52 protein-coding genes, 1 tRNA gene and 3 pseudogenes (2 of these 56 only partly in view) are annotated in these 56892 nt (G+C 70.3%); 26 read left to right on the forward strand and 30 right to left on the reverse strand.

Annotation, left to right across the window (positions count from 1 at the left end; all coding sequences use genetic code 11):
- Positions 1-337 (forward strand): annotated as a pseudogene (locus tag OHS71_RS19735) (aminotransferase class I/II-fold pyridoxal phosphate-dependent enzyme); its annotated part reaches 104 nt to the left of the window's first position; the annotation flags it as partial.
- Positions 338-353: 16 nt separating this feature from the next.
- Here the strand turns inward: OHS71_RS19735 and OHS71_RS19740 are convergent.
- Positions 354-620 (reverse strand): type II toxin-antitoxin system RelE family toxin, encoded by a 267-nt coding sequence (locus OHS71_RS19740; protein WP_328480696.1) that lies wholly within the window; start codon positions 618-620, stop codon positions 354-356.
- Positions 613-882, reverse strand: a complete 270-nt coding sequence (locus OHS71_RS19745) for a type II toxin-antitoxin system Phd/YefM family antitoxin (RefSeq protein WP_328480697.1) — start codon at positions 880-882, stop codon at positions 613-615. The genes OHS71_RS19740 and OHS71_RS19745 overlap by 8 nt, the downstream gene beginning before the upstream one ends.
- 132 nt (positions 883-1014) lie before the next feature.
- Between OHS71_RS19745 and OHS71_RS19750 the strand changes: the two are divergent.
- Positions 1015-1200: pseudogene (locus tag OHS71_RS19750) on the forward strand (aminotransferase); the annotation flags it as partial.
- A gap of 263 nt (positions 1201-1463) precedes the next feature.
- On the opposite strand, the gene OHS71_RS19755 reads toward OHS71_RS19750, so the two are convergent.
- On the reverse strand, positions 1464-2036 hold the full coding sequence (locus tag OHS71_RS19755; protein WP_328480698.1) for a YbjN domain-containing protein: 573 nt from the start codon (positions 2034-2036) through the stop codon (positions 1464-1466).
- A 226-nt stretch (positions 2037-2262) separates the two neighbouring features.
- On the opposite strand from OHS71_RS19755, the gene OHS71_RS19760 reads away from it, so the two are divergent.
- Positions 2263-2706: a hypothetical protein gene (locus OHS71_RS19760; RefSeq protein ID WP_328480699.1), complete on the forward strand. Its 444-nt coding sequence runs from the start codon at positions 2263-2265 to the stop codon at positions 2704-2706.
- 41 nt (positions 2707-2747) lie between these two features.
- On the opposite strand, the gene clpB is transcribed toward OHS71_RS19760, so the two are convergent.
- Complete coding sequence (gene clpB / locus OHS71_RS19765) at positions 2748-5360, reverse strand: ATP-dependent chaperone ClpB (RefSeq protein WP_328480700.1); 2613 nt, start codon at positions 5358-5360, stop codon at positions 2748-2750.
- Positions 5361-5481: 121 nt separating this feature from the next.
- On the opposite strand from clpB, the gene OHS71_RS19770 reads away from it, so the two are divergent.
- Positions 5482-5895 (forward strand): pyridoxamine 5'-phosphate oxidase family protein, encoded by a 414-nt coding sequence (locus OHS71_RS19770; protein WP_328480701.1) that lies wholly within the window; start codon positions 5482-5484, stop codon positions 5893-5895.
- 154 nt (positions 5896-6049) lie between these two features.
- Here OHS71_RS19770 and OHS71_RS19775 read toward each other — a convergent pair whose 3' ends face one another.
- Positions 6050-6385 (reverse strand): hypothetical protein, encoded by a 336-nt coding sequence (locus OHS71_RS19775; protein ID WP_069768324.1) that lies wholly within the window; start codon positions 6383-6385, stop codon positions 6050-6052.
- A gap of 393 nt (positions 6386-6778) precedes the next feature.
- Here OHS71_RS19775 and OHS71_RS19780 point away from each other — a divergent pair, with 393 nt between their 5' ends.
- Together OHS71_RS19780 and OHS71_RS19785 are read left to right on the forward strand one after the other, a co-directional pair.
- A complete protein-coding gene (locus OHS71_RS19780; RefSeq protein ID WP_328480702.1) occupies positions 6779-7762 on the forward strand; it encodes a helix-turn-helix transcriptional regulator in 984 nt (327 codons plus the stop codon).
- Between the two features lie 59 nt (positions 7763-7821).
- Positions 7822-8880: a helix-turn-helix transcriptional regulator gene (locus tag OHS71_RS19785; RefSeq protein ID WP_328480703.1), complete on the forward strand. Its 1059-nt coding sequence runs from the start codon at positions 7822-7824 to the stop codon at positions 8878-8880.
- On the opposite strand, the gene OHS71_RS19790 is transcribed toward OHS71_RS19785, so the two are convergent.
- Positions 8777-9883 carry a helix-turn-helix transcriptional regulator gene (locus OHS71_RS19790; protein WP_328480704.1) on the reverse strand — a complete coding sequence of 369 codons (1107 nt, stop codon included), beginning with the start codon at positions 9881-9883 and terminating at the stop codon, positions 8777-8779. The genes OHS71_RS19785 and OHS71_RS19790 overlap by 104 nt on opposite strands.
- A 325-nt stretch (positions 9884-10208) precedes the next feature.
- Here OHS71_RS19790 and OHS71_RS19795 point away from each other — a divergent pair.
- Positions 10209-10511, forward strand: a pseudogene (locus tag OHS71_RS19795) (alpha-E domain-containing protein); the annotation flags it as partial.
- A 39-nt stretch (positions 10512-10550) separates the two neighbouring features.
- Here OHS71_RS19795 and OHS71_RS19800 read toward each other — a convergent pair.
- Complete coding sequence (locus OHS71_RS19800) at positions 10551-11660, reverse strand: sugar ABC transporter substrate-binding protein (protein ID WP_328480705.1); 1110 nt, start codon at positions 11658-11660, stop codon at positions 10551-10553.
- Positions 11661-12317: 657 nt separating this feature from the next.
- On the opposite strand from OHS71_RS19800, the gene OHS71_RS19805 reads away from it, so the two are divergent.
- Positions 12318-13598, forward strand: coding sequence for a hypothetical protein (locus OHS71_RS19805; RefSeq protein WP_328480706.1), 1281 nt, complete (start codon positions 12318-12320; stop codon positions 13596-13598).
- A gap of 89 nt (positions 13599-13687) precedes the next feature.
- Here OHS71_RS19805 and OHS71_RS19810 read toward each other — a convergent pair whose 3' ends face one another.
- The 6 genes from OHS71_RS19810 to OHS71_RS19835 all read right to left on the reverse strand — a co-directional run bounded on the left by OHS71_RS19810 (position 13688) and on the right by OHS71_RS19835 (position 21265).
- Positions 13688-15418, reverse strand: a complete 1731-nt coding sequence (locus OHS71_RS19810) for a type IV secretory system conjugative DNA transfer family protein (RefSeq protein WP_328480707.1) — start codon at positions 15416-15418, stop codon at positions 13688-13690.
- An 85-nt stretch (positions 15419-15503) separates the two neighbouring features.
- A complete protein-coding gene (locus OHS71_RS19815; RefSeq protein ID WP_328480708.1) occupies positions 15504-16949 on the reverse strand; it encodes an outer membrane protein assembly factor BamB family protein in 1446 nt (481 codons plus the stop codon).
- Positions 16946-19063, reverse strand: a complete 2118-nt coding sequence (locus tag OHS71_RS19820) for a peptidoglycan DD-metalloendopeptidase family protein (protein ID WP_328480709.1) — start codon at positions 19061-19063, stop codon at positions 16946-16948. Before OHS71_RS19820 ends, OHS71_RS19815 begins: the two co-directional genes overlap by 4 nt.
- Positions 19064-19069: 6 nt before the next feature.
- Complete coding sequence (locus tag OHS71_RS19825; RefSeq protein ID WP_328480710.1) at positions 19070-19750, reverse strand: hypothetical protein; 681 nt, start codon at positions 19748-19750, stop codon at positions 19070-19072.
- Between the two features lie 163 nt (positions 19751-19913).
- On the reverse strand, positions 19914-20276 hold the full coding sequence (locus tag OHS71_RS19830; protein ID WP_328480711.1) for a DUF4913 domain-containing protein: 363 nt from the start codon (positions 20274-20276) through the stop codon (positions 19914-19916).
- Between the two features lie 362 nt (positions 20277-20638).
- Positions 20639-21265: a hypothetical protein gene (locus OHS71_RS19835; RefSeq protein ID WP_328480712.1), complete on the reverse strand. Its 627-nt coding sequence runs from the start codon at positions 21263-21265 to the stop codon at positions 20639-20641.
- Between the two features lie 334 nt (positions 21266-21599).
- Between OHS71_RS19835 and OHS71_RS19840 the strand changes: the two genes are divergently transcribed.
- The 13 genes from OHS71_RS19840 to OHS71_RS19900 all read left to right on the forward strand — a co-directional run bounded on the left by OHS71_RS19840 (position 21600) and on the right by OHS71_RS19900 (position 35952).
- A complete protein-coding gene (locus OHS71_RS19840; protein ID WP_328480713.1) occupies positions 21600-23321 on the forward strand; it encodes a conjugal transfer protein in 1722 nt (573 codons plus the stop codon).
- A 71-nt stretch (positions 23322-23392) separates the two neighbouring features.
- Positions 23393-23647 carry a hypothetical protein gene (locus OHS71_RS19845; protein ID WP_328480714.1) on the forward strand — a complete coding sequence of 85 codons (255 nt, stop codon included), beginning with the start codon at positions 23393-23395 and terminating at the stop codon, positions 23645-23647.
- A 64-nt stretch (positions 23648-23711) separates the two neighbouring features.
- Positions 23712-24197, forward strand: a complete 486-nt coding sequence (locus OHS71_RS19850) for a hypothetical protein (RefSeq protein ID WP_328480715.1) — start codon at positions 23712-23714, stop codon at positions 24195-24197.
- 54 nt (positions 24198-24251) lie between these two features.
- Positions 24252-27242 (forward strand): ATP-binding protein, encoded by a 2991-nt coding sequence (locus OHS71_RS19855; protein ID WP_328480716.1) that lies wholly within the window; start codon positions 24252-24254, stop codon positions 27240-27242.
- Between the two features lie 52 nt (positions 27243-27294).
- A complete protein-coding gene (locus OHS71_RS19860) occupies positions 27295-27927 on the forward strand; it encodes a hypothetical protein (protein ID WP_328480717.1) in 633 nt (210 codons plus the stop codon).
- A gap of 13 nt (positions 27928-27940) precedes the next feature.
- Positions 27941-28558 (forward strand): hypothetical protein, encoded by a 618-nt coding sequence (locus tag OHS71_RS19865; protein WP_328480718.1) that lies wholly within the window; start codon positions 27941-27943, stop codon positions 28556-28558.
- Between the two features lie 28 nt (positions 28559-28586).
- A complete protein-coding gene (locus OHS71_RS19870) occupies positions 28587-30770 on the forward strand; it encodes a hypothetical protein (RefSeq protein WP_328480719.1) in 2184 nt (727 codons plus the stop codon).
- 39 nt (positions 30771-30809) lie between these two features.
- The gene (locus tag OHS71_RS19875) at positions 30810-31418 is read left to right on the forward strand and encodes a hypothetical protein (RefSeq protein WP_328480720.1); all 609 of its coding nucleotides are present in this window, start codon (positions 30810-30812) and stop codon (positions 31416-31418) included.
- A 47-nt stretch (positions 31419-31465) separates the two neighbouring features.
- Positions 31466-32071: a hypothetical protein gene (locus OHS71_RS19880; RefSeq protein ID WP_328480721.1), complete on the forward strand. Its 606-nt coding sequence runs from the start codon at positions 31466-31468 to the stop codon at positions 32069-32071.
- Complete coding sequence (locus tag OHS71_RS19885; RefSeq protein WP_328480722.1) at positions 32068-33288, forward strand: hypothetical protein; 1221 nt, start codon at positions 32068-32070, stop codon at positions 33286-33288. Before OHS71_RS19880 ends, OHS71_RS19885 begins: the two co-directional genes overlap by 4 nt.
- An 8-nt stretch (positions 33289-33296) precedes the next feature.
- The gene (locus OHS71_RS19890) at positions 33297-33974 is read left to right on the forward strand and encodes a hypothetical protein (RefSeq protein WP_328480723.1); all 678 of its coding nucleotides are present in this window, start codon (positions 33297-33299) and stop codon (positions 33972-33974) included.
- A gap of 133 nt (positions 33975-34107) precedes the next feature.
- On the forward strand, positions 34108-35652 hold the full coding sequence (locus OHS71_RS19895) for a WhiB family transcriptional regulator (protein WP_328480724.1): 1545 nt from the start codon (positions 34108-34110) through the stop codon (positions 35650-35652).
- 45 nt (positions 35653-35697) lie between these two features.
- Positions 35698-35952, forward strand: coding sequence for a hypothetical protein (locus tag OHS71_RS19900; protein WP_328480725.1), 255 nt, complete (start codon positions 35698-35700; stop codon positions 35950-35952).
- 21 nt (positions 35953-35973) lie between these two features.
- On the opposite strand, the gene OHS71_RS19905 is transcribed toward OHS71_RS19900, so the two are convergent.
- A complete protein-coding gene (locus OHS71_RS19905; RefSeq protein ID WP_328480726.1) occupies positions 35974-36546 on the reverse strand; it encodes a hypothetical protein in 573 nt (190 codons plus the stop codon).
- 61 nt (positions 36547-36607) lie between these two features.
- Between OHS71_RS19905 and OHS71_RS19910 the strand changes: the two genes are divergently transcribed.
- Positions 36608-39742: a hypothetical protein gene (locus tag OHS71_RS19910; RefSeq protein WP_328480727.1), complete on the forward strand. Its 3135-nt coding sequence runs from the start codon at positions 36608-36610 to the stop codon at positions 39740-39742.
- 136 nt (positions 39743-39878) lie between these two features.
- Here OHS71_RS19910 and OHS71_RS19915 read toward each other — a convergent pair whose 3' ends face one another.
- The 5 genes from OHS71_RS19915 to OHS71_RS19935 all read right to left on the reverse strand — a co-directional run bounded on the left by OHS71_RS19915 (position 39879) and on the right by OHS71_RS19935 (position 45386).
- A complete protein-coding gene (locus OHS71_RS19915; RefSeq protein WP_020129153.1) occupies positions 39879-40331 on the reverse strand; it encodes a heat shock protein transcriptional repressor HspR in 453 nt (150 codons plus the stop codon).
- A 5-nt stretch (positions 40332-40336) separates the two neighbouring features.
- Positions 40337-41512, reverse strand: coding sequence for a molecular chaperone DnaJ (dnaJ, locus tag OHS71_RS19920; protein ID WP_328480728.1), 1176 nt, complete (start codon positions 41510-41512; stop codon positions 40337-40339).
- Between the two features lie 39 nt (positions 41513-41551).
- Positions 41552-42211 (reverse strand): nucleotide exchange factor GrpE, encoded by a 660-nt coding sequence (grpE, locus tag OHS71_RS19925; RefSeq protein ID WP_328480729.1) that lies wholly within the window; start codon positions 42209-42211, stop codon positions 41552-41554.
- Positions 42208-44052 carry a molecular chaperone DnaK gene (dnaK, locus tag OHS71_RS19930; protein WP_328480730.1) on the reverse strand — a complete coding sequence of 615 codons (1845 nt, stop codon included), beginning with the start codon at positions 44050-44052 and terminating at the stop codon, positions 42208-42210. The genes grpE and dnaK overlap by 4 nt, the downstream gene beginning before the upstream one ends.
- Before the next feature lie 95 nt (positions 44053-44147).
- Positions 44148-45386: an MraY family glycosyltransferase gene (locus OHS71_RS19935; RefSeq protein WP_328480731.1), complete on the reverse strand. Its 1239-nt coding sequence runs from the start codon at positions 45384-45386 to the stop codon at positions 44148-44150.
- Between the two features lie 241 nt (positions 45387-45627).
- Between OHS71_RS19935 and OHS71_RS19940 the strand changes: the two genes are divergently transcribed.
- The 3 genes from OHS71_RS19940 to OHS71_RS19950 all read left to right on the forward strand — a co-directional run bounded on the left by OHS71_RS19940 (position 45628) and on the right by OHS71_RS19950 (position 50199).
- Positions 45628-47919: a heterodisulfide reductase-related iron-sulfur binding cluster gene (locus tag OHS71_RS19940; protein WP_328480732.1), complete on the forward strand. Its 2292-nt coding sequence runs from the start codon at positions 45628-45630 to the stop codon at positions 47917-47919.
- Between the two features lie 225 nt (positions 47920-48144).
- The gene (locus OHS71_RS19945) at positions 48145-49227 is read left to right on the forward strand and encodes a Yip1 family protein (protein WP_328480733.1); all 1083 of its coding nucleotides are present in this window, start codon (positions 48145-48147) and stop codon (positions 49225-49227) included.
- A 195-nt stretch (positions 49228-49422) separates the two neighbouring features.
- Positions 49423-50199, forward strand: a complete 777-nt coding sequence (locus OHS71_RS19950; protein WP_328480734.1) for a hypothetical protein — start codon at positions 49423-49425, stop codon at positions 50197-50199.
- A gap of 157 nt (positions 50200-50356) precedes the next feature.
- On the opposite strand, the gene OHS71_RS19955 is transcribed toward OHS71_RS19950, so the two are convergent.
- The 3 genes from OHS71_RS19955 to OHS71_RS19965 all read right to left on the reverse strand — a co-directional run bounded on the left by OHS71_RS19955 (position 50357) and on the right by OHS71_RS19965 (position 51736).
- On the reverse strand, positions 50357-50881 hold the full coding sequence (locus tag OHS71_RS19955; RefSeq protein WP_328480735.1) for a phosphoribosyltransferase: 525 nt from the start codon (positions 50879-50881) through the stop codon (positions 50357-50359).
- A complete protein-coding gene (dcd, locus tag OHS71_RS19960) occupies positions 50878-51453 on the reverse strand; it encodes a dCTP deaminase (RefSeq protein ID WP_328480736.1) in 576 nt (191 codons plus the stop codon). The genes OHS71_RS19955 and dcd overlap by 4 nt, the downstream gene beginning before the upstream one ends.
- Positions 51454-51568: 115 nt before the next feature.
- Positions 51569-51736 carry a hypothetical protein gene (locus OHS71_RS19965; protein ID WP_328480737.1) on the reverse strand — a complete coding sequence of 56 codons (168 nt, stop codon included), beginning with the start codon at positions 51734-51736 and terminating at the stop codon, positions 51569-51571.
- A gap of 263 nt (positions 51737-51999) precedes the next feature.
- Between OHS71_RS19965 and OHS71_RS19970 the strand changes: the two genes are divergently transcribed.
- A tRNA-Gly gene (locus OHS71_RS19970) sits at positions 52000-52073 on the forward strand.
- Positions 52074-52163: 90 nt separating this feature from the next.
- Here the strand turns inward: OHS71_RS19970 and OHS71_RS19975 are convergent.
- From OHS71_RS19975 to OHS71_RS20010, 8 genes are all read right to left on the reverse strand, one after another.
- A complete protein-coding gene (locus OHS71_RS19975) occupies positions 52164-53339 on the reverse strand; it encodes a tyrosine-type recombinase/integrase (protein ID WP_328480738.1) in 1176 nt (391 codons plus the stop codon).
- Positions 53339-53551 (reverse strand): excisionase family DNA-binding protein, encoded by a 213-nt coding sequence (locus tag OHS71_RS19980; RefSeq protein WP_328480739.1) that lies wholly within the window; start codon positions 53549-53551, stop codon positions 53339-53341. Before OHS71_RS19980 ends, OHS71_RS19975 begins: the two co-directional genes overlap by 1 nt.
- Positions 53548-54897 carry a replication initiator gene (locus OHS71_RS19985; protein WP_328480740.1) on the reverse strand — a complete coding sequence of 450 codons (1350 nt, stop codon included), beginning with the start codon at positions 54895-54897 and terminating at the stop codon, positions 53548-53550. The genes OHS71_RS19980 and OHS71_RS19985 overlap by 4 nt, the downstream gene beginning before the upstream one ends.
- A 98-nt stretch (positions 54898-54995) precedes the next feature.
- Positions 54996-55310: a SpdD protein gene (locus OHS71_RS19990; RefSeq protein WP_328480741.1), complete on the reverse strand. Its 315-nt coding sequence runs from the start codon at positions 55308-55310 to the stop codon at positions 54996-54998.
- A 20-nt stretch (positions 55311-55330) separates the two neighbouring features.
- Positions 55331-55486, reverse strand: a complete 156-nt coding sequence (locus OHS71_RS19995; protein ID WP_167467581.1) for a hypothetical protein — start codon at positions 55484-55486, stop codon at positions 55331-55333.
- 15 nt (positions 55487-55501) lie between these two features.
- Complete coding sequence (locus tag OHS71_RS20000; RefSeq protein WP_030795965.1) at positions 55502-55681, reverse strand: mobile element transfer protein; 180 nt, start codon at positions 55679-55681, stop codon at positions 55502-55504.
- A gap of 15 nt (positions 55682-55696) precedes the next feature.
- Positions 55697-56398 (reverse strand): DUF2637 domain-containing protein, encoded by a 702-nt coding sequence (locus OHS71_RS20005; RefSeq protein ID WP_328480742.1) that lies wholly within the window; start codon positions 56396-56398, stop codon positions 55697-55699.
- A gap of 87 nt (positions 56399-56485) precedes the next feature.
- A protein-coding gene (locus OHS71_RS20010; protein WP_328480743.1) for an FtsK/SpoIIIE domain-containing protein crosses the window boundary here: on the reverse strand, positions 56486-56892 show its final stretch. The gene runs 958 nt beyond the window's last position; 407 of the gene's 1365 nt are visible here — the last part of the coding sequence; its start codon lies off the right edge, out of view; the stop codon is at positions 56486-56488.

Raw genomic sequence — 56892 nt, forward strand, 5'->3', positions numbered from 1 at the left:
GGCACTCGCCCTGCCGGACACCTATATCGACGCCTTCCGCGCGGACATGCTCACCAAGCGCGACCTGCTGGCGGCGGAGCTCGCGGACGCGGGCTTCTCGGTCTTCCGCCCGGCCGGCACCTACTTCGTCACCACCGGCATCCGCCCCCTCGGCGAGAGCGACGGCATCGCCTTCTGCCGCGCCCTGCCTGAGCGGGCGGGTGTCGTCGCGATCCCCAACGCCGTCTTCAACGACCACAAAGAGGCCGGCGCACCATACGTCCGGTTCGCGTTCTGCAAACGCACTGAGGTGCTGACGGATGCGGCGGAACGGCTCCGCAAAGCGTTCGCGCACTGACCCATGTCAGGAGTGCTCAGGTGTCGTAGACGGTGGAGCGATGCCTGACGTGCACGACCCACACCACCAGCTCGCCGTTGTCGATTGTGTAGATCACGCGGTAGTAGTCGCCTACCCGTAGGCGCCGCCGGTCGGGCTGGGAGACGAGGGCCGTGGTGTTGAACCCCATCGGGTCGTTCTCCAGCTCAGCCAGCTTGGCCAAAATGCGGAGGGCCATGTCTCGCGGCACCTTGCGGAGTTCGGCCTGAGCCTCGGCTCGGAAGACGGTGCGGTACTCACTCACTGCGCGCCAGCGTCTCCCTCATGATGTCCTCGATAGGGATGCCGGGTGCCCGGTTGGTCATGCGCTCGTCGATGATCCGGTTGATCTCGCGCTCTTCCCACTCCTGGTATCTGCGCAGCACTTCGATGGACACCACGGCGGCGACCTGCTTGCCGCGCCGCGTGATGACGGTAGGTACGTCGTCCCGGTCGGCCCGCTCCACGACCTCGGCCAGGTGTGCCCGGACATCGCGGATCGACTCTATGGGCATGGGCTGCGTCATGTACCCAAGGGTACCGAGTGTCTCATGTGTACACAACAGCCCACTGTCTCTCGAGCGTGTAGTCCCGTGGGCCCTCACGCGAATACGTGCGCGAACGAGGCGTCGCCTGGGCTACCGGCAGCCGGGAACTAACTCGTGACCGCCGTCCGGACCGCCAAGCAGTACCTGACCTACGTCAGCTCGGGTCCGTTCCAGTACGCGATCGCCGAAGCACTGCGGCTACCGGTCTCGTACTTCGATGGCTTCCGCGCCGGTCTCCAGCGCAAGGGCGGCCTGCTCGGCGACGGACTGCGCGCGGCCGGGTTCAAGGTCTACCAGAGCTGGAACGGAGCAGAATCCTCGCCTCGCCGCACGTCACACACATGCGATTCCGCGTCACACATGCCCGGACCACGCCCTCCAGCGGAGTGCCGGCCCCGCCTAGGCAGCCGACCAGCCCTTCTCGACAGCCCGACGCAAGCGGCCGAGCGCGGCACGCGTCGAGCCGAGCGAAGCAGACCGAGAAGCAGACCGAACGGAAGCGGGCGCCCGTCCACAGGCTGTGGACGGGCGCCCGCTCGACGTACAGGCAGGTCGGGGACCTACTCGTCGTCCTCGGTCTTCTCGGCGTTCTCGGCGTTCTCGACGCCGTCGCCGGGCTTCTCGTCGGCGTCACCGGCCGCCGGCTCCAGGCCCAGCTGCTCCACGAGCCACTTGTCGAACTCGATCGCCGCCCGCACCCAGCTCACCGTCGAGGAGACGAAGAGCTCGATGTTGACGCCGGCGCCGATCAGCAGCTGCGCCTCGCCGATGAGGCGGACGGTGCCGTCGTCGTGGGTGTGGGTGTAGACCTTGGGCCACAGGGTGCGGCGGTTCCAGTCGTCGATCGACTCGAGCAGCTGCGCCTTGTCGTCGATCCCGTGGGGCCGGTCGTAGAACGTCCGCACCGAGTAGACCGCCTGGTCGCCCTCGCCGCGGAACATGAAGTACGTGCGGAACTCCTCCCACGGCGCCGCGAGGTCACCCTCGTCGTCGACGACGTACTTCAGCTCCATCTGGTCGAGAAGCTGCTTCACGAGGTCCTGATCCGGGACGACGGGGCCCGCCGGTCCACCCTGGGGCTGCGGCTCTGGCTGACCCCCGAAGTTCGGAATCGAGGACGGGTCGATGCTCACCGTGATTTTCCCTTCGTACGGATCCCGCCATCCTCCCCCATGCGGGGAGGGGGGTGGCAAGCCCGGCAGGGGCCTGTCAGCCCTCAGCTGACATGATCCGGCCTGTCGTACCAAGGGACGGTTACGGGTGGAGGGGGATCGCATGGCGAACGGGCGAAGCGATACGGGCGGGCGGCTCGGGACACCTGTGCCGCCGGAGCCGGGCGGCCGGACCAGGTGGGGCCTGGTGGCGGCCATCCTGGCGCTGCCGGTGCTGCTGGTCGTCGGCCTGCTGGTGCTGACCGCCGTCTGGGTGCTGAGCGACGACGAGGAAACGGACGGGACCCGGCTCCAGGAGGTGCCCTGCGCCGAGGCGCTGGCGTTCGGCGGAGCCGAGCTGCCGGTGGGCGCGCGGGACGCGAAGTGCACGGTGCAGTCCTGGCTGGACACGAACTACCAGGCCGACTTCCGCATGCCGCGCGCGGACGTGAGCGCCTGGCTCGCGGACGCCTATCCCGAGGCGCCCGGCCCGGGCGGTCCGGGCACCGAGGCCTGCGGGTCCGGCTCGGACTACTGCTTCCAGCTCGACGTCACCGAACGCCCCGGAGCCGAGGCGTACTACGTCCATGTGAACGTGGCGTACGAGAACGCCGAGACCGCGCGGGTGCGGTACTCGGCGTTCACGACGTGACGTGAGCGCGGGCCGAAGCAGGAACCGGAGGAGCGGGAGCGCTACAGCGTCTTGCCCGTCCGGCCCGTCGTCGGGCCCACGATCAGGCCCTCGGCGTCGCCGAAGGTGTCCACACGGACCGTGTCGCCGTCCTTGACCTCGCCCGCCAGGATCTCCTTGGCGAGTCGGTCGCCGATGGCCGTCTGGACCAGGCGGCGCAGCGGCCGGGCGCCGTAGGCCGGGTCGTTGCCCTCGTCGGCGAGCCAGGCCAGGGCGGCGTCGGTGACCTCCAGGGTGAGGCGGCGTTCGGCGAGCCGCTTGGCCAGGCGGTCGATCTGGAGGCGGGCGATCCGTCCCAGCTCGGTCTTGTTGAGGGCCGAGAAGACGACGAGGTCGTCGAGCCGGTTGAGGAACTCCGGCTTGAAGGAGGCCCTCACCACCTCGAGGACCTGCTCCTTCTTCTCCGCCTCGGTGGACAGCGGGTCCACGAGGTACTGGCTGCCCAGGTTCGACGTCAGCACCAGGATGGTGTTGCGGAAGTCGACGGTGCGGCCCTGGCCGTCGGTGAGCCGGCCGTCGTCCAGGACCTGGAGCAGGACGTCGAAGACCTCCGGGTGCGCCTTCTCCACCTCGTCGAGCAGGACCACGCTGTACGGGCGCCTGCGCACCGCTTCCGTGAGCTGGCCGCCCTCCTCGTAGCCGATGTAACCGGGGGGCGCGCCGACCAGGCGGGCGACGCTGTGCTTCTCGCCGTACTCCGACATGTCGATGCGGATCATCGCCCGCTCGTCGTCGAAGAGGAAGTCGGCGAGGGCCTTGGCCAGTTCGGTCTTGCCGACGCCGGTCGGGCCGAGGAACAGGAAGGAGCCGGTGGGGCGGTCGGGGTCGGCGATGCCCGCGCGGGAGCGCCGTACGGCGTCGGAGACCGCCTGGACCGCCTCCGCCTGGCCGATGAGGCGCCGGCCCAGCTCCTCCTCCATGCGCAGCAGCTTCTGCGTCTCGCCCTCCATGAGGCGGCCGGCGGGGATACCGGTCCAGGAGGCGACGACGTCGGCGATGTCGTCGGAGCCGACCTCCTCCTTGACCATGGTGTCCTGTGCGGCCTCCTCCTCGGCCTCGGACGCGGCTTCGAGGTCGCGTTCCAGGGTCGGGATCTCGCCGTAGAGCAGCTTGCTGGCGGTGTCGAAGTCTCCGTCGCGCTGGGCGCGCTCGGCCTGTCCGCGCAGTTCGTCGAGCTTCTCCTTGAGCTCGCCGACCCGGTTGAGGGACTGCTTCTCCTTCTCCCAGCGGGCGGTGAGCTGGCGCAGCTCCTCCTCCTTGTCGGCGAGGTCGCGGCGCAGCTTGTCCAGTCGCTCGCGGGAGGCGGCGTCCGTCTCCTTGCTGAGCGCCAGCTCCTCCATCTTCAGCCGGTCCACGGACCGCTGGAGCTCGTCGATCTCGACCGGCGAGGAGTCGATCTCCATGCGGAGGCGGGAGGCGGCCTCGTCGACGAGGTCGATGGCCTTGTCGGGGAGGAAGCGGGAGGTGATGTACCGGTCGGAGAGGGTCGCGGCGGCGACCAGGGCCGCGTCCGCGATCTGCACCTTGTGGTGGGCCTCGTAGCGGCCCTTGAGGCCGCGCAGGATGGCGATGGTGTCCTCGACCGTCGGTTCGGCCACCAGCACCTGCTGGAAGCGGCGCTCCAGGGCCGGGTCCTTCTCGATGCGCTCCCGGTACTCGTCGAGCGTCGTGGCGCCGACCATGCGCAGTTCACCGCGCGCGAGCATCGGCTTGAGCATGTTGCCTGCGTCCATGGCGGAGTCGCCGCCGGCGCCCGCGCCGACGACCGTGTGCAGCTCGTCGATGAAGGTGATGATCTGGCCTTCGGAGCCCTTGATCTCGGCCAGGACGGTCTTGAGCCGTTCCTCGAACTCACCGCGGTACTTGGCGCCCGCGACCATCGCGCCGAGGTCGAGCGCGACGAGCCGCTTGTTCTTGAGGGACTCGGGCACGTCGCCCTTGACGATGCGCTGTGCCAGGCCCTCGACGACGGCGGTCTTGCCGACGCCGGGTTCGCCGATGAGCACGGGGTTGTTCTTGGTGCGCCGGGAGAGGACCTGGACGACGCGCCGGATCTCCTGGTCCCGTCCGATGACGGGGTCGAGCTTGCCCTCGCGGGCGGCGGCGGTGAAGTCGGTGCCGAACTTCTCGAGGGCCTTGTACTGGCCTTCGGGGTCGGCGCTGGTCACCCGGCGGCCGCCGCGGGCCTTCTGGAAGGCCTCCTGGAGCTTCTTCGGGGTGGCCCCCTGCCGGCTGAGCACGTCTGCGGCCTGTCCGCCCTTGGCGGCGATGCCGATCAGCAGGTGCTCGGTCGACAGGTACTCGTCGCCGAGGTCACGGGCCCGGCTCTGCGCGTCGGCGATGACGGCGAGCAGCTCGCGGTTGGGCTGCGGGGGCGCGACGGTGGATCCGGTCACGCTGGGCAGCGCGCCGATCACCCTCTCGGCCCCGGCCCGTACGGCCGCCTGGTCGGCGTCCACGGCGGCCAGAAGGTCGACGATGTTGTCGTTCTCCTGCCCCTGGAGCAGCGCCAGCAGCAGGTGGGCGGGGATGAGGTCGGCGTGTCCCTGGGACACGGCGGTGTTGCTGGCCGCGTTGATCGCGTCCCGGCTCCGGTTGGTCAGCTCGGCGTCCACGTTCGCTGTCTCCTCCTTGCGTCAGCGCTCTCCCGTACTGACTGTGTCAGCGTACACAAAGTTGAGTCTATTCCGCTCAAGGTGTGCACCGGGAGTCCGGGACGCGTTAGGTTCCCGGACCATGGCCGCATACCCGCAGGACCCCGGCGCCCCGGACACGCCGTTCCTCGCCTTCTGGCACGAACGGCATCTGTGCACCCTGACCACACCACGCCTGGACGGCAGCCCGCACGTGGTTCCGGTCGGAGTGACGTACGACGCCGAGGCCCGGCTCGCCCGGGTCATCGCCCACGGGGGCAGCACGAAGGTGGGCAACGTCCTCGCGGCGGGCCCGGACGGCGCCCGGGTCGCGGTGTGCCAGGTCGACGGCGGGCGCTGGGCGACCCTGGAGGGCCGGGCACGGGTACACAGGGACCGGGAGCGGGTCGCGGAGGCGGAGCGCCGGTACGCGCAGCGCTACGGACGCACGCCGAGCCCGAACCCCGAGCGGGTGGTGATCGAGATCGAGCTGACCCGGGCGATGGGCCGTGGATGACCAGATCCGTCCCCGTCGTTTTTCGGCCAAGGATCAAGCAGGCGCTTGTACGGAAATGTCCCCGCAAACTGCAGCGGCGTCACCGTGTTCAGGTCACGGTGACGCCGCTGCGGGGGGAAGCACCTGAGCGATCTGTTACGACGGGGGAATCGCGTCAGGCACTGCGGGGGGTGGCTGAGATGGTCTTCAGGGGCGGAGCCTCGGGCTCCACCAGCCGGTGGTCGCGCTGGTCCAGGTTCACAAAGATCATTCCGTACCGGATGGCGCACCGCACGGGCTGCGGCGCACCCCGGGGCTTACGCAGGCACCGGTAGGCCCGTACGTCCTCGTCCTCGTCGCGCGTCACCACCACCGGCTCGCCGAACACGGTCACCATCAACGAGTCACCACTGTGGGGGATGGCGGTGACCAGGTCGATGAAGTGCCAGCCGGAGCGGTAGGCGGTGGCCATTTCACGGCGGAAGGAGCGGTCGTCGGGTGGAGTGGTCATGACTCGGCGACCCACGTACTGTCGCTGGGGGCGACCCATGTGCTGTCACCCGGCACGTCTGCCGCCGTGACCACCCATGTGCTGTCGCGGGGTGCTACCCACGTACTGTCCCCGGGCGGCGCGGCCACGGTCCCGGTACCCGTGCTCCAGGTACTGTCGCGCGCCGTGTCACCCGTCGTTCCCGCAAGGCCACTCAGCGCGCCGAAGGCCAAGGCGGCGGAGAAGGCGGCGGCAAGCGCCGAGCGAAGCATTCTCTTATGCATAGTCGGCTTCGTCCTCATTTGAAGGTCACCTCTCCCCCGTCCACTACGACGATGGCCCATTCGGGCACGTCATGGCCACACAATCGATGCATCATGTTCCTGCACGTTCAGGACCCTGGGGGGTGGAGATTTGACGAAAAATCAGACAAAGCAGACACATCCTCATGCGTCGACTGAGCTGTGCGAGGAAGGTCGCCGTCTCTATGGGAACGCTCTCCGGACGGGCCGCATAGCCCGTGCCGACGTGGAGCCCGCTCCGTGTCTGATGGAGTTCGCCCTGCTCCACGCGGACCCCGACGACGCGAACTGGCTACGCCCGGTGCCTCCGTCGATCGCTCTGTCCCAGCTGCTCAACCCGATCGAACGCGAGATCACCCAGCGCAGACGGCTGTCGGTCGAACTTGCCGACGCTTTCGAGCCGTTCATGACCCTCAGCGCCCAGCCGACGCCGACCACACACTCGATCACGGTGCTGGAGGGCATCGACCGGATCAACGCGGCACTCGATCTGGCCACGTCCCAGTGCCAGACGGAGATGCTCACCGTCCAGCCGAGCCGCCGGCGCCTCGAGCACACCCTCGTCCAGGGACTCGAACGCGACAGACCGCTGATCGACCGCGGCTGCCGCATCCGCACCCTGTACCAGCACACCGCCCGGTACAGCCCCGAGACGCTCGGCTACGTCTCCCAGTTCACCGACGGCAAGGTGGAGTACCGCACCATCGACGAACTCGTCGAGCGGCTGATCATCTGCGACGAGACCGTCGCCTTCATCCCGACCCGCGACGACGGCCAGGTCGCCCTGGAACTCCGTCATCCGGGGCTCGTCCGCTACCTGATCAAGGTCTTCGAGTTCATGTGGGGCCGCGCGGTGCCGCTGGCCACGGGCGCCCCCTACGAGACCGCGCCCGACGGCATCACGGACATCCAGCACTCCATCGCCAAGCTCCTCGTCGAGGGGCACGTCGACGAGGCCATAGCCCGCCGTCTCGGCATGAACGTACGGACCTGCCGGGCCCACATAGCCAAACTCGCCACCGCGCTGGGCAGTGGCAGCCGCGCCCAGCTCGGGTTCCTCATAGCCCAGTCAGGGATCCTCAGACAGGAACCCTGACTCCGTCCCGGCCCCCGCCCCCCACGGTCCGGAATCCTCGAACAGGAGACAGAATCGCAGTGAAGGCGCCGCCGCACCCCCACCACGGCGTGGAAAACCTGTGCGCCGCAGGCACGAAGCTCTACGAGCAGGCCCTGCGCGACGGACGCGTCAAGACGGACGAGGCCGAGGCGGCGGCCCCCTGTCTGCTGGCCCTGGGGCTGCTGCACCCGGTCGTGGACGACCTGGACCAGCTCGAACCCGTCTCCCCGGCCCGCGCCCTGCACCGGCTGCTGCGCGCCTCGGCCACCCGCATCGCCGACGAACGGCGCCGCGAGGAACGGCTGACGAGCCTCTTCGAACCCCTCATGCGGATCACCGGCAGCCGCACCGCCACCACGGACCACGCCTCCCTGCTCCTGCTGAGCGGCACGGAACGCATCAACGCCGCCATCACCGAGGCGACGGCCGAGGCGAGCGACGAGCTGCTATGCGTCCAGCCCAACGTCCACTACAGCGGACCGCGCGGCGAGACGGCCCAGGCCGTCGCCATGTCCCGCGACCAGGCCCTGCTCGACCGGGGCTGCCGCATCCGCACCCTCTACCAGCACACCCAGCGCCACCAGCCCCTCGTGGCGGCCCGCTACGAGCAGCTCCGGGGCGATGTGGAGGCCCGCACCCTCGACGAGGTCACCGACCGCCTCATCGTCATCGACGGCGCGGTCGCCTTCATCCCCGCGGGCGAGGACGGCCGGCTGGCCCTGGAGGTCCGCCACCCGGCCCTCCTCACCTACTTCACCGTCACCTTCGACCGTCTCTGGCGGCTGGCCACCCCCATGTACCCGCAAGCGGTCCACCGCCCCTCGCTGAACGGCGTCACCCCCCGGCAGCAGGCGATCGCCGCCCTCCTCGTCGAAGGGCACACCGACGCCGTCATCGCCGACCGCCTCGGCATGAACATCCGCACCGCGCGCGTCCACATCGCCAAACTCGCCACCACCCTCGGCAGCGAGAGCCGCGCCCAACTGGGCTACCTCATCGGGCAGTCGGGGATCCTCGACCGGGGACAGAGCCGGAACCGGGTGCCGGAGCAGGGGCCGGGCCGGGACCAGGAGCCGGCGCCGGCGCCGGAAGGCTGACCGGCGGCGGGTCCGCCGCCCCGGACGGCCGGTCGAGGCCCACCTGCGCGATCCGCACCCCCAGCTGGGTCCTGCTGGCCGCGCCCAAGGTCTCCGAGAGCCGGGCGATATGGGCCCGGCAGGTGCGCACACTGATGCCCAGGCGCTCGGCGATCACCGCGTCCTGGTGGCCCTCCGCCAGCAGGGCGGCGATGGACTGCTCGCGGTGGGAGATGCCTTCGATGCGGGTGTCGGGCAGCGGCGCGGTGAGCGGGATCGCCAGCCGCCAGAGCCGCTCGAAGACCGTCACCAGGTAGGAGATCAGCGCCGGGTGACGCAGTTCCAGGGCCATCGTGCGGTCGGTGTTCGCCGGGATGAAGGCGACCGTGCGGTCGAACAGGATCAGCCGGTCGATGACCTCGTCCAGCGTGCGGGCCTCCACCGCGTCGCCCATCAGCTCCAGATAGGTCAGCAGCCCCTGACCGTGCCGGGCCACGTGGTTGTAGATGTCCCGCATGCGCACGCCCCGGCCGCGCAGCTCCAGTGCCCGGTGCAGGCCCTCCGACAGCTCGTGCTCCCGCCGGATGCCGCCGGGCTGCACGGTGAGCACCTCGGCCGTGCACGCCTCGGTCGCCGCGTCCAGGGCGGCCTGGATGCGGGAGGCGCCGTCCAGGACCCGGATCGCCGCGCCCTCACCGGCCGTCGCGCCCCCGGCCGGTCCGCCCAGGCCCGCGTACCACTCGAAGGCGGCGACCGCCGAGCCCATCCGGCGCCGGCTGGCGCTCACCTCGTCGTACAGACCGCGCAGCAGCCGGGTCATGACCTCCTGCGGGGAGGTCGGCACCAGCCAGTCCATGTCGTCGGGGTCCGGGTGCAGGAGGGCGAGCTCCAGGAGGCACGGGACCGGCTCGGCGTCGGTCCGCGCCACCCGGCCGCGCCGTACGGCCCGGGAGTACACGCGGTCCCCGGCGTCGCACAGTCGGTCGGCACCGTGTGGATGCTGCTCCGCCCCGTGCCCGGCCATCGCCCATCCCACCCCCGCCGTACGCCTCTTCCGGAGCGCAACTATGCGCGGCCCCGTCCGGGTCCGCAACACGGCTCCGCCGGCCGACGTCTGGGAAAAGCGCCCCTCTGTACCTGTTTCTCCCGGCCTCCTCCCCTCGCACTGCAACAAGCTGACGGTGGTGCAGGACGTACCCGACGGTGCATCGTTGATCGTGCTTCCCCCCGGGTGCTCCCCACTCGGGGGAGAGTGCGGCCAACCCGGCCGGACCACGGGGGAGTCCGGCCGGGCCGCAGGCCACCACACCGCGGGCCACCACGCCTTCTGCGGGCTCGGCGCCTCCACGATGAGCCGCGGCGACAGCCGGCGCCTCGCCGTCCTGGGACGGAGCCTGGAGCGGGTGGACATGACCGTCGGGCTGCCGTCCGTGCGTTTCCCGGACGCCGCCCGCGCACGCCGGCCGACCCTGCTGAGCGGGTCCGGCGCCGACGAGCCGTACGCGCGCGTACGGCGGCTCCGGCGCACTCCGGGAGTGGCCGGATTCCTGCTCCCCGACCGGGAGTTCCCGCACTCGGAGCTGCATGCGCCGACCACCGCCCGGGAATGCCTGGGCACGCTCGGCCGCCCCCGCCCGGCCCCGGCACGCCGCCCGTCGGGGGCCCGAGCGGCCGCCCGACGGCGTCCGCCGTCAGAGCAGCTTGAGGGCCTGGCAGGCCGTCTTGAACTTGGCGGTGCAGATCTCGGAGACCGTGTAGATGCCGTCGGCGACGATGGTCGACTTGATGTTGTCCTTGGTCAGCGCGACCACGGGCACCAGCTTGGCCGGAATGTTCTTGGTGGTCGGGCTGTCGACCTTGTCACGGGTGAGGGCGTCGAACTGGAGGTCGCGGCCCTGGACCTTGGCGACGGCCGCCTCGGCGGCGGCCTCGGCCTCGCTGGGGTACGGCTTGTAGACGCTCATGAACTGCTCGCCGCTGATGATGCGCTGCACCGCCGGGAGCTCCGCGTCCTGGCCGGTGATCGGGGGCAGGTCGGCGCCGGTGACGCCCGCGGCCTTCAGGGCCTTGATGATGCCGCCGGCCATGGCGTCGTTGGCGGAGTAGACGCCGGCGATGTTGGACGCGCCCAGCGCCTCTATCGCCTTCGACATCTCGGCCTGGGCGACGTCCGGGCTCCACTTGTCGGTGTCGTACGACTTCGCCACCGTGACCCGGCCGTTGAGCTCGCTGAGCGCGCCCGCCTTGAACTGCCCGGCGTTCGGGTCGGTGGGCGAGCCGTTCACCATGACGATCTTGTCGCTGGGCTCGACGTTGGTGATGGCCTCCACGAGGGTGCGGCCCTGCACCTCGCCGACGAGCTCGTTGTCGAAGGAGACGTAACCGTCGATCGGACCCTCGGCCAGGCGGTCGTAGGCGATGACGGGGATGTTCGCGTCCTTGGCCTTCTGCACCATCGGCGCGATCACCTTCGCGTCGACGGCGTCCAGCAGGATGACGTCGACCTTGTCGTCGATCATCTTCTGCATCTGGGTGGTCTGCGTCTTGGATTCCCCGGCGGCGTTCGCGTACTCGGTCCGGCCCTTGTCCTGGGTGAGCTCGGTGACCTTCTTCTTGATGATGGGGTAGTCGAAGTCCGCGTACCGGGTGTTGGTCTCCTCCGGCATCAGCACGCCCACCGTGATGTCGTTGCTCCGGGTCGGTGTCGCACTGCTGGTGTTCTCCGAAGCCCCCAGCATCCCGCACCCGGCGAGCGAGAGGGACATCGCGGAGGCGACCACAGCTATGGCGATACGACGCATTCGGGGCTCACTTCAGGTGCGTTTTCGGTGCGATCCGGACATGGGTGCGACATGTTGGACCCAGGTGTCTGAAAAAGACAACGCGGCGGCGCCCACCGGCGTCAAGCCGAACTGCTTAACGAAGTAGCAACGTCACCCTCCGCTCAGTGGGTGAAGACGCATGGAGACGATGCGGAGGGCTTGCGAAGGGCCGGACAGGGACCAGGGTTCGGTGCCGGGCGTCCCGGTCTGCCGTGCGCGCCCGCTCCCCCACCACGACGACAGCTCCCGCGGGGCAGCCCGAGCAGGAGGGTGGAGCCGCGCCCCGCAGGAGGGCCCCACAGGGGGGGCGCGCATGGGCCCCGCAGGGGGGACGAGCGGAGCGTGACCCCCCGGTTATACGCCTGTGACCTGCGGAATCACCGCTTCCGACGCTGTTGCGAAGTGGTGACGGAGCGACGATTGATCAAGCGTGAAAACCGGGTGAAGATGAGTGCACCGCGAGCCGCCGGGGGGAACGCAGGACCGGCCGGGCGAACGGAGGCTCTCTTCTCACAGCTCTCGGTTCACAGCTCTCAGCTCTCGCGCGGCCGTTCTCTCTCAGCTGTTCCGTGTCTTTCCGGTCACTTCTTCGCCGTGTGCCGGTTCTTCTCCGTTGATTCCTTGGGGGGATTCATCATGTCCGCTCGTCCCGTCACCGCCCGTCGCATCCGTACCCTGGCCGCGACCGCCGTCGTCACCGCGGTGGCCGGTGCCGCCTTCGTCCCGGCCACCGCGGTCGCCGCCGACAAGGCGGGCGAGCACGCGCTGAAGATGACCCTCGGCGCACCGACCCCCGGCGCACCGCTCAAGCGCGGCGGGGCGACGGAGTCGATGATCCTGTCGGTCACCAACTCCTCCGACAAGGCCCAGGAGTTCTCCGCCTGGCTGCCGGGGGAGCCCGACGGACCGAGCCCGGTGATGAAGGACTCCATCGTCTTCGACGTGACCGCGGTGAACGCGCCCGCGACCAAGTCCGGCATCGGCCACCAGGACGGCTACTTCCAGGGCCTGTTCTTCCCCGCCGCCGGGAAGGACCACTCCTCCTTCTCCGTCCCGGCGAAGACCGAGTTCACCTGGAAGGTCACCTTCGGCCTCAGCGCCACATATCCGACCAACGACGGCGACTTCACGCTCCACGCCGGCCGGCTCGTCGGTGACATCGACGACGACAAGTCCCGCAACACCGTCGTCTTCAAGACCGACCCGCAGATCAAGCCCGGCAAGCTCGACCAGACCTGGGTGCACAACACCGACGTCGTCGCCCGCCCGGGCCAGCGCGCCTCCCTGACCCTCAACACCAAGGCCGACGGCCCCGGTGAATTCCCCGCCGAGCTGCACCGCACCATCTCCGCGCAGGACTTCCGCGAGGGCGCCGGTCACCCCGACTTCGTCCTGGAGGCGGAGATCGGCGGCAAGATCGTGAAGCTGAAGGAGAGCAACGACAGCGAGTGGGACCTCCCCGTGCTCCCCAAGGGCTTCGGCGCGGCCTCCGGCACCTCGAGCATCAACCTCTACCTCTCCCTGGGTGAGCACAGCGACATCAAGAAGGACTCGGTCGTACCGCTCCGTTCGTCGGTGTTCATGACCGACTCCGGTTACTTCAACGTGGCGAAGACCAAGGTGACGGCCGGTCCCGCCCTGGCCACGGGCTCGCCGTCGGCGACTCCGTCCGCGCCCGCCTCGCAGTCGCCGTCCCCGTCCGCCCCGGTGACCCCGTCGGCGTCCGCGTCCGGTTCCGCGGACACCCTCACCGGTGGCACGACCGGCGGCACCACGAACACCACGGGCACGACCGGTGCCCTCGCCAACACCGGTTCCGGCGGCGGCCTCTACGGCGCCCTGGCCGCCGCGCTGCTGGCCGTCGGCGGTGCGGCGGCGTGGTTCGGCACGCGCCGCCGCCGGGCCGCGCGCGTCTGATCCACCGCGTGACGAACGCCGAGGGGCCCGGAGGCATCCACCTCCGGGCCCCTCTGCGCTGTCCCGGTACGGGCGTCGCGGTACGCGCGTCAGCGCGCCCCGGGGTCGTACTTCTTCAGCGACGCCTGGACCTCGGCGGCGTAGGCGCCCTCCCACCACGGGACCGTCTCGACCAGCACCGGCTTGGTGCCGGAGGCGAGGACGAGGGCCCTGCCGGGCGGCATCGCACCGAGGTCGGAGACGTGCAGGACGCGTTCACGGCGCGTGGACTCGCTGATCGAGCGGTTGCCGGACCAGCCGCCGAACTCCGACTCACGACTCGTCTGGTACTCGCGCAGCTCGAACTCGCCGGCCAGCTCGCTGAGGTCGCCCAGGAAACGGGTGTCGGAGACACCACCGCCGTAGACGCGGACGTTCGCGGCGGACCACAGCTTCTCCATGCCGCGCTCCCCCCACACCTCGATGCCCTGCGCCCAGGACTGGAGGATCGTCATCAGGATGATGCCGCGCGAGCCGTAGTGCGAGTACAGGTCGGGCAGGGTGCGCCAACGGCACACGTTGGCCGCCTCGTCGAGGACCCCGACGAGGGGCAGCGGAAGACGGCCGCCGCGCTGCGTGGTGGCGTACTCCTCGGCGGCTTCGACGACGGCCACGGTGAGCGCGGTCACGAGCGGCCCGGCGGAGTCGCGGCCCTCCCGGCTCAACGAGTACAGGGTGCCGCCGCCGCGGACGAAGGCGTGCGGGTCGAACTCCCCCGCGTACTCGTCCGACGGCGGGGTCACCCACCGGTTGACCTCCGGGTTGACCAGGCACGACGCCATCTGCTGGGCGACGCCGTAAATGCCGCTGCGCTGCTTGTCGGGGGCGTTGATCACGCCGGCGAGGCCGTCCGCGGACATGGCGTGCCCGGCGCCGCGCAGGATCCGCTCCGGGGCGTCGTCCCTGGGGTTGGACAGCCAGGTGTAGATCTGGGTGATCGGCGCCTTGGCGCAGGCGGCGGCGAGCAGCAGGTTGGCGAGCAGGTCCTGTCCCGCCGGGTCGAAGAAGGCGTCGGTGGAGGCGTTGGCGTCACGCGAGCCGCTGGCGAAGTGGTCGGCCATCTTGCGGGCCCTGGCGACATCGGTGACGTACGACAGCGGGTTCCACCACCAGCTGGGCTCCTCCTGCGCGACCTGCTGCGGGTCGAACACCCACACCGGTCCGCGCGCGGTCCGCGGACCCCGGGTCGCGTCGACGATGTCGCGCTTGTTGGAGGTGACGAGGACCGCGCCGGGACCGTCGAGGATGGCGGGGATGGCCCGCCGGGTCGTCTTGCCGGTCCGGGGACCCCAGATGTCGACGTGCATGTCCTCGTACGACCCGTACAGCGGCTGACGTCCCTTGACGGACCGTCCGATGAACACGCCCGGCGTGCCCGACCGCACCCCGAGGCGCTCGGCGGTGGCGGCCGCGCCCTTCATGGTCAGTTTGCCGAGCTCCTCGCCCTTCGCGAGGTGCCGTGCGGCGCCGTCCACCCGGGGCTTGTTCCTGAACCGCTCCCGCACCCGGTAGGCGGCCAGGCCGAGGATCCCGACCACCACCGCCTCCCCGGCGGCGACGGCACTGGCCGCGGAACCCGGCCAGCTGTAGTCGCCCTTGACCACCTCGACCAGGAACGTCAGCGGGTTGCCGGCCGGCGCGGGCGCGTCGGCGTACCCGGCCCCGACCTTCGCCGCCAGCCAGGCACCGGCGCCGACGAGGAGCACGACGGCGACCGCGATGACGATCTCGAAGGTCCAGTCGTCCTCGGCACGGGGCTTCTTCTGCTGTTCTGCGGTCACCCGCGGGTCCGTCCTTTCTGGACTGTGGACTTGCTGAGTTGTCTGGGAGGGCTGCGCCGGGAGGTGCCGGTCGGGAGGGCCGGCGTCAGGCCTTCTCCGGAGCGAAGACGAAGACGCCCTCGCTCGTCGCCAGCAGGGTGTGACCGTCGGACGTGCGCTCCAGGACCTCGACGTCGTCGTTCAGCGAGGAGTCGGGTTCCAGGCCGGAGGCCAGCACCTTCTTGGTACGCATGTCGAGCGCCGCCAGCCCCAGGTCGCTGACGGACGCGTACAGGACGTCGCCGGTCGGCAGTGCCACCGGCTCGATGTCCTGCTCGTCCGCCTTCTGACGCCAGAGCTCGTCGCCCGTCTGCGCGTCCCAGGCGACAGCGCCTCCGCCGAACTGGGTGACGACGCTCTTTCCGTCCGCGGAGAGGACGACGACCGGCTCGTGCGCGTCGTTGGGGTCGAGGGCGGTCTTGGGGCCTTCCACGAGGGTGCGCCCCGTCCTGAGGTCGACCACCGTCAGGAGCGCGTCGTACGTGTCGTCCTTCAGGCCCCAGGCGAGCAGGCCCTTGTCCCCGGAGAGCGGGAAGAGGGAGGCGGCCGCCCGGTCGCCGTCCCGGGTCTGCGCCGCCACGGCGGCGGGCAGGGTGACGCCCTCCGTGTCCCACAGTTCCTTACCGGTGAGCCGGTCGGAGACCTGGAGCCGGTCACCGCTGACGTAGAACTCGGCGAGGGACGTCGCGACCCGGTAGCCGAAGCCCTGGCCGATGGGCGCCTGGTCCTCCCACCGGTCCTGGACCTCGACGGTGGCTCCGCCTCCGAGCGGCGCGTAGGAGCCGCTGTCGTTTCCCTCCTTCAGCCGTACATGGCCGGCCTCGACGGTGTGGTCGGTGCCCTCCTCGCCGTCGTAGGCCGAGCTGCCCAGCTTCTCGCCGGAGGGGGCGTACATGGTGTACGTCGTCCGGACCGACTCCTTCTTCAGGCCGCTCGCCGGGGTCACATCGCCGTCGACGGCCAGGAGGGCGGGTGTGCCGTCCTTCCACTGGCCGAGGGTGAAGAACTCGGCCGGCGTCGGATCCCGGTCGCTCGACCAGCCGTCGGTGGGGATCGTGACCTCGACCGACTTGCGTTCCCGACCGGTGGCCGCGTCGAGGAGGCGGGCCCGGAAGAGGTACTCCTCCGGGGTGCCGCCGGTGTTGTCGGGGTACGTCGTCGCGTCCTCGGTGAGGACGACGGCGTCACCGAGCACACAGGTCTGCGAGTGATCCCCGACGACCCTGCTCGTGGCTCGCTCGACCGGGTCGCCGGGGCATCCCGAGACGCCGTCCGCGGTCAGGCTCCACACGGGCTTCCGGGCCAGGCCGGGAAGGGCGGCGCCCTCGTACGCGGGGCCCTGGGCGACGGACGCGGACGCCTTGGGCGTCGCCTTCCCGGCCGTCGCGCCACCCTTCCCCGTGTCGTCGCCTCCACCGCAGCCCGCGACCAGCCCCAGTGACACCAGGGCCCCGGCGAGAGGAAGAAGGTGACGCCTCATCTGTTGGTTCATGCTCCTGTTCCGCTGTCTGTGCCGTCGCCCTCGACCGCGTTCGTGCCCTGGGGGATCGGCACGCGGTAGACGCCGGTGATCGTGTCCTGGTAGTCCCAGTTGCTGAACTCGACGGACTTGCCCGGCCGCGGGGCGTGGATGATTTTGTGACCCTTGGGGTCCCAGACCAGGCCCACATGGCCCGAGTGGCCCGCCTCCGGCCGGAAGAAGATGACGTCGCCGGGCTGCGCCTCGGACAGCGACACCTCGTACTTCTTGAGGTAGGGCTCCTGCGTGTAGGTCGTCGTACCGATGTTGATCTTGCCACCGCTGGCCATGTAGTACGCCCACTGCGTGAAGCTGGAGCAGTCGAAACTGGTGGGGTTCTCGCCCTGGAGCCGCGGGGCGCCGAACACGTACGGGACCCCGATGCCGCGCTGCGCCCAGCCGAGGACCGCGCGGATCACCGGGTCGTCGGCGTCGGGCAGGACACCGGAGGCGCCCGCGCCGTCCGGGGCCACCGCGGCACCGCCGTTGTCCTCGGCGCAGTCGGCGTACTGCGCGTCCCTGCTGCTCTCGTCGGATCCCGGGACGGTCCCGTAGTCGGGGTTGGCGGTGACCTTGCCCTTCATCCACTCGTCCGGGTCGACCATGCCCGGGCCCTTGTCCTGGCCGCCCACGAACGGGTTGTCGACACCAGGGACGAGGACCTCCCAGTGCAGATGGGGTCCGGTGACGTTGCCGGTCGCGCCGACCGTGCCGATCTGCTGGCCGCGCTTGACGGTCTGCCCGACGGACACCTTGATCGAGGTCTGGTGGCCGTAGAGCGTGATGACACCGCCCGCGTGCTCGATCTTCGTCATGTTGCCGTACGAGCCGCCGGGACCGGCGTGGACGACCTTGCCGTCGGCCGGGGCGTAGATCGGGGTGCCGCTGGAGGCCACCAGGTCGAGGCCGGTGTGGTAACCGAGGCTCCACATACGGCCGTTCTGGTGGTACGGGGTACCGACCGTGTACGTGCCCTGCTTCATGGGCCACTGCCAGTCCTTGCCGGTGGTGGGCTCCTTGGCAAGGGGGAAGGACACGGTCGTCGCGTAGCCGGCGCCGATGCTGCTGCTGTTGCTGTTGCCGCTGATGTCGCTGCTGTACGCGGCCAGGGACATCGCGGTCGTGCTGCCGTCACCGCTGTCGCCGTCCAGCGCCGGCGTCGACCAGGAGCGGGCCGGGGTCGTGGCGATGCTGAGCGCGGAACCGGGCTGGGCGTTGTTGCCGACCGGTTCGGGAATGTCCGACTGCTTCCCGAGGGTGGGGAAGCCGGGGTTCTTCTCGATGGTCTCCTTCAGATGCGCGTACCAGCGCTGGATGAGGTCCCGGTCGCCGGTGAGCACCCCGCGGTAGCGCGCGGCCTGGGTGAGGACGACCCGCGGGTAGATCGTGTTGGCGGCCGTGGAGCCGGAGTAGATCTGGAGCGCCTTGAAGGGAGCGGTCTCGGCCTTCTGGGCGTGCAGGAAGTTGGCGGCGGCCCAGGCCGCGTCGTCGATGTTGTACAGGTCCTTCGTGCCGTCGGCGTTGCCGTCGGCGCCGTAGTCCGTCCAGGCGGGCTTGCCGAACTGGAGGATCCCCATGTAGCCGAGGGAGTTCTTGCCGCCGGGCGCGGCCGAGGGGTCCTGGCCGTACTTGGTCTCCTGGTACATCTGCCCGGCGATGAGCGTCCAGTCGAGGCCGTCGTAGCGGGCTGCGGCGCGCATCGCGGCGAGGATCATCTTCGGCGGTATCTCGTTGCGCGCCGTCTCACTCGGCATGTACATCTTGCCGGCCGGCATGACCGGGTTGGTGGCCGCGGCGTCACCGGTGTTGCCGGCGTTGGCGTTGTCGGCGTAGTCGCCGCAGGAGGCGGCCGCAGCACCGGCGCCCACCCCGCCGATCATGCTTCCCAACAGGACCAGGACGAGGGTGCCTGCCCCGGCGATGGGCAGGCAGCCGACACCGCCGGCTATCCACATCCACTTGTTGCCGTTCTTGTCGCCGCCGCCACCCTGACCGCCACCGCGCTGGGTCGCCGCCTTGGCCGCCTTCGCGGCCTTGGCGACCTTCGCCGCCTTGCTGGCGGCGGCCAGTACCGCTGGTGCAACCATGCCGGGTCACACCCCCGAGTCGTCGGACGCGCCCACGTCACCCAGGCCGAAGACGTCGAATCCGGAGACGAGCCAGTCGCCGCTGTCCTCCTTGACCGTCACCAGCCACTGGTTGGACTCGGTCGTGGTCTGCCCGCCCGCGGTGTGCGTGGCGGTCACCGTGACCAGGGTGGACATCGAGCGGCCGCTGTCACGCACCAGGTCGTCCGAGACCAGGGCATCGCGCACCACGACGGCCTTCCCCTTGGAGGAGCACTGCTCGGCCTGGCAGGTCGCCCACTCCTTGCCGGTCGGCAGCGAGGTCGCGGCCTTCATCCGGTCGTCGTTCGTGGTGAGCCGGACCAGCGGCACACTCCAGGTCGCGGCATTGCTTGAGTGGTCGTACGTGGTGAGCCCGGCCATGTACTGGACCATGGCGGCGTGCGCCTTCACGGCTTCGGAGGCCGAGACGATCGGGGCGACCGCGGTGCTCTGCGATCCGTCGCCGTCGGCTCCCTCCCTGTCCCCGCCGGCAGCGCTGCCGCCCGAGGTGGCCGTGGGCACCGCGGAGCCACCCTTGGTGTCACCGCCGTCGCCCTCGTCGTCTCCGTCGAAGACGTTGAACACGGTGAGCACGGCGATCAGGAGAAACCCGAGCACCCCCAGGGCCAAGAGCCCCGTGCGCTTGTTCTCCGCAGGCAAGTCCACGTTCCCGCGCCTCCCTTGTGCTGAGCCGGTACGGCGGGTGACCGGGACACGGTAGGGGGAGGCGGAAGCGGGGAGTCGGGGGAATTCCCGGCGAGGAAAGGACGGCCGGCTTCGGGAAAGAGTGCGGGGGAAGCGGGAGTGGGTGTTCCCTACGGTCCGGTGCTCACGAAGGCCGCGGATCCACCGGCAGCGGATCGAACGGGTACGCCGTGTGACCGTCCTTGGGTGAACAGGCCGCGAACGGGCCCGAGTCGGCGTCCATCAGGACCCGCAGATGCGGGTCGGCGTGGTGCAGCCACCACGTGGACATGCCGAGCGCCGGGTCCTGGCGCAGGTGTTCCCAGGCCAGCCAGAGCGCGGAGAGGCGGGCGCCGGCCTCGGGGTGCTCCCACCATTGCGGGCACCAGGTGGCCGAAGTGCCGTTGACCCGGCGGCGGATCATCTGCGCGAGATAGTCGGAGACGAAGACGAAGACGTCCGCGAAGTAGAACTCCGGCTCCTCGGCTGCGGGTTCGGTACCGGTCATCGCTCGACTCCTGCGGGCTGCTGTTGGGGAACCGGCGGCAGGGTGAGGGCCGCAGCCGGGTTGAGGACCCCGTGGCCCGCGCCGGCCCGCGCGGGGCGACGGGGCGTACGTCGACGCCGGGGAGGAACGCGTTGACGGCGGCGGGCTGCGAGGTCTTCGCCCGTGCGTTCAACTCGTCGTAGGTCTCGGCCATCCCGAGACGCCACACCGCCGCCTGCTGGCTCTCCTTCAGTCGCTCCGGCACGTCCATGGCACCCAGCTTCCGGGCGAACTGCCTCCTGCGGCGTCCGGCCCGTTCGCTCCGTCGGCATGGGTCCCCTTCGGTGTCTCTCGGTCAGGCGATCACTCGATCTGTCACGCTCTCAGGCCAGGACGATACCGAGCAGCAACAGCACCACCACGACGGCGCCCATCGCGATGCGCGCCGTCGGGTCCTCGCGTTCCCACAGGTCGTGGACGACGGCCCAGCCCGTCAGACGCGCGGCCCGACCGCTGTGGAGGTCGGAGCCGGACGCCTGCTGCTCCTCCTCCACGACCTCCTCGTCCGGTGACGACAGCTCGGGGTCCTCGTCGAAACCGACCGGCATCCCCTGCTGCTCCTGTGCCACCAGGACCATCTGCTCGAGGAGTTCGGGAATCGTGTTCGGCGTGAGGGGATAGGCGAAGGTCCCGTACGGCGTCTGCACACACAGGCTGGCCTGCCAGGGGTTGCCGGGCTCATAGCCGTCGACCCAGGCGTGCTCGGCCTGGAAGACCTGCGGGGCCCGAGCCGGCTCGGAGGCCGGTTCGGCGACGGGGGCGGAGGCAAAAGCGGGAACCGGGGCAGGGGCCGGGGCTGGAGACGGAGCAGCAGCAGAGGCCGGGGCAGGGACCTGCTGGACCGGCGGAGCCTGCTGGGGGGCCTCCCGGCTGCGCGGGTCGGGCTGCTCCGGGGGGTGCGGCTGCTGCGGGTACTGCGGCTGCTGCGGGTGCCCGTTGTGGTCGGTCAACTCTCGTCCTTCGCCGGGTCCGTCGGGTCCAGGGGTGGGGCCGGGTGGCGGCACCCAGCACTTCGGGCACACACGCCCAGCGCATTCTGGGCCCAGGACGCGCCGGTACGGCACGGCGCCTTCCCGTCGTGTCCCTGACACTTTTCCCGACCGGTTTCCTCATGGGCACGACCCCGGGAATTCCCGCAGTCCCGGCGAGGAAAGCGACACCGGTCCGGTGACAGGTCTTTGTCACACTGCCAAGCGCACCTGGCCGGGCCAGGGCCCGTCGTGCGGTGCGGTCGTGAACCCGCCCAGGCGGACGGGGAACCGACTCGCTGGAGTAACCGACTCGATGACAGACCACAACAGCCCTGCTGGCGCGGTCGGCGGAGGCCAGCCTTCCGGGCAGCCCGGGTCCTTCGGTCCTTCCCAGCAACCGCCGCAGCAGGCGTGGCAGGGGCAGGGGCAGCAGGCCCCCGCCCCGCAACAGGCCCCCGGCCCGCAACAGACGCAGCCGCTGCCCTCCGACGCGGCCCGCGCCCAGGTCGCCGCCGCCTGGGTGCGCAGCACGCCCCGGGCCGGCCAGGCCGCCGTCCCGTCGCTGCCGCCCCGTGAGACGCGGTCCCAGGGCGAGTCGAAGAAGGAGAAGCGCGAGCGGGAGCGCGCCGCGCGCAAGGCGGCGTACGAGCAGAAGAAGGCGGAGAAGGAGCAGCGCAAGCGGGGCGGCACGGCAACGGCCTCCACCGCCGCACCGGCCCCCGCGCCCACCACGGCCGCCCCGCACCCGCCCCAGCACGGCCACCAGGCCCCCGCCCAGAGCCTTTCCACGATGTCGCCGAGGGCCGCGACCGCCCCGGCCGCGGGCGGGACCGCCCCGGCGGCGGGCGCCGCCACCCCCGGCGCCCTCACCCAGGGTCCCGCCGCCCCCGGCCAGGCCGCCCCGAGGCCCGCCCCCGCGGGTGACTTCGACGTGCCCAAGCCCGGCGGCCGCATCCCCGGCGGCGGGCGCCGTACGCATGTGGCGCTCCGCGCCACCCTGCTGATCACGACCTGCGTGTTCGCGCTGGGCTCGTGCGGCGTGATGGGACTGGTGATCGGCAAGTCCTCCGGCACCACCACCGCCGGGCTGGACGCGTCGGACGCCACCCGGTACCGCCTCACCGAGTTCCCCACCGAGCAGGCGGCGGCCTTCGCGGAGCAGTACGCGCAGCTCTGCATGACGTTCTCCCCGGACACCTCGACCGCCCGCCGCACCGACCTCGCCCGCTACGCCTCCTCCGGTGTCGACCCCGACTGCGGCTGGAGCGGTGAGGGCACCAGCAAGGCCGTATCCGTCACCTGGGACGGCACCGCCGAGAAGCTTCCGGAGTTCGGCGACCACGGCCGTTACATCGGGGTCCAGGTCCGCACCGACGACGGCACGCTCACCACGCTGACCGTCCCCGTGTACGTACAGAACCTCGCGACGGGCGAGGGCATGCGCGTCTCCGGCGACGTGGGCCAGATGCCGCTGCCGGCCGCCGCGGACGTGCCCGAGGTCGACCAGGGCGACGAGGTCGTGGACGACACCCTGTCCACGCAGCTCCAGAAGGAGGTGCTGCCGGGCTACTTCGAGGCCTGGGGCGCCTCGAACGCCACGGCCATGGCCCGCTTCCTCACTCCGGACGCGACCCTGACGGCCACCACCGGCCTCGCCGGCCGCCTGACGGGCCCGCAGATCGGCACCGTCGTCGCGCTCGTCCCGGCGAGCGCCCAGGACAGCAAGCCGTACACCTACGACGCCGGTCAGGCCGTCCAGGTGCGGGTGGCCGTCGACTGGACCGACTCCAAGGGCGTCGCCGTCCGCCGGGCCTACCGGATGACGATCGTCAACACGGCGCAGGGCTGGTTCGTCAAAGACGTCCGGGGCGGCGTGCTCGACGCCGAGGGCGGCCGGGCCGACGACACGGACAGTGACGGCGGCGCGGCCACGGGATCGGCCACGCCCTCGGCCGGTGTCTCCGGAGCCCCCTCGCCGTCGGCCCCCGCCTCCGCGGCCGTCCCGCCGTCCACGGCCAAGCCCGGCAAGTCCTGACCGGGCCGCACCGCCCACACCCCCCATACCACTCACCGCAGCTCCACCACCCGAGAGGAACCACCATGTACATGGCCGAGACGACCCTGAACGACATGTTCGGGCAGATCGAGGACATCCTGCGTAACGCGGGCACCATGGTCGCCGTCATCGCCCTGCTCATCCTCGGCATCCGCATGCTCCTGTCGATGAAGCGCGGCGACGGCATGCGCGAGGCCTTCCAGGGCTTCGGCATGATCGCGCTGGCCGCCCTGATCATCGGTGGCGCCAGCGGCCTCGCCGGTGTGCTGATCGGGCTCGGCAGTCAGATCGGCGGCGGCAACTGACGGATCGTCCGGGCCCTGCCCGCCACGCCGTCAGTAGCCGTCCCTACCAGGGGAGTTCGCAGACATGAGCCAGGAGGCACCGGAGCCGCTGGTCGCGTACGACCACACCGATCTGGTCAACCGCCCCAAGCGGATCTGGAACTGGGGCAACATCCCGCTGCCGGGCCTGCTGCTGCCCGCGCTGGGCGCGGCCTTCGGCTTCGGGCTGGTCTGGCTCATCACCCTGTTCACCGTGTCGGCGTTCCTGCCGTTCCTGGGCATGTCGATGTGGACGTCGATCCTCTACTTCGGGCCGCCGTTCGGCATCTACTTCATCTGGGGTCGCCCGCTGCCCTCGGCGCTCACGCTGAGCCAGCAGATCGTGGTGTGGACCGACTGGTGGTTCCAGCCCAAGCGTCTCCAGGGCCTCGCCGCGGACCAGGAGCCGGAGCAGTTGCACTGGCAGGTCATCCTCTTCACCCCCGGCTCGCCGCGCTGGCAGGCCCGCTACGAGGCCGCGCGCCGGGCCGCCGCCGAGCGCGGCAGCGCGTTCGCCGCCGCCGGGCGCTGACCCCGCGCTCACCCCACCCCTTCCCGATGTCGACTACCGCAGGATGAGTCCTCCATGTTCATGTTGATCCTTTTGGGCGGGGCGGCCGCCTTCTTCGTGGTCGCCATGATCATGGCCGCCTCGTCGAGCAAGAAGAACGGCCAGGGCGGCTCGAAGCAGTCGCCCTCCGGGCGTTCCAAGCCGTCCGGCTCGTCGGCCGCCGCCCGCCGCGAGGACCTCCGCCTCCCCTACCGCTACGCCGACGACATGATCTTCGTCCACGGCGACTCGGTGTGGACGGGCCTGGTCCTGCCCAACGCCATCGACGAGTACCTGAACGCCGGCGAGCTCCAGGCGATGGCCGAGGGCCCGGCCCGCGGTCTGCTCAACCTCGCCCGAGGCGACCGCAACGTCGAGTGCCACTACCGCAAGGTCTACCAGCCGATCACGGCCATGACCTGGGCGGAGGAGCTCAACGCGATCGCCTGGGAGCCGACCGAGAACTACAAGGCGTACAACCTGCGCAAGGCCGAGTACCAGGAGCGCATCGGCGCCAAGCGGGAGCGCAACATCCTGCTGGTGAAGCTGGGTTCGCTGAAGCGCACCAACGGCGGCAGCGGAGTCGTTGCCCAGGACGACGAGCCGTACGACGAGCCCGGCCTCCTTCAGGGTGTCCGCGGAGCCGCCGACCAGGCCGCCGCCACCGCGACCGGCGTCACCGACGAGTACCTCTCCCCGCACGTCCTCGCCGAGTGGACCCAGACGGCCGTCGAGGTCCACGAGAGCCTGGAGGGCCTGAAGGGCACCCCGCTCAGCCGCGAGGAGCTCGTCTGGCTGATCCGCAAGCCGCTCCACGGCGACCTGCCGGTCCCGCCGGAGCCGGTGCTCGGCTCGCGTGCCTGGGGACCCAACCAGTTCGACCTGGTCGTCGACTTCTCCGGCGAGAACCGCAAGACACACATCGTCCTGAACCAGTACGACGAGGTGACGGGCGAGCAGCAGACCAGCTACACCACCACCCTCGTGGCCGCCAACTGGCCCGCGGAGACCCGCTTCCGCCAGTCGACCGCGTGGGCGCGGTACGCCTCCCAGCACGTGGACTTCCCCGTCGAGATCGACATGCGGTTCACGCTCATCCCGTACCTGAAGTTCAAGGACCGCGCCGACAAGATCCGCGGCAACCTGGTCGACGAGATGAACGACATGGCCAACTCCGGCCGCAGCCCCGACACCAAGCTGGCCACCCAGGTCACCCGCGCCCAGGACCTCGTCGACGACATCGACGAGCACAAGATGCCGGGCATGGAGGCGCAGATCCGCTTCACGATCTCCGCGCACGACGTGAAGGAGCTCGAGCGCCGGCGCCGGGTCCTGGAGATGCAGTTCAAGCAGGACCTCAAGGTCACCCTGCTGCGCCCGACCCGCCAGCAGTGGCGACTGCTTCAGGCCCAACTCCCCGGAGACGCGCCCAAGTTGCCGATCGCGCCCTACCTCCGCCTCCAGGAGGTCGAACAGCTCGGCGCCGGACTGCCCACCGCGGGCACGGAGCTGGGCGACAACCCCGAGCACCGTTCCGGCAAGCGTCTGGGCTGGGTCGGCAACCTGGTCGGCTGGGCGGGCAAGATGCCGGTCCACTACTCCCTGCACGTCGGCCCCGCCCGCAACGACGGCGGTGGCCTGGCCATCGTCGGTGCCTCCGGCGGTGGCAAGTCCTCGCTGGCCCTCCAGAAGTTCTACGAGGAGTCGGAGTCGGGCGTCCGCTGCCTGGTCATCGACCCGAAGACCGACTTCGCGCAGCTCTGCTACTACCTGGCCTTCGGCTCCCAGGTGAACGACCCGGACTTCGCGAGCGACGCGGAGACCGGCCTGCTCGGCACCCCGGCCAGCAAGTTCCAGCCGGTGAACCCCGAGTTCTGGGCGGAGACGGAGGTCGTCGACCTTCTGAAGGGCCAGGCCGGCGTCCTGGACCCGTGGGTCATCGCCCGCGACGTCCCCGCGGGCCGCCTGCTCGCCGAGTCGATGCTCCGCGGCTTCCTCGGCGACGAGGACTACCAGCGCGTACGCCTCCCCGTCATCGAGGGCATGGCGTCCGTCATCGGCCGCTACAACTCCGCGATCCGCCAGGCGGTCGAGCAGGGCCACACGGCCCGCGAAGCCGAACTGGCCGTCCCCCGCCCGACGTTGTGGCAGGTCGTGGACGAGGTCGTCGCGGCGTACGACCACGCGGTGGCGTCCGGCGACCGCGAGGCCATCAAGGACCTGAAGCTCGCGCAGATGCTCCTCACCGAGCTGCGCACGCTCCCCTACGCCCGGCTCTCCTTCGCGGAGCGCCCGCAGCCCCTGTCCAGCATGCGCAAGCGCCGCACGGTCATCACCCTGCGCGGCTTCCAGTCGCCCGCGGCCTCCGACCCGCGGAGCTGGAACCCGGCGGAACGTCTCGCGGCGACGGCCCTGATGGCGGTCGTGGAACTGGGCAGCCAGATGCTCGACGTCGGCTACGAGAAGAACCCGGTGACCGGCGAGATCGGCCTGCGCCCGAAGGCGCTCTTCGTCGACGAGGCGTACGTCGTCACGGCGACCGAGTCGGGCCGCGACCTGATGCGCCGCGCGCTGAAGCAGGGCCGTTCCTACCTGGCGGTCACCGTCCTGATCACCCAGCAGGCCATCGACCTGGTCCAGATCGAGGACTCCGAGGCCCGCAGCGGTGGCGCCAACCAGATCCACACGGTCTTCGCCTTCAAGCAGAAGTCGGCGCAGGAGGCGTCCATGGTGGCCCCCCTCCTGGGGCGCCCGGAGAACGACCCGAAGGTCATCGCCGCCCTCCAGGAGCTCCGTACGGGTGTCTGCCTCCAGCGCGACGCGGACAAGCGCGTCGGCACGGTCGCCGTCGACCTGGTCTTCAAGGAGATCCTCGCCGCCACGGACACCAACGGCACCACCCGCCCGGCCCGCCAGGGCATCAACCCGCCGCTGAGCGTCTGGGACTGGACCTTCTTGCAGGAGGTCGAGGAGGACCCGGCGCGGTCGGCGACACCGGCGGCGGAGACAGCGACGGCAACGGCATGACGTGCCGCACCGGCATCCCCCGACCGCACACCCACCGAGAGGCCTTGCCACCATGCGCCCGTCCAGAAGTCTCGCCGCCGGGGCCGCGTCCCTCGCCCTGCTCGCGATGCTGAGCGGGTGCGGGTCGGACTCGGAGTCCGGCTCGGGGACCAAGACCGGCGCGGACTCCGTCTTCGGCTCGGGCGGCGGCTCGGAGACCGGTGCGGACGGAGCCGGTACGGGTGGCGACACCGGGCAGTCCACGGCCGACGGCCTGCCCCAGGCGGCGGACACGGCGTCCGTCGCCGACTACCTGAACCAGTACACCCCCTGCCAGGACGTGGCGACGGGCGACGAGTACGACGACGGCCACGACGGCGACGCCTGGGGCACGGACGAGTCCGAGGACCCGGCATGGAGCATCGAGGAGCGCGCCGTGTGCACGGACGGGTCGGGCCGGCCCATCGCACTGCTCGTCGTCCCCGACATGAAGAAGTTCCAGACCGCCGCCAGGTCGAGCGGCGACGAGTTCCTGGTCGGCGAGAACTTCGCCGTCGTCCCGGTCGGCGACGAGGCGATCCGCAGCCTCCAGCAGTCCGGCCTGAGATTCCTGACCTGCGACGCGGACCTCGCGGTGCCGAGCGGCTTCGAGAAGGAGCCGGCCCTCGTGGACGGCTGTGTCCTGACCAACTACGTCCCCGAGTAAGGCGAGTAACACCATGCGACTCAGGCGAGCGATCACCGTCGGCGCCCTTCTCCTCATGTCGGCGTCGATGACGGCGTGCGGCGGCGATGACGACAAGGCCGGCGGCAACAGTGACGGCGACGGCAAGACCGGCGCGACCGCGAGCAGCGGGAAGGGCGGCAGCGGCGAGACGGCGAACACGGAGCTGCCCGAAGCCTCGGACATGGCGTCCGTGGCGTATTTCCTCAACGAGCACGCGTCGTGCCTCGATCTCAAATCGGGCGCCGAATACGACGACTCCAACTACACGGACACGGATCCCGCGTGGGGTGAGGAGCAGATGACCCAGGATCCCGCCTGGGGAATCAAGGAACGCGCCGTCTGCATGGACAAGTACAACGACGCCAACACGCTGCTCCTGGTGTCGGACATGAAGAAGTTCCAGACCTCCATCAAGGAGGGGAACTACTCGTCGATCCTGGTCGGCAAGGACTTCGCGGTGGATCCGGGCGACGCCCAGACCGTCCAGGAACTGAAGACCTCAGGTCTCAAGACCCTGCACTGCTCCGCGGAAGCCCCGATCCCCAGCGGTTACAAGCAGGAGCCCGCACAGGTCGCCGGATGCGTTCTCACCGACTACTACGCCGACTGACCTCCGACCCGTCCCCGAAGGGCTTTTCATGCTGACCCGCTTCCGGCCGCGCTCCGGCCGTCCGGCACGGCCCCGGACGAGGCGCTCCCTGCGCGAGAAACTCATCAGCACCGGCGTCGCCGCGCGGGCCGTGCTGTTCCTGGTGCTCGGGGTGATCGCGCTCTCGTTCTCCGCTCCACAGCAGGCGCAGGCCCTCTTCGACACCTGTGACTGGGCGCAGCAGAGCATCAACCAGAAGGCCGACATGCCAGGCCCCGCCGCGGAGAACATCTTCCCCTCGGTGAAGCAATGGGACGGGAAGCGCGAACTCGTCGCCGGGGCAACGAAGATGGACGGCCCCGCGTCGAAGTACACGCTCTACGAACTCAGCGCCATGCGTGGTCTCAACTGGGCCTCGACCCAGCAGAGCCAGCACGATGCGAAGCAGGGCGACCGCGGGCAGGCCGCCAACGACGACGAGTGCAGCATCCAGAACGAGATCTACAACAGCATCGCCCAGGCCGTTTTCGACATGAGCAAGATCATGAGCCGTGCCGCGATCAGCATCAAGGAGATCTCGTCCAACCCCAGCCCGCTGGCCGCCCTCTACGACGGCACGGTCTCGGGTGACGACAGCGTCGTCGACCGCCTGAACAACGGCGTCTTCAAGCTCGCCGTGCCCACCATGATCCTGCTCACCGGCCTCTGGGTGTTCGGCAAGTGGCGCAAGGGCGACATGCGTGAGGTCTGGTCGGGCGTCGGCTGGGCCGCGTTCGTCGTGATCGCCGTATCGGCGTTCCTCGTCAACGGGAACTACGTGGCCGTGGTCGAAACGGCCGACTCCGGAATAGCGCAAGGCAATGCCGCGCTGACCGAGGCCGTGCTGGACGGAGCGATCGACGGGGTGAACCCGCCCTGTGACCTCCCCGACAACGCACCGCAGCGCGGCATGCGCATCTCCAGCTGTGCCATGTACGACACCCTCGCGTTCCGCCCGTGGGCCATCGGCCAGTTCGGTGACCCCGGCAAGGCTCGCATGGAGTACAAGAGCGACCAGAAGTGCGACTTCGGTACGGAAAAGCGCTGCACCGACCTACGGGTCAAGCAGGTCATCGTCCAGTCGGTGACGAACATCGAGTACTACCAGCACCCCTCACCGGTCGAGATAGAGGAGAACGAAAAAGGCGACATCATCAAGGCGAAGGAGAACCAGTACGGCGAGCTGCGCCACTGGATCGCCGAGCACGAGGATGCCCGCGTCTATGAGCAGTGGTCCGGCGACAAGCCCGCCAACCGCATCAGCATCGGCGTCTACGCGCTGGTCGCCTCGCTGATCGTCGGCCTGATGGTGATCGTGCTCAGCGCCCTGACTCTGCTGTGGCACGCGGTCACGCTCATCATGGTGATCCTGCTGCCGCTGGTCGCGATCATCTCGATCCACCCGACCCAGCAGAAGCTGCTGCGGGGCTGGTGGCAGACCTTCGTACACAGCTTCGTCCTGCGCGCCGGGTTCGGCGTGATCCTCACGATCCTGCTGCTCTTCTACCAGCTGATCCTGCCGCTCCAGATCCCGCTGGGCATGCAGCTGCTGATGCTGCTCCTCGTCACGATCGCCGTGATCATGCTGCTCAAGAACCTGCTGTCCGGGAAGTTCAGCCCGCAGGTCCAGGGCGCGGACGACGCTCTCGGTGTCGGGGACATGGCCGGCAAGGTGACCGCGATGGCGCCGGGGCTCGCCGCGTCCACCGCCGGTGCGACCGCCCGCACCACGGGTCGCGTCGCGAGCACCACCGCCAAGGGCACCGCACGTGCGACGGGCAGTACGGCACGCGGGACCGCCTGGGCGGTGGACAAGCTCGCCTTCAAGGGCAAGGGCCGGGCCAAGATGCAGGAGAAGGGCTGGCTCGGTCAGTCCAAGCGCGAGCAGCGGCAGACGGCCTACCAGAGTTCGCAGGTGGCTCAGAAGAACTACGACCGGGAATTCGGCGAACAGGGCGGCCAGGAGTCACCGGCTCCGGAGCAGCCCCGCACCCGGGGCCGCCGCGTCAGCGGCTCCAGCAATGCGCCTGCTCCGCAGTCCACGACGCCGACCGAGTCCCGTCCGGCACCTTCACCCGCGCCCGCACCGCAGGTGCCGGCCCCCCGGCCCCGGCCCACCGATCCCCCGGTGGCGCCCGCCCCGGCACCCACTCCGCCCCCGAGGGACCCGCGCGGCCCCAGCGGCCGCGTCTAGCCCCGACTCTCCGCCCCACCCCCACCAAGGAGCCATCCGATGCCCGCCCTGACCGCCGACCGCACCCCCGGCCAACTGGTCGCGGAACTGGAGCGGCTCATCGGCGTGGACTGGCCCACGGTGTGGGCGGGGGTCCCGGAGGACGCAGAGAAGCGGGCGAGGTGGTGCGCGGGCTTCGACTGGCGTCCGCTGTGGGCCGAGGCGGGACTGCGTGTCCGTACGGCCCTCGGCGGCCGCCTGTACCTCGCCTCCGCCACCCCCGGCGGCCCGGTGACCCGGATCGACCACACGGTGTGGTCGGCCCGGGCCCGGGACACGGCCGAGAACGCCCTCGTCACCACTTCGGCGGAGGCACGCTGGACCGCCGGTTTGGCCGCCCTGCGCGGCCTGCTGGGCAACCCGGCCTGGACCGGAACCTGGGACATGCCCGACTTCCCGGAACTGCCCGGTCGGGGCTCCTGGTACAGCCCGCAGTGGCGCTTGGAGCACCACGATCCGTACCGGACCGCCGTATGGCGGTACCGCACTCCGGGCGCTCCCGTGATCGAGCTGAAGTCGATGCTCGGGACCGGCTCGAACCTGTCGGCACCGGCCGATGCGAGGATCGAGCTGAGCTGTCATGGTCCCTCGGCAACTCGATGGCCATGAACCGGCCCGAAGGCACTGACGTACGAAGAGACGAGGCGGGAGCACACATGCCGACGTTCGAGATCGAAGAATCTCCGCAGCACCTGGCCCGGGAGCTGGGCGGCCTCAAGCACGTGGACTGGCCCGCGATCTGGGCCGGCCCGCCGATTCCCGGTCAGGCGCTGGACGACTGGTGCGCACTGTTCGGCTGGAAGCCACTGCCCAAGGACCGCGTACTCGGTGTGCGCACCAGGACGGGCAGCCGGCTGACGCTCACCCCCGTCATCGAGGGCGGTTGGAGCCCCGTCCAATCGCTCGGTTGGACGACGTGGCATCTCAGGGCCGATTCGCCCGCCGAGAACGACCGCGTGCTCGACGAGACCGCCGACGCATGGCCCCGCTACGAGCAGGCTGCCCGGGAGGTGCTCGGCGCACCGGAGTTCTCGGGTGCGTGGGACGCCCCCGACTTCCCGGAAGGCCCGGGCCGCTGGCTGCCCTCCCGGGAAAGGCGCCTGCGTAATCGCAACCCCTACCGACTGGCCCTCTGGAGGGGGACGGGACCTGAAGAGCCGGTCATCGTCCTCGAAGCGTTCAGCGGCGGGGTGACCCCGTCGGGGGTGGGCCTTCGTAGTGTCACGCTCAACGTGGGCTGCTACCCGCAGGAGATCGAGTGAGTGAGGCCACCGTCGTCCAGACTCCCGTCCAGCGAGCCCTTGCCCGCCAGATGAAGGCAAGCGCCGCGCTCCCCGAGGGAGAGGGCGAACGCATCGCCTTCGAGATCATCGAGGCCGCTGCCCAGGCAGGGAAGACCAACGAGCAGTACATCATCGACTACGCCAAGGGGCTCGATGTCGCGGCGCCTCGCGAGGGCATGAAGTCGGCCTTCTGGTCCTTCGGTATCCCTCACCCGGATTTGCCGTCGGACAAAGTACTCAGCAGTCAGTTCCTCGCCTCTGTCTGGACGGACATGGAGAACGAGGGAAACGAAGGCAGCGCACGCTACTTGGAGGGCACACCGGGCGGGGAGGATCTGGGCCGACTCCACCTGTGGAATCCCGAGGTGTACAAGGTCCTGGGTCTCAACGAGTCGCAGGGCGACGACCTGGCCCGCGACGCCTGGTCCGCCCTGTCCGAGAACTACGCCAAGGCGACCGACGGCGAGGCGATCGTCTTCGCCGGAGAAATCGTGCCGTGGAGCGTCGCCTACGAGACGGAGATGCCTCAACTGCGCCGGGTGGCGGGCCCGGAGAACATCCATTTCATGTACGACCTCCCCGAGGACGTGCTCAAGGGGCTTCCACCCGAGAGCCGTGAGCTGCTGTCCGAGGGCTGGGTCCGCTCCCATGTTCATTTCCGCGCGCCGGACACGGACAACCCGCCGTCACAGAAGTACTGGGCCGCCGGCCACGTCGACCTGGAGCAGCTCAGATCACTGCCCACTCCGGAACTCCAGCGTGCTGCCGTCCTGGAAGCCTGCGCCCGGGTGGCTTACTTGGACGGCACCGGTCGTGAGACAGACGTCGAACGGCTCGTCGAAGAGATCAAGACTCTGCGACCCGATCACGAGGTCGTCCTGCCCACCGCCGGGGAGCGCGCGGTCACCGATCAGCAGCAGGCGCAGGGACATACACCCCCGAGCACTCCCGCAGTCCGGACCCATGCCCCGTACATGCCCGGCGTCACCGTGAACGCCAGGACCGGCCCGGCCCCGCTCGAGTCGCTCACCCTCCCGACACCGCAGACGGCCGCCGCGAGCGCCCACGACTTCCTGCCCGGCGTCACCCGGCAGGCAAAGCCGATCGCCGCCCCGGCCGTGGGCGACGCCCCCGCAACCCCCTCGCAGGCGCCTCCGGCCCCCGAGCAGTCGCGTGACACAGGGATGGGAGTGTGACCCCGCGCATGGACAGCCCCAAACGCACCCGCCCCCCGCGGTCCCGCACCCCCCGCCCGGACGCGTCCAAGCCCGCCGCCCCTCCGCTCCCGCTCCTCCGCCGATTCCTCCACCAGGAGAAGAGCGACGCCTGGGCCGTCCGCCTCCTTCCCCGCATCGTCTTCGGCGTGGCCGCGCTCTACACGGTGATCACCCTCGCCTCCCAGAGCGGCTCCAGCTTCTTCGCGGTCGTCGCCGCGCTGCTCCTCGGCCTCGCGCTCTGGCTCCTGCGCCACCGCACCCAGCTGCTCCTGGCGATCGGGGTGAGCATCCTCGCCATCGCCTTCACCGGCTACTTCTCCGCGGTCGGCGACGCCGCCCGCACGAGCGAGGACGCCGGCGCCACCGTCACCGGCACAGCCGCCTTCGGCTACTGGGCGCTCGCCGGAATGGCCCTCCTCGGCGCCTGGATGGTGAAGGAGCACCCGGGCCGGCGGGGCGTCACCGTCGTCCTCGCGGATGTGATCCTCGTCATCGCTTCCGTGGTCGGAATGTTCCTTCCGGAAGCGGGAGTACCGCTCGGATTCCTCGGTGTGATCGCCGTACTGGCGATACGCGGCAGCAGCGCGAAAGCGGTTGCGGGCCGGGCCCGCCAGGCACTTGGCCGCCTGCGGAAGCGCAAAGCCATTGACCCGGCGGACAGTTGAGGCCCGTGTGAACGTTTCGTCTCGTCACTGTGCCAAGTCGGCGCACGCTTTGCAGATGCGTTGCACGGGGTTGACGGAACGTCTTAGGCTCCCCCCCGATCACGTATCACCACGGGGGACGACACACATGCCTATGGCCAGCCATACGGCGCTGCCCACGCGCCCCGCGCGTGGGCCGGTACGGGGAACGGGAGCGGGAGCGGGGGTCCACACTCCCGACGCCGCTCTGCCCTGCCAGCGCCGACCGGACGTCTTCCAGCACCCGCTGCTGGAGGCGCCCGCGGACATTCCGTACACCTCGCCCGAACAGCGCCACCAGCACCTCGTCCTGCTCCGCACCGCCCGTGACCTGTGCGCTTCCTGCCCGTTGTGGGCGGAATGCCTCCAGGACGCCGTCGCCCACGCCGAGCCGTACGGCTACGCGGCCGCGACCACTCTCGACGACCGTCGCTGGATCCGCCGCGCCCTCGGCATCGGCGACACGGACGGCGATCTGCCCACCCACACGGCGGACGGCCCCGGCGCGGGCCCCGGCCACCACTCCGGCGAGACGTCCCGCCGTCTGCTGCGCCTGCGCTCCCGCACCACCGACGCGGCCGACCGGCACACCGCCGAGCGCGGCCTGCCCGCGCTGGAGCGGATCCTCGACGCGTTCGACGCACGTCAGGACCAACTGGCCCGGACACAGCACGAGTTGCCCGCCATACCGAGGCAGTTGCACGAGCACACCGGCACACAGCGGACCCACAGCGACAGCCGCCAGAGCGACAGCCACCGCCGCCCCGGCACCTCCAGAGACCCCCACCCTCAAGCACACCCGGAAAGCAGGAACGAGGACATGGCAGCGGCCGAGTCCGGGCAGCGGATCGCCTTCTCGTACGAGGATCCCGCCCAGGCCGTACGACAGGCTCTGCTGGCTCCCCTGATCCGGTCCGCCCTGCCCACGCTCACCGGCCTGGAGCAGCTGGTCACGATGCTGGCGAGTGTGCCCGGCGGCGAGATCGCGCCCGAGCTGCCGGACACCATCCGCGGTGCGCGCAAGGCCGTCGAGGCACTGGCCGCGGAGGTCGGCCGGGACTCCTGCGACTCCGCCGAGGCGACGCCGGACACCGCAGGACCGCTCCGCGCCCTCACCGGCTCGGTCTCGGTCGAACTCGCCACCACCGACCCGGTGGCGGCCCTGCGCCGCGACTTCCTGGAACCGTTGCTGCGCGAACTGGCCGCCTCCCTCGCGAACATCGAGAAGGTGGCGACGATGCTGGCCGCGACCGGGGCCTCGGACGGCGACGAGATCCATCCGGAGCAGATCCGTACCGCGCTGCAAGGCATCCGCGCCTGCCTTCCGCATCCGGCCCCGGCCGGCAAGACGTCCGCCGGCACGGGCCGGGCCGCCGCCCTCACCCCCTCGGGCGTCCCCAGCATCCGAGCGGCGGTGGAGACGGCCGTGTCGGCCTTCCCCGGCCCCTTCTCGGCCCGTGACGTCCTGCGCGCCCTCCCTCCGGGCGTCTACGGAGACCCCTCGAAGACGATCAGCAACGTCCTGTCCGCCCTCGTCAAGTCGGGCCGCCTCCGACGCCTCGCGCGAGGCACGTACGCTCGCCCCGTCGACGTCACCGCGGACGCCGACATGGACATCACCGCGGACGTCCCCGCGCAGGACGAGGCGAAAAGCGCCTGAGCCGGAACTGATCCGGAACCGAGCCGGAAGGAACCCAGACCCCCGATGACCGAACCGACGCCACCCCCCGCCACGGCGGACGCCCAGGTGCACGTCTTCTCCCCCAACGCCGGCCTGATCGACGGCGTCCCGGTCACCGCCCCGCCCTACGGCGACATCCAGGACGTGGTCCTGTCGATCCTCCAGCAACGCGCCCAGCAACTCGGCGCCCCCACCCCGGCCACCATCACCGACAACCGCTACGGCGGCGCCATCCGCCTCCTGATCCACCCGGACGGCACGACGGAACAACTGGGCTGAGCCTGCGCCCCCGGGCAGCCCTCAGGCCCGGGGGCCGGGCTCCCCGGCCGGCGGGCTGACCGTGTCGATGTCGGCGAGGATCTTGCGACTGAGGTCGATGTCCATCTCGAGGATGTCGCGGTCGAACTTCGCCGGTTCCCTCTCGTAGTACGCCCTGCCCACGTCGGAGGTGAAGGCGGACGCGGGGACGGCGTTCAGCCCCTGGGGAATGAACTTCGGGATCTCCTCGAAGGCAGCCAGTGCGTATGCCATCGCGCCCCGGTACGCGCGGTGCTCGGACTCGGGCGAGTTGAGCATGTTGAGTCCGGCCTGACGGGAGATGCGGTGTGCGACCTCCGCGAACTCGCCGGGATCGATGATCTCGGACGGTGCCGGGCCTCCGAAGGCGGGCGGGGGCGGGGGAATCTCGTCCGCCATCAAGAAGGCGAAATTCCGGTTGCGTCCGCATTCCCGGCAGGCACCCTCGTAGACGGCGACGATGTCCTCACCGCGCTGTTCGAGCCGGTGTCGGCGGTCGAAGTCCGTGCTCCCGCACTCGCACGGGTGCAGGTCCATGTACAGGTGGGCTTCCAACGAGGAGCGGGCTCTCAACATGACATGATCCTAGGGCTGTTGTGCGATTCGAACAGGGAGCGGGCCGGGGGAGGGGCAGCACATGGACAGTTGGGCCGATCCCCGGACGGCGACGGGCACACTGCCGCAGTACCCACACGCGCACCAGGACGAACTCGTGTCGGCCGCGGGGCGCGGCATGGCCTCGGTGGCCACCGCCGTCCTCGGTGACCGGCTGGACTCCCTCGACGCGGACCGGACCAAGGACGGACGCCAGTTCTTCGTACTGACGGACAGCCGGGGAGAGTCCGCGACGATCTGGGTGGACGCCGTTCCCCTGGTGAGGGGGACGCTCGCCGACACGGCGACGAACACCACGTCGCAGAACTACGTGGTCCGCGTCTCCGACCGGCTCCCGACGGAGATGCTGGACCGGGTGCTCGCGCACGAACTCGGTGAGTTCATGGCGGTGCGAGAGCGCGCCGCCGCGGGTCTGGCTCCCGTGCGGCAGGACCTCCTGCGCGAAGGAGCCCAACTCTCCGCGGACCAGGAACTGTCGGCCACGGACAGAGGCCGCATAGGAGAGCTCAACTGGCTCGCGGCGCGGACCACGGCACCTGATCTCTCCGCCGAGCAGCAGCTCGCGGCCCGTGCCGAGTTCTCCGCTCTGCTCGATCCGTACGGCATCCGGCCGACCGCCGAGATAGGCGACGAGGAGGCGTTCGGGCCCCAGGACAGGGCGGCCCGCATACGGCAGCGGGTGTCGACCGCATTCCTCTCCGTCGGATCGCGACGGCTGCTCACCACCCTCGCCCAGCCCATCGAAACCCTCCCTCCCCCAGACGCCACCGCCCTCCAGGCATCCCGTGACGCCGCTCTGCGCGCGGAACGCCAGGTCGAGGCGTTCATCGGGCGGCGTGAGATCACCATGCCCATGCCCGGCTACGACCAGAACGGCCTTCCCCTCCCCCGGGACCAGCTGGAACCGGCCGCCGAGCGGTGGGCGCAGTACCGGGCGCAGGTCAGCGAGCGCACCGTGCGGACGTTGGAGGGCCGACTCGCCGAAGGGCAACTCCCGCTGCGCAAGGTCGTGATCGGCGGTGGCGCGAGTCTCACCGGGCGGGACCCCGAGGCGCTGCTGGTGGACGGGGCGGGCCGCTGGCACCTGGACCCCGGGGACGGGATCGTGCAGTCGGCGGACCAGGACCGCGACCTCTCGCAGTGGATGGGCGTCGACCCGTACGCGGCGGTGGAGGACCCCCGGCACCGGGTGTCCATCCACGCGGTGCGGGTCTGGGAGGACCAGCTCGCCACCCAGGGCGACGTGGTGAACGGCCGGGCCCGTCTGCGCCTGGGCCGCGACGGCGAACTGCTCGCCGAGGTACGGGTGTCGGGGGAGAACGGCGCGGAGAGCGAGACCCCGCTGTGGGTGGCGTGCGAGGGGACGCCGAGCATCGCGACCGGCCTCACACCGGACGTCGTGCCGGGCATGCCGCGCGGTCGGGCCGGGGTGGAGAGCCGCAGTGAGGCGGTACGGCTGATCAGTGAGCGACTGCGGGAGCTGGAGAGCCAGGGCACGGCCCGCGCGGGCGAGGTGCGCGCCTGGCTCACCCAGGCCGAACGGGGCGGCGCGGACACCCGTACCGTGCTGGAGGCCCTGGACTCCTCGATGCTGAAGGAGGCTCTGTGCGCGGGCCTGGCGGGCGGCGCCGCCGCCCGCATGGAGAACTGCTTCACCGCTCTCGACTCGACGCGGAAGTGGGAGGCGGCGCGCGAGGCCGCCGAGGGCCGGGCGCTGCTGGGCGACGAGGTCGCCGAGAACCGTTTCGACCCGCACGCCGCGCAGCACTGGATCATCGCGGGGTCCGGCGGCACCGGGGTCGCCAACGCCGAGATCATCCTGCGGGAGAACCCCGACGCGTACGTCACCATCATCGGCAACAGTCCGCCTGCCGCGCTCCGGCACCAGGTCCAGTACCCGGAGATGCTGGAGCGCTACGCCACGGGCGAGAACCCGCGGCTCACGATCGGCCGGACGGAGGTGGGCGCGGTCGAGACGTACCGGCACGAGAACGGCGAGACGTGGTTCCAGGCGGACTACGTGATCGAGGCCACCGGGGAGCGGAGAACGGCCAGGGCCGGCGGGTACGTCTGCAGTCTCGGCCGCACCAACCCTCTTCCGCCCGCCCTCCAGGTCCTCGCCGACGAGGTGCGCGACCGGGGCGGCGAGATCTCCGGGGACCTGCTGTTCGACAGGGACGACCAGTACATCGGCTACGGGCTCACGTTCGCCGTCGACGGCAGGGAACACCGCGTCGACGTGGACGGCGCGGCCTCGTGGCAGCTGCCGCGCGAGATATTCGCCCCGGAGACGGGGGTCCAGGCGGCGCTGAACGGGATGGGCCTGCGCGGTCTGCCGTCCGAGACGGGCAACGCGGCCCCCGGCTTCTCCCCGATCGCCCGCCAGAGCGCCCTGCGCGCACGGGCCGTGGCGGAGGCGGCCGCGGGCGACCCGGACGCCGTACGCCGGCTGCCCACCGTCCCGGAACGCTGGCAACGCCCCGACCTCACCCTCCCGTCCACGGCCGCGGTGCTCACGGAGGTCCCCGAAGCCACGCAGGCGAAGGAAGTCGCAGAGACCGCGGCGGTCACAGCGGTGATCGCGACGGCGGGAACGGAGACAGCAGCGGCACCAGGGGCGGAGACAGCAGCACAGTCCGAAGCACAGGACGAAGCAGCGACAGAGGCGCCTGCGGCGCCGAGCGTGCCGGCCCCGGCCGCTGCGGAGCCGACGAGGACCGAAGCCCCGGCCAAGGAGGAACCGACCAAGCCGGCGACCCCTCCCGAGCCGGCTGCCCGGACCACGCCGGAACCCACGGCCGAGGCGACAGCCCCCACCACGCCGGAACCCACGCCGGAGGCGACAGCCCCCACCACGCCGGAACCCACGCCGGAGGCGACAGCGCAGACCACGACCGAGGCGACCGCGCCGGAAGCGACAGCGCAGACCACGACCGAGGCGACCGCGCCGGAAGCGACGTCCGGTCGGGTCACCACGGCCCGTGGACCCGCCGCGGGCCGTGGTGACCCCGCCCCGGGCATCTCCGGTTCGCATCTGTGGCAGATGGGCGTCGTGCCCAGGGGTGGTGGCGGCCGTCCGTCCGCCTCGGACCGGCAGGAGCAGCAGCCGCAGCCCGGCCACGAGCGGCCCGAGCCGGGCGTCGGCCTGGAGGACTGACTGTCGGGCACGACACGCGGAAACGGGCAAGGGGCCCGCTGGAGACCGCCAGTGCCTCCGGGCCCCTTCCCGCATGCGTCGCACGTCCGGTGTCGAACCGCGCATGTCTTGCGTACGGCGTGTGGCGTACCGGCTGTCAGTCCGTCGGCTGCTGCCGCTTCGGCCGCCAGACCACCAACGCGCTGGTCTGCTGCACCTCCTGGTACGGCACCAGATCCCGCCGGTAGGAGGCGTGAACGGCCGCCTCGCGCTGCTGCATGGCCGCCGCCGCGCCGTCCAGCGCGGCCTCCAGCTCCGCCGCTCTCGCCTGGAGCGCGGCCACCTGGTTCTCCAGCTCGATGATCCGCTTGATACCCGCCAGGTTGATGCCCTCGTCCTGGGACAGGGCCTGCACGGTGCGCAGCAGCTCGATGTCGCGGGCCGAGTAGCGGCGGCCCCGGCCGGCGGTCCGGTCGGGGGAGACCAGGCCCAGACGGTCGTACTGACGCAGTGTCTGCGGGTGCAGACCGGAGAGCTGGGCCGCCACCGAGATGACGTAGACCGGCGTCTCCTGAGTCAGTTCATACGGGTTACGCCGACGGCCGTCCATCACTGTCAAGCTCCCTTCGCGGCCTCGAACAGCTCCGCCCGCGGGTCCTCACCCGCGGTCGCCTCGCGATACGCCTCCAGTGCGTCACGAGCCTTCCCCGACAGGTCCTTCGGGACACTCACCTCGACGGTGACCAACAGGTCGCCGCGGGTGCCGTCCTTACGGACCGCGCCCTTGCCCCGCGCCCGCATGGTGCGGCCGTTGGGCGTGCCGGGCGGAAGCTTCAACGTCAGGGACGGCCCGCCGAGCGTCGGCACTTTGACCTCGCCGCCGAGTGCCGCCTCGGTGAACGTCACCGGCACGGTCACCGTCAGGTTGTCGTCCTTGCGGCCGAACACCGGATGGGCGCCGACGTGGACGACGACGTACAGGTCGCCCGAGGGGCCGCCGCGCTCGCCGGGGGCGCCCTTGCCGCGCAGCCGGATGCGCTGGCTGTCCGTCACCCCCGCGGGGATGCGGACCTGCATGGTCCTCGACGACTTCGCGCGGCCGCTGCCCTTGCAGTCCAGACAGGGGTGTTCGGCGATCAGGCCACGGCCCTTGCAGTCGGGGCAGGGGTCGGTCAGCGAGAAACCGCCGCCCGAGCCTCTCGCCACCTGGCCGGTGCCCACACAGGTCGGGCACACCCGGGGGGTGCCGTTCTTGTCGCCCGTGCCCGAACACGCCTTGCAGGGAGCTTGCGAGGACATCCGCAGCGGGACCGTCGCACCCTCGATCGCCTCGGTGAAGCTGAGGGTGACCTCGGTGTCGATGTCCTGGCCGCGCCGGGGCTGGGTGCGGGTCGTGCCGGCGCCGCCACGGTTGAACAGGCCGCCGAAGACGTCGCCGATGCCGCCGCCGAAGCCGCCCTGGGGACCGCCGCCCTGGGCGCCGCCTCCGAAGAGGTCGCCCAGGTCGAAGTTGAACGAGCCGCCCGCGCCGGGGCCCGGTCGGAACCCGCCGTTGCCGAAGAGGGCGCGAGCCTCGTCGTACTCCTTGCGCTTCTTGGGGTCGCCGAGGACGTCGTTCGCCTCGGAGATCTCCTTGAAGCGCTCCTCCGCCTTGGCGTTGCCCTTGTTGGCGTCCGGATGGAACTCGCGGGCGAGCTTGCGGTACGCCTTCTTGATCTCGGCCTCGGTGGCGTCCTTGGGGACGCCGAGGACCTTGTAGAAGTCCTTCTCGACGAAGTCCTTGGTGCTCATCCTCGACGTCCCTCCTTCCGTCCGCTCATCCGCTCGAGCTCAGCCCTCGTCCGGGCCACCGCTCTCCTTGTCGTCACCCGCCGCCTCGGCCTCGTCGGCCTTCACCGCCTGCGCACCGGGCTGCGGTTCGGCCACGGCCACCCGCGCGGGGCGGATGGTGCGCTCGCCGATCCGATACCCGGGCTGGAGGATCGCCACGCACGTCGTCTCGGTGACGTCGGGTGCGTAGCTGTGCATCAGGGCTTCGTGGATCGTCGGGTCGAAGGGCTCGCCCTCCTTGCCGAACTGCTGGAGGCCCATCTTCGCCGCGACGGTCTCCAGCGATTCGCCGACCGACTTGAAGCCGCCGACGAACTCGCCGTGTTCCCGCGCGCGGCCGATGTCGTCGAGGACGGGCAGGAGCTCGGTCAGGAGGTTCGCGATGGCGATCTCCTTGACCGCGATCCGGTCGCGCTCGACCCGGCGGCGGTAGTTCTGGTATTCGGCCTGGAGGCGCTGGAGGTCGGCGGTGCGCTCACCGAGGGCGGTGCGCACCTGGTCCAGCTGGGCCACCAGACCGGCTGTCTGGTTCGCGTCCCCGGCCGGGGCCTCCCCCGCCGCCGAAGCGGAGGACGGGGTGGCCTTCGGCTCGGCGTCTTCAGGGGTGGCGCCGGAGGGGACGTCGGGCTTCTCCTCGAAGCCCGGGGTCTCCTCCGTCACGCGGCACCGTCCTTGCGCTCGTCGTCAACGATCTCGGCGTCCACGACGTCGTCGTCGGCCTTGGGGGCCTCGGCGCCGCCCGCGGCGCCCGCCGCGTCCTGACCGCCCTGGGCGTCGGCGTACATGGCCTGGCCGACCTTCTGCGAGACCGCGGCGACCTTCTCGGTGGCCGTGCGGATCTCAGCGGTGTCCTCGCCCTTGAGCGCGGCCTTCAGCTCCTCGACGGCAGCCTCGACCTCGGTCTTGACCTCGGCCGGGACCTTGTCCTCGTTGTCCTTGAGGAACTTCTCCGTCTGGTAGACGAGCTGCTCGCCCTGGTTGCGGGCCTCGGCGGCCTCGCGACGGCGGTGGTCCTCGTCCGCGTACTGCTCGGCCTCCTGGCGCATGCGGTCGACCTCGTCCTTCGGCAGCGAGGAGCCGCCGGTGACGGTCATCTTCTGCTCCTTGCCCGTGCCGAGGTCCTTGGCCGTGACGTGCATGATGCCGTTGGCGTCGATGTCGAAGGCGACCTCGATCTGCGGGACGCCACGCGGCGCCGGCGGCAGACCGGTCAGCTCGAACATGCCGAGCTTCTTGTTGTAGGCCGCGATCTCGCGCTCGCCCTGGTAGACCTGGATCTGCACCGACGGCTGGTTGTCCTCGGCCGTCGTGAAGATCTCCGAACGCTTCGTCGGGATCGTCGTGTTGCGCTCGATCAGCTTGGTCATGATGCCGCCCTTGGTCTCGATGCCGAGGGACAGCGGGGTCACGTCGAGGAGCAGGACGTCCTTGACCTCACCCTTGAGGACACCGGCCTGGAGCGCGGCGCCGATGGCGACGACCTCGTCCGGGTTGACGCCCTTGTTGGCGTCCTGACCACCGGTCAGCTCCCTGACCAGCTCGGCGACGGCGGGCATCCGGGTCGAACCACCGACGAGAACGACGTGGTCGATCTCGGAGAGGTTGATGCCGGCGTCCTTGATGACGTTGTGGAACGGCGTCTTGCACCGCTCCAGCAGGTCGGCCGTCAGCTGCTGGAACTGGGCGCGCGTGAGCTTCTCGTCCAGGTGCAGCGGGCCCTCGGCGGACGCCGTGATGTAGGGCAGGTTGATCGAGGTCTCGGTGGACGAGGACAGCTCGATCTTCGCCTTCTCGGCGGCCTCGCGCAGACGCTGGAGCGCCATCTTGTCCTTGGCGAGGTCCACACCGTGGCCGGCCTTGAACTGCTGCACCAGGTAGTCGACGACACGCTGGTCCCAGTCGTCACCGCCGAGGTGGTTGTCGCCGTTGGTCGCCTTCACCTCGACGACGCCGTCACCGATCTCCAGGAGGGACACGTCGAAGGTGCCGCCACCGAGGTCGAAGACGAGGATCGTCTGGTCGTCCTTGTCGAGGCCGTACGCCAGCGCGGCCGCGGTGGGCTCGTTGACGATGCGAAGGACGTTCAGACCGGCGATCTCGCCGGCCTCCTTCGTCGCCTGGCGCTCGGAGTCGTTGAAGTAGGCCGGGACGGTGATGACCGCGTCGGCCACCTTCTCGCCCAGGTAGGCCTCCGCGTCGCGCTTGAGCTTCTGCAGGATGAACGCGCTCATCTGCTGCGGGTTGAAGTTCTTCCCGTCGAGCTCGATCGACCAGTCCGTGCCCATGTGACGCTTCACCGAGCGGATGGTCCGGTCCACGTTCGTGACTGCCTGGCGCTTCGCCACCTCGCCGACGAGCACTTCACCGTTCTTGGCGAAGGCGACGACGGACGGCGTGGTCCTGGCACCCTCGGCGTTGGTGATGACGGTGGGCTCGCCGCCCTCCAGAACGCTTACGACGGAGTTGGTTGTGCCCAGGTCGATGCCGACCGCACGTGCCATGGTGATCTTCCTCCAGCTGACTTGAGTGGAACGGACTCAAGTGTGCACGACACCCGCCGCCGGGTCAACAGACCTGAGTCGAGCCCACTCAACTCTTATCCGTTCCTTACGCGCAAGGAGGCGTTGACCTGCGGCGATGCGGATCGCCCAGCCTTGCGCACCTGAGATTCCGGGGGAGCCAACTGGTCAGCCGGTTGACGCCGGGGCGCGTACACCGACGCGGCGCCCGGTGCCGGACGCGGCCCGGGGCGGACCTCCTGAGACCCCCTGCCGGCGCCACCGGCCGCCCGGCCGGCACCCGCGGGGCGGGCACCACGTGTGCGTGGCCGTCCGGCCCGCCCGGGGCGACGGCCACGCGCGCGCGGCGGCCCGTACACCGCGACCCGCAGCAGCCCGAACACGACGACGAGTGCCCCGCCCCCCACCCACAACACCGTCCGCGCGTCCGTCCATCCCGCGTGCACCAGCGCCCCGACGAGCACCGTGACGAAGGCCGCCGCCCCCACCAGGACGGTCACCCCCTGGGCGGTGAGCCCCAGCCGCCGCAGCCGGTGCGCGAGATGGTCGGCGCCGCCGCGCAGCAGGGGCCGGCGAGCCAGCCGCCGCGACAGCACGACCAGGACGACGTCGGCCCCGGCGACGGCGTTCAGCGCCAGCAGCACGCCCACGCCGGCGACCGGATCGTGTCCCGCGCGGGCGATCACGGCGGCCGCCGCGAGCAGGAAGCCCGCGAACAGCGACCCGCACGCCCCGAGGGCGACACGCGCGGGAGGCCAGTTGTGCATCAGGAACCCGGTCAGCGCGGCGGCGAACACGCTCAGCAGCACCGCGAGCCCGTCCATGACCTCGACGGCGGCGCAGGCGGCCACCCCGAAGGCGGTGACGACCCCGACGGTCCCGGCCACCCCGTCGGCGTGGTCGAGCGAGCGGAAGGCGAGGGCGACGAAGGTGATCCAGCCGGCTCCCGCCACTCCCGCCCACAGCCCGGTCTCCCCGTACGGCACCACGAAGGCGGCCGCGACGGCGGTACCGACCACCAGGAAGCGCGCGTTGAGCCGCCACACGTCCGCGGCGAGCCCGAGCGCGGCGACGGCGCCTCCCGCGGCCAGCAGCACCTCGATGCCGTCGCCGAGCGGAGCGATGCCCGTCCAGTCACCCGCGACGGCGACGAGACAGGTGGCGAGCACCACGGCGGCACCTCCGAACAGAGGCACCCGCCGCTGCCGCTGCCGCCGGTCGAGCAACCCCAGACGCAGGGCGGGCACGCGCAGCAACGCGGCGAGGACGGCGGCGAGGAACAGGGCGGTGATGGCGGCGACGATCCCGTAGAGCACGGATATAAATTAGTCATAAATGTACCAATTTGGTACGAATAACACGGCCGAGTTTGCCACCGCACGACGGCCGCTTCCCGTCAGGATCCCGACCGGATCCCGTCCGGATCCTGAGGCAACCCTCAGCGACTGAGATCACTCCGCATCCCGCTACAGTGCGACGGAGAATACGGGGTAGTCTCAGACGGACTGCATAAGTTACCGCTTAGTAATTTCCCTCGCAGGCCCGAGGAGCCCCCGCATGCAACTCGCCGCGATCATCGTGTCGCTACTTCTGACCGCGGTCGGCGTCGCGCTGATCGCGCGTGCCATCGGCCAGTTCGTCCGGTATTTCAAGCTGGGCCAGCCGCTGCCCGCAGGAGTCCGGACCGACAACCCCTACGCGCGCAGCGTGACACTGGTACGGGAGTTTCTCGGCCACACGCGGATGAACCGCTGGGGCATCGTGGGCTTCGCCCACTGGTTCGTGGCGATCGGATTCCTGACCCTTCCGCCGACCCTCGCCCAGGCCTTCGGCCAGCTGTTCAAGGCCGACTGGGTGCTGCCGGTCATCGGCGACTTCCTGCCGTTCGAGCTCTACATCGAGTTCATCGGCGTCATGACCATCCTGGGCATCGTCGTCCTCATGGCGATCCGCCTGCTGAACCTGCCCTCCCGGGCCGGCCGCAAGTCCCGCTTCGCCGGCTCCAAGGCCGGTCAGGCCTACTTCGTCGAGTACGTCATCCTCACCATCGGCCTCGCGATCTACGTGCTGCGGGGCCTGGAGGGCGCACTGCACCACGTGGAGCACTACGAGGCCGGCTACTTCGCCTCGTACCCGCTCGTCCTGGCCTTCAAGGGGCTGAGCGTCACCACGCTCCAGAACCTGGTCTACCTCGTCGCGATGATCAAGATCGGGACGTCGTTCATCTGGATGATCGTGGTCTCGCTCAACACGAACATGGGCGTCGCCTGGCACCGCTTCCTGGCGTTCCCGAACATCTGGTTCAAGCGCAACGCCGACGGCGCGACGGCGCTGGGCGCCCTTCAGCCCATGACGTCCGGCGGCAAGCCGATCGACTTCACCGACCCCGGTGACGACGACGTCTTCGGCGTCTCCCAGGTCGAGCAGTTCTCCTGGAAGGGCCTGCTCGACTTCTCCACCTGCACCGAGTGCGGCCGCTGTCAGTCGCAGTGTCCCGCGTGGAACACCGGTAAGCCGCTCTCCCCCAAGCTGCTGATCATGTCGCTGCGCGACCACGCGCACGCCAAGGCGCCCTACCTGCTGGCCGGCGGCGGCAAGACCATGGAGGGCGAGGAGAAGGCCTCCGAGGAGCAGCTCAAGGACGTGCCCGCGGCCGCGCTGGCCGAGGCCGAGCGCCCGCTGATCGGCACCGCCGAGGAGAACGGCGTCATCGACCCGGACGTCCTGTGGTCCTGCACCACCTGCGGCGCCTGCGTCGAGCAGTGCCCCGTCGACATCGAGCACGTCGACCACATCGTCGACATGCGCCGCTACCAGGTGATGATCGAGTCCGCGTTCCCGTCCGAGGCGGGCACGATGCTCAAGAACCTGGAGAAGAAGGGCAACCCCTGGGGCCTCGCCAAGAAGCAGCGCCTGGAGTGGACCAAGGAAGTCGACTTCGAGATCCCGGTCGTCGGCCGTGACATCGAGGACCTGACCGAGGTCGAGTACCTGTACTGGGTCGGCTGCGCCGGCGCCCTCGAGGACCGCGCGAAGAAGACCACCAAGGCCTTCGCGGAGCTGCTGCACATCGCGGGCGTCAAGTTCGCGATCATGGGCGGCGACGAGAAGTGCACGGGTGACTCCGCCCGCCGCCTCGGCAACGAACCCCTCTTCCAGGAACTCGGCATGGAGAACGTCGCCGCGCTGAACATGGCATTCGGCGAGGAGACGGACGACGACGGCAACGTCACGCCCGAGTCGAAGAAGCCGAAGTCCGCGAAGAAGATCGTCGCGACCTGCCCGCACTGCCTCAACACGATCGGCAACGAGTACCCGCAGCTCGGCGGCGACTACGAGGTCATCCACCACACCCAGCTGCTCCAGCACCTCATCGACGAGGGCAAGCTGATCCCGGTCACTCCGGTCGAGGGCCTCATCACCTACCACGACCCCTGCTACCTGGGCCGGCACAACAAGATCTACACGCCCCCGCGCGAGATCATCGCCAACGTCCCGGGTCTGCGGAACGAGGAGATGCACCGCCACAAGGAGCGCGGCTTCTGCTGCGGCGCCGGCGGCGCGCGGATGTGGATGGAGGAGCGGATCGGCAAGCGCATCAACAACGAGCGCGTCGACGAGGCACTCTCCCTCAACCCCGACATCGTCTCGACGGCCTGCCCCTTCTGCCTCGTCATGCTGACCGACTCGGTCAACGGCAAGAAGAACGAGGGCAAGGCCAAGGAGTCCATCCAGGTCGTCGACGTCTCCCAGCTGCTGCTGGAGTCGGTCAAGACCCCGGCCGACGACGAGCCCCCGGCGGGCACGGCGGAGGCCGAGAGCGAGCCGGAGCCGCAGCCGGTGAAGTGACCGGTGAAGCGCCGGCCGACCGGCCGCTGGAGCAGCCGGCCGAGGTGGCCGGGTAGCCCGAACGGCCGTACCCACGCTGTACAAGCGCCCCCGTGTCCGACCCAGGACACGGGGGCGCCGCCTTTCCCCGTCCCTCACTTCCCCACACCCCCGGCAACCCCTGCTTCCCCCTGAGACGCCCCTCCGGCCGACCACCGACTCCCGCCCCGTTACTCCCCTTAGGGGATGTCACAGCTCGGCAGCAAAGCCGTCCCCGGACGGCGGGCTCCGGTACGTCACTCTGCGGGACCAGGTACGTTCGAAGGCGTGGCTGGATTCAGGATCGGACGCGGCGGCCGGGACAACCGTGCCCCGCAAGCGCGACCGCAACAACCTCCGTACGGGCGGCAGGCGCCCCAGGGACCATCGAGGTCCTCGGGGCCGTCGGGACCCTCGGGGCCGTCGTACGGCTACCCGTCGGCCCAGCAGCCGTACCCGCAGCAGCGTCCGCAGTACGGCGGCGCGGGCGCGGGCGGCGGCCAGTGGCCCCAGGCGAACGGCGGCGGCTACGGAGGCCAGAACGGCGACGAGCCGGAGTACTTCGGCGGCGACGCCCCGTACGGCGCTCCGGGCGGTCCCGGTGGCCCGGGAGGCGCCCCGCACGACCCGTACGCCGCGAACAACCCGGGGCACACCCAGGCCTTCTCGGTCGACGACCACAACCAGTACGACCAGTACAACCAGGGTGGTACGTATCACGCCGGGTCCGCCCCGGCCGGCCCGATCGGTCCGCGCCTGCACTGGAAGGAACTGCTGAAGGGCATCGTCCTCGACCCCCAGCAGACCTTCCTGCGGATGCGGGACTACGCGATGTGGGGCCCCGCCCTCGTCGTCACCTTCCTCTACGGCCTGCTCGCGGTCTTCGGCTTCGACGGCGCGCGCTCGGACGCGATAAACGCGACGCTCTCCAACGCGATCCCGATCGTGCTGACGACGGCCGTCGCGATGGTGCTGAGCTCCTTCGTCCTGGGCGTGGTCACCCACACCCTGGCCCGCCAGCTGGGCGGCGACGGCGCATGGCAGCCCACGGTCGGCCTCTCCATGCTGATCATGTCCCTCACGGACGCCCCGCGCTTGGTCGTCGCGATGTTCTTCGGCGGCGACGCGTCGTTCGTGCAGCTGCTGGGCTGGGCGACCTGGGTGGCGGCCGGCGCCCTCCTGACCCTGATGGTCAGCCGCTCCCACGACCTCCCGTGGCCGAAGGCGCTGGGCGCTGCGTCGATCCAGCTGATCGCCATCCTGTCGATCGTGAAACTGGGCACGTTCTAGGACGTTCCAGCACGTGCGGACGCGCAGAGGGCCCCCGGCCGACGGCCGGGGGCCCTTGGCATCTCATCACTCAACGTGAGATCGCACGAGCAGATATCCACCCAAAACCTTCACACAGTCACATGTCGCTCCCATATGACTACACACAGTAATATAAAGTGACTGCTTCCTGACCACCTCCTACAAGGAGTGCGCGTGAAAGCTCGCTTTGGCGTGAGACGGGGAACAGTCCTCCTGACGGCCCTGCTGGTCGCCGTGACGGCCGCCGGCGTCCAGGGATCGGCATCCGCCGACACGAAAGACAACCCGGCCCACCGCCCGGACCACTGGGGCGTGATCGCCCGCAACACGATCGGCTCGCCCGTCGCCGAAGTCCGCAAGGGGCCCTACGGCCCGTTCGGCATCACGGGTACGGCCGCCAGGCCGCCGTACGGGCAAGGCAGCCTCGGCATCGAGGTGGCGAACAACTCCACGACGCTGACCCCGGCGAGCGAGAAGGTCGACTTCGGCAATGAGGTCGACTTCTTCGGGAGGCCGGTGCTGGAGCTGCGGCGCGTCGGTTTCCACGTGTTCCAGACGGGCGAGAACGTCTCCTACGGGGGCCCGGCGAACATGCCGAACATCAGGTTCGAGATCGACCCGGACGTGACGTCCACCGACGACTACTCCACGCTGGTGTGGGTGCCGAACGCCTCCCCGGTCACGAACGGCTGGAGCCCGTTCATCGACGCCACCAAGACCGGCTACTGGTACCTCACGGGCGGCGAGACGAGCTGCAACCAGGCCGCCCAGTGCACCTTCACCCAGCTGAAGGCCTCCTTCGCCTCCGTCAACGCCAGGCCGACCATCTACACCGTCGCCGTGGGCAAGGGACGGGACTTCATGTGGATCGGCGCGGTCGACGGCCTCCGCCTCAACGACTACGTCTACGACTTCGAGCCGGAAGGCGTCAGAAGGCTCCGGCTGCGATGACGCGCTGACCGGAAGAACGTCGGTGTCGGGCCGGACCGGGCCGAGTCACGAGCCCGGCCGGACCCCACCTCGCGGCATCACACGACGAACGGTGAGCCGCATCGAACCGCCACGGCCGCGCGCCCTGAACCCGCCGAGGCCAAGAGCGCTCAAGCGCTCAGAGCGCTTCCCTGGACGGCGTGACCGGATCGCCCGACCTGCGCACGACAGGCAGAACACTCCACGGAAAGTTGATCCAGTCGTCGGTCCGCTTCCACACGTACTCGCACTTCACCAACGACTGCGACTTCTCGTAGACGACGGCGCTGCGCACCTCCGCGACGGCGTCCAGGCAGAACTCGCGGACGAGCTTGAGCGTCTTGCCGGTGTCGGCGACGTCGTCCGTGATGAGGACCTTCTTGTCCGAGAAGTCGATGACGTCGGGAACGGGCGCGAGCATGACGGGCATGTCGAGCGTGGTCCCCACCCCGGTATAGAACTCGACGTTGACCAGGTGGATGTTCTTGCAGTCGAGGGCGTAGGCGAGCCCACCGGCGACGAAGACACCGCCACGGGCGATGCTCAGCACCACATCGGGTACGTACCCGTCGTCGGCGATGGTCTGCGCGAGCTCGCGTACGGCGGTCCCGAACTGCTCGTAGGTCAGGTTCTCCCGGGCCACGTCCGCGTCGCCGCCGCTCACACCTGGGTCCGGTGGAAGTTGAGGAAGGACCGGGAGGCCGTCGGCCCGCGCTGGCCCTGGTACCTGGACCCGTAGCGCTCGCTGCCGTACGGGGACTCGGCGGGCGAGGTGAGCCGGAACATGCACAGCTGGCCGATCTTCATGCCGGGCCAGAGCTTGATCGGCAGGGTGGCGAGGTTGGACAGCTCGAGCGTCACGTGCCCGGAGAAGCCGGGGTCGATGAATCCGGCGGTGGAGTGGGTGACGAGCCCGAGCCGGCCCAGGGAACTCTTCCCCTCGAGCCGCGAGGCGAGATCGTCGGGGAGCGTGATGACCTCATAGGTACTCGCGAGCACGAACTCCCCCGGGTGAAGGATGAACGGCTCGTCGCCCTCGGGCTCCACGAGCCGGGTCAGGTCGGCCTGCTCGACGGAGGGATCGATGTGCGGGTACTTGTGGTTCTCGAACACCCGGAAGTACCGGTCGAGCCGTACATCGATGCTCGACGGCTGCACCATGGATTCGTCGTAGGGGGCGATCCGCACTCGTCCGGCGTCGATCTCGGCCCGGATGTCCTTGTCTGAGAGAAGCACGCCCCGAGGATACGCAAGGCGCGCGAAGCCATCACCATCGGACGACTCCGCGCGCCAGGCCGCCGGGGCCCGGAGCACCTGGACCGCTCCCCGGCCGCCGCTGCTACCGCTACCTCTACCGCTTCTCCAGGGTCACCGGTACGACGCTCCGCAACCGGGTGCACCGAGGGCACCGGACGAGCCGTCCGGGGCCGAGCCGCTCGGCCTGCTGCATCGGGAACGAAGCGGTGCTGAACACGTGCCCGTCGGCACAACGGACGACGGTGCGCTCCATCAAGTCCATGAGTCCCTTCCCCAAGAGCCCTGTCCGGCTGCTGACCACCGGACCACGAAAGCCACATTACGGGACGATCAGGACGACTCTCCAGGCGGCACTCCGACCCCGCCCAGCCCCACTTCCACCCCTCCACCGTACGCCCCAACTCCGGCCGCCCGCAGCCGGATCCCTCCCGGAAAACGCACGCGGACCCCAGGGCTTCATCGCCCGGGGCCCGGTATGAGGTAGAGTGACGGAGCGTTCCGACACCGGCTCTGACCGGCGTCTTTGCGGGTGTAGTTTAATGGTAGAACATCAGCTTCCCAAGCTGAGAGCGCGAGTTCGATTCTCGTCACCCGCTCCATATGAAACCCCCAGGTCGATGACCCGGGGGTTCTTTGTTGTCTAGACCGGCAGACGGGGCGCGCACCACATCCGCACCATAAGGGCGTGACTAGCTGCCCGTGGGCTTCTCGTTGTGGTGCGCGGGGTCGTGGTTCTTGCCCTTGGGGTGCTTCGCACGCTCGGCGCGAACCAGGTCGTCAAGGCCGGCCGCTAGGTCGCGCTGACGCTCCTCGTCGGAGTGCTGATAGATCAGCGCGGCCTTCTCCGAGGACTGACCGGCCCGGACCATCGTGTCCTTGAGGGTGGCACCCGAGCGGGTCGAGAGCGTGTGTCCGGTGTGGCGGAGGTCGTAGAAGCGGAAGCCGTCCGGGAGCCCGGCGGCGACGCGAGCCCGCCGCCACTTCCGGCCGAACGAGGTGCGCCGGAAGGGGGCGCCCTTCTCACCCACGAAGACCAACCCTTCGGGCCCCTTCTCGGCGAACCATGCCAGGTGCTGCCGTACCTCCTTGTGGAGGAAACCCGGAAGGAGGACGGCCCGGACACCCGCGTCGGACTTGGTCTCGCCGGGGGCGCGCTTGCCGTTCGTCCGCTCCGGTTCGGCGACGCGGACACGGATCACCATGTGGTCGAGGTCGACATCCCGCCGACGGAGGCCGGCCAGCTCCTCCGGACGCATCGGACCGTACGCGCCGAGGTAGACCATGAGCCGCCAGCGGATACCGATCGCGTCGGCGAGGGCGTCCACCTGTGCGACGGTGGCGATGCGCCTCTCTGCTGCGGACTCCTTGCCCGCCCCCTTGATCCGACATGGGTTGCGGCTGATCAGGTCATCGTCGACAGCGGTCTCAAGGACGCCCTTGAGGAGGCGATACGCCTTGGCGACGGTGGTCTTGGCCTTGGTGGTCCGGAGCCGCTCGGCCCGCCACTCGCGGACGCAGGGAGCGGTGATCTCGTCCAGGTCGAGCGTGCCGAAGCTGGGGAGGATGTGCAGCCGCAGGAGGTGTCGGTACAGGTCCTCGGTCCGAACGGCCAGCTCCCGTTCCTCGACCCACTTCTCCGCGTACACACGGAAGTTGACTGACCCAGCATCGGGGGCGCGCCAGTCACCGCGGCTGAGGTCTGCCTCTACCTGGGACAGCCAGATCTCCGCGTCCTTCTTCGTGACGAAGGTCTCGTCCGCGCGGATGCGCTCACCGTCGGGCCCGAGATACGACGCCGTCCACTTGCCGGACCGGTACTGACGCACCGCGCCAAAGCGACGACGCCTCCCCTTCCTGTTGGCCATCAGGCAGCCCTCCGAAGGATGGTGCGGCCAAGCCGGATCGGCTCGACGGTGCGGGACTGAATGAACTCCTCGACCGCGCTCTCGGGGATACGGACGTGCCGGCCGACCTTCACGTAGCGGATGCGCCGTTCCTCGATCAGTCGCCGGGGGAAGCGAGCGGTCGTCCCGAGCAGCTCGGCGACCTGGTCGACGGACAGGTAGCGGTCGGTCATTCGGTGGGTTCCCCTTCCAAGTCGGGTGCGTCGGGTCGGCGCGAGGCGGCGAGCCAGGATTCAGCGGCGGTAAGGCCGGTGCCGGCGAAGCGCCAGTGCGAGAGGACGAGGACGGTGTCCGGGTCCGGCATGGGGTGGCCGGCCAGGGCGGCGTGTTCGCGGGTGAGTGCTTCGTTGTGGTCGGCGCGTTCCTGGCGGAGGGCGCCGAGGGTGACGGAGTACGCGCGGGACTTGGTGGAGAAGTGGCCGCGGAAGCCGAGCATGTGGGCCCACTTGCGCAGGCGGAGTTCTTCGAGTTCGGGCAGTCCGCCCAGGTGCCAGCAGGTGAGGATCATCTGCCGGGCGTGGTCGGTGACGTCCGTGCCGATCAGGTCAGTGATGGGGTTGCGGATCGGCCGGTCAAGGGTGCCGGTCGCGCTCTCGGCGCCCTTGGTGGCGTACTTGGCGATGTAGGCGGCGACGGCCCGGCTGGTCAGGTCGGTGGTGCCGGTGAAGTCGGCGGAGCGGATGGGGCGGATGTCGAGCTGTTCGCCGAAGCGGAAGGTGTGAGCGCGGCCGTCGAGGGTCGGTCCGGGGGTCTCGGCGAGCTGGACGGCCGAGCGGATCGCGTCGGTGAGGAGCTCTGTCGTGGCCCAGGTGGGCGGGGAGTCCTCGGCACCCTCCGGGCCGTCGAGGCGGATCACGGCATGGAAGTGCACGGCTCCGCGTCGCTGGTACTCGGCGACCTTGGCGTAGGAGAGCTTGAGGCAGTGACGCAATTCGGAGCGGGTGAGGTTCGCGCGGGAGGCGATCTGTTGGCGGAGGTAGGTGGCGAATCGGGCCCACAGGGCGCCGGCGTGCGCGTTCCACAGGACGGCGTTGCGGTAGTCGTAGCGCTCCGGGTTGAGCGGGGTGCCGAGGGCAGGGTCGTCGTCCGGGTGGAGGCGTCCGCAGCGGCAGCGGCCGCCGCTGGGCCGGTTGTGGACGGGGCCGAAGGACGGCGCGGTGAAGGTGGCGAAGACGCGGGGGTGTTGGGCGACGGCCGGGCCGATCCCTTTGCCGCCGCTCAGGCCGGCCGTGACGAGGTGGTACGTGTCCTTGCGGTAGACCTCGGCGCAGGCGGCGCATCGGGTGGCTCGGCGGTTGTTGCAGCGGATGAGGAGCTGTCCGGCGGGAAGGTCGTGGTCGAAGATCTCGCGGACGACTTCGCCGGTTGCCGCGTGGACGTCGAGGCGATGGCCCTCCATCCGTACGGGCCGCTCGCAGCCTCCAAGCCGCTGGACCTGGTGTGCGTAGGCGCTGAGGTCACCGTGCTGGGCGAGGGCTGCCAGCTGGCGAATGGCTCCGGTGGGAGCCTCGGGGCACATGTGCGGATGCCTCCTTGGGGTGGAAGTTCGGGACGCGCACCCCGGCCTGCGTAGGGGGCTAGACAGTGTGGGCAGGCCGGGATGCTGCGCAAATGAGGTCAGCGGCGGTCGCTCTTGAGGATCGAGCGGATGACGACGGCGCAGACGGCCACGGAAGCGGCAGTGACGGCGACGGCGAGGAGCATGGAGACCAGGACCGCGCCGACGACCAGGACCAGGGCTCCCCCACCGGCGGCGAGGGTGAGCACGCTGCCTGCGGTGAATTGGACCGCCGGCCGGTTGGAAGCGGGGGCCGCCAGAACCGGGGCCGAGGTGCAGGCGGCGGGGTTGTAGACCGACGGGTTGTAGGTCGCCGGGGGTGTGCTGGCGGGCGTCGGGGCGGTGTCCGGGCGGGGGTACTTGGGGGTGAACACGGGGCGGTCCCTTCTGCGAGTCAGTCGAGGAGCGTGGCGACGGCGGGGGCGAGGACGCTGTTGGCGACGAGGTAGCCGCCGAGGAGGAGCAGGGCGACCAGCCACCACGGCGGGCGGGCGAGCTGGATGCCGAGGACGGCGACGACGAGCACGGCGAACCAGAGCGGGACAGTCATGGCAGCGGCCTCCTGTCAGGCCTTGCAGCGGTGGGTGCGGGCGGCGAGTTCGGCGGCGGCGCGGCTGTCGTACTCGGTGGAGAAGTCGCAGCGGGGTGCGGTGCAGGCCGCCAGGTGGCGGTTACGGCCGCGGGCGATGTACGAGGCGACCTGTACCGGGCCGATGCGGCGGACGTTGCGGAAGCGCGGGTTCACGGTGTTCGTCCCTTCTCAGAGGTGAGCGGCGACAGAGGCCGTCATGGACGGGGGCAGGCCGAGCCGGGCGCGGACGTCGTCGGGGTCGGCGACGAGACCGGTCGTGGCGCGGTGTTGCTCGGCCAGGGCTTGGGCGCGGTCGATGAGGGCGGGTGGCAGGGTGACGGCCGGGGCTGCGGGAGCCGCGACCGGCGCGGACGTTGTGGGCGACTCCGTGTCGGGGTCCGGCTCGGCGGCCGGTGCCGGAAGCGCGTCACGGTCGGGGGCGTCGACCATGGACGGAACGGGGTCCGGTTCACCGTCCGTCTCGGGGATCGCGGCGACCGGTAGCGAGTCGGCGATGCGTGGTGTGTGGGCGAGGAGGGTTCCGCCGAAGAACGCGACGGCGGGCCAGCCGGCCACCACGACGCGGAGCGATGCGGGGACGTCGTCCAGGTCGAGGAGCCCTGCGGTTGCGATGTTGGCCCCGAGGGATGCGGCCAGGGCGATCAGGAACCACAGCCGCGGTCCCCCGGCCGGTTGGTCTCCGCGCTGCTGCTCGCGCATCCGTCGCCAGGCGGCAACAAGCAGCAGGTCGACGGAGACGGGATAGGCCCATGCCTTCCAGCCGCCCTGTCCGGCCGCGTCGGCAAGGTCGTGAAGGTGCGAGAAGGACAGGGCGCCCGCGATCACGGCTTGGACGATCACGGCGTCCACACGGGCCAACTGGGCGCGCATCGGCTCAGGTTCCTTCCGGTTCGAGGCATGGGAGGGGTAGAGAGTTGGCGCGAGGCGGTCACGCCGACCGTGGGGAAGGTGGTGCGGCTACTCGGTCACCGGGCGGGCGGTAGGCACGCCGGCCGGGGCGAACGCCTTGGAGGACTCGACGGCGGCGACGGGCCGGAAGGCGTCGAGGCGGGGCAGTTCCGGCACCAGGGCGGCCGTGTCGCGGCAGATGGCTGCCGCCTCGTCGAGGGTCAGGTGCGGTGAGCGGGCGCGGGACCAGCCGCCGGAGGAGTCGCCGACGATGGCGACGCCGGGCCGTTCGGCCGGGATGGAGGTGGCGGCGATGGCCGCTTCCGGGGAGATGTCGGCGAGCGCCATGTTCGCCGAGGACTCGTCGTTGACGCGGTGGCAGATGCGGCCGGTGAGTTGGGCGCGGAGCATGGTCGCGCCCTTGCCGAGTTCGGAGCCGAAGCGCTGCCCGCACACTTCGAGATAGATGCTGGCCG

Origin of the sequence: Streptomyces sp. NBC_00377 (genome assembly GCF_036075115.1) — a bacterium.
GTDB lineage: Bacteria > Actinomycetota > Actinomycetes > Streptomycetales > Streptomycetaceae > Streptomyces.

Bases quoted from the DNA above. Each gene is read 5' to 3' on its own strand.
- OHS71_RS19865 (WP_328480718.1), top strand. From the start codon at position 27,941: ATGCGACTCAGGCGAGCGATCACCGTCGGCGCCCTTCTCCTCATGTCG.
- OHS71_RS19880 (WP_328480721.1), top strand. From the start codon at position 31,466: ATGCCGACGTTCGAGATCGAAGAATCTCCGCAGCACCTGGCCCGGGAG.
- OHS71_RS19850 (WP_328480715.1), top strand. From the start codon at position 23,712: ATGAGCCAGGAGGCACCGGAGCCGCTGGTCGCGTACGACCACACCGAT.
- OHS71_RS19965 (WP_328480737.1), bottom strand. From the start codon at position 51,736: ATGGACTTGATGGAGCGCACCGTCGTCCGTTGTGCCGACGGGCACGTG.
- OHS71_RS19915 (WP_020129153.1), bottom strand. From the start codon at position 40,331: ATGGACGGCCGTCGGCGTAACCCGTATGAACTGACTCAGGAGACGCCG.
- OHS71_RS19900 (WP_328480725.1), top strand. From the start codon at position 35,698: ATGACCGAACCGACGCCACCCCCCGCCACGGCGGACGCCCAGGTGCAC.
- OHS71_RS19945 (WP_328480733.1), top strand. From the start codon at position 48,145: ATGTCACAGCTCGGCAGCAAAGCCGTCCCCGGACGGCGGGCTCCGGTA.
- OHS71_RS19980 (WP_328480739.1), bottom strand. From the start codon at position 53,551: ATGACCGACCGCTACCTGTCCGTCGACCAGGTCGCCGAGCTGCTCGGG.
- OHS71_RS19770 (WP_328480701.1), top strand. From the start codon at position 5,482: ATGGCCGCATACCCGCAGGACCCCGGCGCCCCGGACACGCCGTTCCTC.
- OHS71_RS19775 (WP_069768324.1), bottom strand. From the start codon at position 6,385: ATGACCACTCCACCCGACGACCGCTCCTTCCGCCGTGAAATGGCCACC.
- OHS71_RS19895 (WP_328480724.1), top strand. From the start codon at position 34,108: ATGGCCAGCCATACGGCGCTGCCCACGCGCCCCGCGCGTGGGCCGGTA.
- OHS71_RS19870 (WP_328480719.1), top strand. From the start codon at position 28,587: ATGCTGACCCGCTTCCGGCCGCGCTCCGGCCGTCCGGCACGGCCCCGG.
- OHS71_RS19790 (WP_328480704.1), bottom strand. From the start codon at position 9,883: ATGGCCGGGCACGGGGCGGAGCAGCATCCACACGGTGCCGACCGACTG.
- dnaJ (WP_328480728.1), bottom strand. From the start codon at position 41,512: ATGAGCACCAAGGACTTCGTCGAGAAGGACTTCTACAAGGTCCTCGGC.
- OHS71_RS19995 (WP_167467581.1), bottom strand. From the start codon at position 55,486: ATGACTGTCCCGCTCTGGTTCGCCGTGCTCGTCGTCGCCGTCCTCGGC.
- OHS71_RS20005 (WP_328480742.1), bottom strand. From the start codon at position 56,398: ATGCGCGCCCAGTTGGCCCGTGTGGACGCCGTGATCGTCCAAGCCGTG.
- OHS71_RS19855 (WP_328480716.1), top strand. From the start codon at position 24,252: ATGTTCATGTTGATCCTTTTGGGCGGGGCGGCCGCCTTCTTCGTGGTC.
- OHS71_RS19800 (WP_328480705.1), bottom strand. From the start codon at position 11,660: ATGCGTCGTATCGCCATAGCTGTGGTCGCCTCCGCGATGTCCCTCTCG.
- OHS71_RS19815 (WP_328480708.1), bottom strand. From the start codon at position 16,949: ATGAACCAACAGATGAGGCGTCACCTTCTTCCTCTCGCCGGGGCCCTG.
- OHS71_RS19975 (WP_328480738.1), bottom strand. From the start codon at position 53,339: ATGGCCAACAGGAAGGGGAGGCGTCGTCGCTTTGGCGCGGTGCGTCAG.
- OHS71_RS19820 (WP_328480709.1), bottom strand. From the start codon at position 19,063: ATGGTTGCACCAGCGGTACTGGCCGCCGCCAGCAAGGCGGCGAAGGTC.
- OHS71_RS19840 (WP_328480713.1), top strand. From the start codon at position 21,600: ATGACAGACCACAACAGCCCTGCTGGCGCGGTCGGCGGAGGCCAGCCT.
- OHS71_RS19985 (WP_328480740.1), bottom strand. From the start codon at position 54,897: ATGTGCCCCGAGGCTCCCACCGGAGCCATTCGCCAGCTGGCAGCCCTC.
- OHS71_RS19890 (WP_328480723.1), top strand. From the start codon at position 33,297: ATGGACAGCCCCAAACGCACCCGCCCCCCGCGGTCCCGCACCCCCCGC.
- OHS71_RS19875 (WP_328480720.1), top strand. From the start codon at position 30,810: ATGCCCGCCCTGACCGCCGACCGCACCCCCGGCCAACTGGTCGCGGAA.
- OHS71_RS19905 (WP_328480726.1), bottom strand. From the start codon at position 36,546: ATGTTGAGAGCCCGCTCCTCGTTGGAAGCCCACCTGTACATGGACCTG.
- OHS71_RS19745 (WP_328480697.1), bottom strand. From the start codon at position 882: ATGACGCAGCCCATGCCCATAGAGTCGATCCGCGATGTCCGGGCACAC.
- OHS71_RS19940 (WP_328480732.1), top strand. From the start codon at position 45,628: ATGCAACTCGCCGCGATCATCGTGTCGCTACTTCTGACCGCGGTCGGC.
- OHS71_RS19805 (WP_328480706.1), top strand. From the start codon at position 12,318: ATGTCCGCTCGTCCCGTCACCGCCCGTCGCATCCGTACCCTGGCCGCG.
- OHS71_RS19860 (WP_328480717.1), top strand. From the start codon at position 27,295: ATGCGCCCGTCCAGAAGTCTCGCCGCCGGGGCCGCGTCCCTCGCCCTG.
- dnaK (WP_328480730.1), bottom strand. From the start codon at position 44,052: ATGGCACGTGCGGTCGGCATCGACCTGGGCACAACCAACTCCGTCGTA.
- OHS71_RS19830 (WP_328480711.1), bottom strand. From the start codon at position 20,276: ATGACCGGTACCGAACCCGCAGCCGAGGAGCCGGAGTTCTACTTCGCG.
- OHS71_RS19910 (WP_328480727.1), top strand. From the start codon at position 36,608: ATGGACAGTTGGGCCGATCCCCGGACGGCGACGGGCACACTGCCGCAG.
- OHS71_RS19845 (WP_328480714.1), top strand. From the start codon at position 23,393: ATGGCCGAGACGACCCTGAACGACATGTTCGGGCAGATCGAGGACATC.